Annotated in this window: 46 protein-coding genes and 2 pseudogenes (2 of these 48 only partly in view); 16 read left to right on the top strand and 32 right to left on the bottom strand. The window is 44.8% G+C overall.

The window, feature by feature from the left end; translation table 11 throughout:
- Window positions 1–1,410: the 3' portion of a serine hydrolase gene (locus tag ACFSVM_RS09350; protein ID WP_379261661.1), read on the top strand. It extends 714 nt beyond the left edge of the window; the window shows 1,410 of its 2,124 coding nt (coding positions 715–2,124); its start codon lies beyond the left edge, outside the window; it ends in the stop codon at window positions 1,408–1,410.
- An 83-nt stretch (window positions 1,411–1,493) separates the two neighbouring features.
- Here the strand turns inward: ACFSVM_RS09350 and ACFSVM_RS09345 are convergent, their stop codons facing one another.
- Window positions 1,494–2,375: an NAD-dependent epimerase/dehydratase family protein gene (locus tag ACFSVM_RS09345; RefSeq protein WP_379261659.1), complete on the bottom strand. Its 882-nt coding sequence runs from the start codon at window positions 2,373–2,375 to the stop codon at window positions 1,494–1,496.
- 139 nt (window positions 2,376–2,514) lie between these two features.
- On the opposite strand from ACFSVM_RS09345, the gene ACFSVM_RS09340 reads away from it, so the two are divergent.
- Entirely contained in the window at window positions 2,515–3,684 is a 1,170-nt protein-coding gene (locus ACFSVM_RS09340; protein ID WP_083656188.1) for a S8 family peptidase, read from the top strand.
- A 26-nt stretch (window positions 3,685–3,710) separates the two neighbouring features.
- On the opposite strand, the gene ACFSVM_RS09335 is transcribed toward ACFSVM_RS09340, so the two are convergent.
- Complete coding sequence (locus tag ACFSVM_RS09335) at window positions 3,711–4,685, bottom strand: aldo/keto reductase family protein (RefSeq protein WP_090727045.1); 975 nt, start codon at window positions 4,683–4,685, stop codon at window positions 3,711–3,713.
- A gap of 201 nt (window positions 4,686–4,886) precedes the next feature.
- Window positions 4,887–6,077, bottom strand: a complete 1,191-nt coding sequence (locus ACFSVM_RS09330; protein ID WP_090727047.1) for an MFS transporter — start codon at window positions 6,075–6,077, stop codon at window positions 4,887–4,889.
- Between the two features lie 292 nt (window positions 6,078–6,369).
- On the opposite strand from ACFSVM_RS09330, the gene ACFSVM_RS09325 reads away from it, so the two are divergent.
- On the top strand, window positions 6,370–7,593 hold the full coding sequence (locus tag ACFSVM_RS09325) for a multidrug effflux MFS transporter (RefSeq protein WP_379261656.1): 1,224 nt from the start codon (window positions 6,370–6,372) through the stop codon (window positions 7,591–7,593).
- A 67-nt stretch (window positions 7,594–7,660) separates the two neighbouring features.
- Here the strand turns inward: ACFSVM_RS09325 and ACFSVM_RS09320 are convergent, their stop codons facing one another.
- Window positions 7,661–7,966 carry a Dabb family protein gene (locus ACFSVM_RS09320; RefSeq protein WP_076315202.1) on the bottom strand — a complete coding sequence of 102 codons (306 nt, stop codon included), beginning with the start codon at window positions 7,964–7,966 and terminating at the stop codon, window positions 7,661–7,663.
- Between the two features lie 151 nt (window positions 7,967–8,117).
- On the opposite strand from ACFSVM_RS09320, the gene ACFSVM_RS09315 reads away from it, so the two are divergent.
- A complete protein-coding gene (locus tag ACFSVM_RS09315) occupies window positions 8,118–9,596 on the top strand; it encodes a stalk domain-containing protein (RefSeq protein ID WP_379261653.1) in 1,479 nt (492 codons plus the stop codon).
- A gap of 62 nt (window positions 9,597–9,658) precedes the next feature.
- Here ACFSVM_RS09315 and ACFSVM_RS09310 read toward each other — a convergent pair whose 3' ends face one another.
- The 3 genes and pseudogenes from ACFSVM_RS09310 to ACFSVM_RS09300 form a co-directional block, all read right to left on the bottom strand.
- Window positions 9,659–10,639 (bottom strand): Gfo/Idh/MocA family protein, encoded by a 981-nt coding sequence (locus ACFSVM_RS09310; RefSeq protein ID WP_379261651.1) that lies wholly within the window; start codon window positions 10,637–10,639, stop codon window positions 9,659–9,661.
- A gap of 170 nt (window positions 10,640–10,809) precedes the next feature.
- A pseudogene (locus ACFSVM_RS09305) lies at window positions 10,810–12,505 on the bottom strand (ribonuclease J).
- A 16-nt stretch (window positions 12,506–12,521) separates the two neighbouring features.
- A complete protein-coding gene (locus ACFSVM_RS09300; protein ID WP_076315199.1) occupies window positions 12,522–12,950 on the bottom strand; it encodes a DUF2512 family protein in 429 nt (142 codons plus the stop codon).
- A 284-nt stretch (window positions 12,951–13,234) separates the two neighbouring features.
- On the opposite strand from ACFSVM_RS09300, the gene ACFSVM_RS09295 reads away from it, so the two are divergent.
- The gene (locus tag ACFSVM_RS09295) at window positions 13,235–14,482 is read left to right on the top strand and encodes an MFS transporter (protein WP_379261649.1); all 1,248 of its coding nucleotides are present in this window, start codon (window positions 13,235–13,237) and stop codon (window positions 14,480–14,482) included.
- Between the two features lie 50 nt (window positions 14,483–14,532).
- Here ACFSVM_RS09295 and ACFSVM_RS09290 read toward each other — a convergent pair whose 3' ends face one another.
- The 3 genes from ACFSVM_RS09290 to ACFSVM_RS09280 all read right to left on the bottom strand — a co-directional run bounded on the left by ACFSVM_RS09290 (window position 14,533) and on the right by ACFSVM_RS09280 (window position 17,690).
- Entirely contained in the window at window positions 14,533–16,362 is a 1,830-nt protein-coding gene (locus ACFSVM_RS09290) for an ABC transporter ATP-binding protein (protein WP_379261647.1), read from the bottom strand.
- A 182-nt stretch (window positions 16,363–16,544) separates the two neighbouring features.
- Window positions 16,545–17,081 carry a GNAT family N-acetyltransferase gene (locus tag ACFSVM_RS09285; RefSeq protein ID WP_379261645.1) on the bottom strand — a complete coding sequence of 179 codons (537 nt, stop codon included), beginning with the start codon at window positions 17,079–17,081 and terminating at the stop codon, window positions 16,545–16,547.
- Window positions 17,082–17,087: 6 nt separating this feature from the next.
- Entirely contained in the window at window positions 17,088–17,690 is a 603-nt protein-coding gene (locus tag ACFSVM_RS09280; protein WP_379261643.1) for a restriction endonuclease, read from the bottom strand.
- Between the two features lie 270 nt (window positions 17,691–17,960).
- Between ACFSVM_RS09280 and ACFSVM_RS09275 the strand changes: the two genes are divergently transcribed.
- A complete protein-coding gene (locus ACFSVM_RS09275) occupies window positions 17,961–18,959 on the top strand; it encodes an aldo/keto reductase (protein ID WP_379261641.1) in 999 nt (332 codons plus the stop codon).
- A gap of 39 nt (window positions 18,960–18,998) precedes the next feature.
- On the opposite strand, the gene ACFSVM_RS09270 is transcribed toward ACFSVM_RS09275, so the two are convergent.
- From ACFSVM_RS09270 to psiE, 3 genes are all read right to left on the bottom strand, one after another.
- A complete protein-coding gene (locus ACFSVM_RS09270) occupies window positions 18,999–19,682 on the bottom strand; it encodes a DUF554 domain-containing protein (protein WP_379261639.1) in 684 nt (227 codons plus the stop codon).
- A gap of 69 nt (window positions 19,683–19,751) precedes the next feature.
- Window positions 19,752–20,570, bottom strand: coding sequence for a MerR family transcriptional regulator (locus ACFSVM_RS09265; protein ID WP_076315193.1), 819 nt, complete (start codon window positions 20,568–20,570; stop codon window positions 19,752–19,754).
- 121 nt (window positions 20,571–20,691) lie between these two features.
- A complete protein-coding gene (psiE, locus tag ACFSVM_RS09260) occupies window positions 20,692–21,096 on the bottom strand; it encodes a phosphate-starvation-inducible protein PsiE (RefSeq protein ID WP_379261636.1) in 405 nt (134 codons plus the stop codon).
- Between the two features lie 127 nt (window positions 21,097–21,223).
- Between psiE and ACFSVM_RS09255 the strand changes: the two genes are divergently transcribed.
- Together ACFSVM_RS09255 and ACFSVM_RS09250 are read left to right on the top strand one after the other, a co-directional pair.
- Window positions 21,224–21,415, top strand: a complete 192-nt coding sequence (locus ACFSVM_RS09255; RefSeq protein WP_379261634.1) for a winged helix-turn-helix transcriptional regulator — start codon at window positions 21,224–21,226, stop codon at window positions 21,413–21,415.
- A gap of 18 nt (window positions 21,416–21,433) precedes the next feature.
- Window positions 21,434–22,006: an RBBP9/YdeN family alpha/beta hydrolase gene (locus tag ACFSVM_RS09250; protein ID WP_379261632.1), complete on the top strand. Its 573-nt coding sequence runs from the start codon at window positions 21,434–21,436 to the stop codon at window positions 22,004–22,006.
- A 46-nt stretch (window positions 22,007–22,052) separates the two neighbouring features.
- On the opposite strand, the pseudogene ACFSVM_RS09245 reads toward ACFSVM_RS09250, so the two are convergent.
- Window positions 22,053–22,655 (bottom strand): annotated as a pseudogene (locus tag ACFSVM_RS09245) (BCCT family transporter); the annotation flags it as partial.
- Window positions 22,656–22,821: 166 nt separating this feature from the next.
- Between ACFSVM_RS09245 and ACFSVM_RS09240 the strand changes: the two are divergent.
- Both ACFSVM_RS09240 and ACFSVM_RS09235 read left to right on the top strand, forming a co-directional pair.
- Complete coding sequence (locus tag ACFSVM_RS09240) at window positions 22,822–23,673, top strand: AraC family ligand binding domain-containing protein (RefSeq protein ID WP_076315191.1); 852 nt, start codon at window positions 22,822–22,824, stop codon at window positions 23,671–23,673.
- Between the two features lie 2 nt (window positions 23,674–23,675).
- Window positions 23,676–24,578 (top strand): DMT family transporter, encoded by a 903-nt coding sequence (locus tag ACFSVM_RS09235; protein WP_379262956.1) that lies wholly within the window; start codon window positions 23,676–23,678, stop codon window positions 24,576–24,578.
- Between the two features lie 59 nt (window positions 24,579–24,637).
- On the opposite strand, the gene ACFSVM_RS09230 is transcribed toward ACFSVM_RS09235, so the two are convergent.
- Together ACFSVM_RS09230 and ACFSVM_RS09225 are read right to left on the bottom strand one after the other, a co-directional pair.
- Window positions 24,638–27,040, bottom strand: a complete 2,403-nt coding sequence (locus ACFSVM_RS09230) for a family 43 glycosylhydrolase (RefSeq protein WP_379261629.1) — start codon at window positions 27,038–27,040, stop codon at window positions 24,638–24,640.
- A 192-nt stretch (window positions 27,041–27,232) separates the two neighbouring features.
- Entirely contained in the window at window positions 27,233–28,129 is an 897-nt protein-coding gene (locus tag ACFSVM_RS09225) for a helix-turn-helix transcriptional regulator (RefSeq protein ID WP_076315188.1), read from the bottom strand.
- Window positions 28,130–28,272: 143 nt separating this feature from the next.
- Between ACFSVM_RS09225 and ACFSVM_RS09220 the strand changes: the two genes are divergently transcribed.
- Window positions 28,273–30,519: a beta-L-arabinofuranosidase domain-containing protein gene (locus ACFSVM_RS09220; protein WP_379261627.1), complete on the top strand. Its 2,247-nt coding sequence runs from the start codon at window positions 28,273–28,275 to the stop codon at window positions 30,517–30,519.
- Between the two features lie 142 nt (window positions 30,520–30,661).
- On the opposite strand, the gene ACFSVM_RS09215 is transcribed toward ACFSVM_RS09220, so the two are convergent.
- Together ACFSVM_RS09215 and ACFSVM_RS09210 are read right to left on the bottom strand one after the other, a co-directional pair.
- The gene (locus ACFSVM_RS09215; RefSeq protein WP_379261625.1) at window positions 30,662–31,891 is read right to left on the bottom strand and encodes a metallophosphoesterase; all 1,230 of its coding nucleotides are present in this window, start codon (window positions 31,889–31,891) and stop codon (window positions 30,662–30,664) included.
- A gap of 130 nt (window positions 31,892–32,021) precedes the next feature.
- A complete protein-coding gene (locus ACFSVM_RS09210) occupies window positions 32,022–32,705 on the bottom strand; it encodes a DNA alkylation repair protein (RefSeq protein ID WP_379261624.1) in 684 nt (227 codons plus the stop codon).
- A gap of 228 nt (window positions 32,706–32,933) precedes the next feature.
- On the opposite strand from ACFSVM_RS09210, the gene ACFSVM_RS09205 reads away from it, so the two are divergent.
- Window positions 32,934–35,156 (top strand): methyl-accepting chemotaxis protein, encoded by a 2,223-nt coding sequence (locus ACFSVM_RS09205; RefSeq protein ID WP_379261622.1) that lies wholly within the window; start codon window positions 32,934–32,936, stop codon window positions 35,154–35,156.
- A gap of 69 nt (window positions 35,157–35,225) precedes the next feature.
- Here the strand turns inward: ACFSVM_RS09205 and ACFSVM_RS09200 are convergent, their stop codons facing one another.
- Entirely contained in the window at window positions 35,226–35,759 is a 534-nt protein-coding gene (locus ACFSVM_RS09200; protein WP_379262954.1) for a hypothetical protein, read from the bottom strand.
- A gap of 94 nt (window positions 35,760–35,853) precedes the next feature.
- Between ACFSVM_RS09200 and ACFSVM_RS09195 the strand changes: the two genes are divergently transcribed.
- Together ACFSVM_RS09195 and ACFSVM_RS09190 are read left to right on the top strand one after the other, a co-directional pair.
- Window positions 35,854–36,447 (top strand): TetR/AcrR family transcriptional regulator, encoded by a 594-nt coding sequence (locus ACFSVM_RS09195; protein WP_379261620.1) that lies wholly within the window; start codon window positions 35,854–35,856, stop codon window positions 36,445–36,447.
- Between the two features lie 69 nt (window positions 36,448–36,516).
- Complete coding sequence (locus tag ACFSVM_RS09190; RefSeq protein WP_076315181.1) at window positions 36,517–37,260, top strand: YqcI/YcgG family protein; 744 nt, start codon at window positions 36,517–36,519, stop codon at window positions 37,258–37,260.
- A gap of 93 nt (window positions 37,261–37,353) precedes the next feature.
- Here the strand turns inward: ACFSVM_RS09190 and ACFSVM_RS09185 are convergent, their stop codons facing one another.
- From ACFSVM_RS09185 to ACFSVM_RS09145, 9 genes are all read right to left on the bottom strand, one after another.
- Complete coding sequence (locus ACFSVM_RS09185) at window positions 37,354–37,836, bottom strand: GyrI-like domain-containing protein (protein WP_379261617.1); 483 nt, start codon at window positions 37,834–37,836, stop codon at window positions 37,354–37,356.
- A gap of 107 nt (window positions 37,837–37,943) precedes the next feature.
- Window positions 37,944–38,354 carry a VOC family protein gene (locus tag ACFSVM_RS09180; RefSeq protein WP_076315179.1) on the bottom strand — a complete coding sequence of 137 codons (411 nt, stop codon included), beginning with the start codon at window positions 38,352–38,354 and terminating at the stop codon, window positions 37,944–37,946.
- A gap of 262 nt (window positions 38,355–38,616) precedes the next feature.
- Window positions 38,617–39,450: a carbohydrate ABC transporter permease gene (locus ACFSVM_RS09175; RefSeq protein WP_090727073.1), complete on the bottom strand. Its 834-nt coding sequence runs from the start codon at window positions 39,448–39,450 to the stop codon at window positions 38,617–38,619.
- A gap of 31 nt (window positions 39,451–39,481) precedes the next feature.
- Window positions 39,482–40,378, bottom strand: coding sequence for a carbohydrate ABC transporter permease (locus ACFSVM_RS09170; protein ID WP_047911968.1), 897 nt, complete (start codon window positions 40,376–40,378; stop codon window positions 39,482–39,484).
- Between the two features lie 90 nt (window positions 40,379–40,468).
- Entirely contained in the window at window positions 40,469–41,782 is a 1,314-nt protein-coding gene (locus ACFSVM_RS09165; protein ID WP_076315177.1) for an ABC transporter substrate-binding protein, read from the bottom strand.
- A gap of 144 nt (window positions 41,783–41,926) precedes the next feature.
- Complete coding sequence (locus ACFSVM_RS09160) at window positions 41,927–43,453, bottom strand: response regulator (RefSeq protein WP_379261614.1); 1,527 nt, start codon at window positions 43,451–43,453, stop codon at window positions 41,927–41,929.
- Window positions 43,431–45,221 carry a cache domain-containing sensor histidine kinase gene (locus ACFSVM_RS09155; RefSeq protein WP_379261612.1) on the bottom strand — a complete coding sequence of 597 codons (1,791 nt, stop codon included), beginning with the start codon at window positions 45,219–45,221 and terminating at the stop codon, window positions 43,431–43,433. Before ACFSVM_RS09155 ends, ACFSVM_RS09160 begins: the two co-directional genes overlap by 23 nt.
- A gap of 165 nt (window positions 45,222–45,386) precedes the next feature.
- Window positions 45,387–46,508 (bottom strand): DNA alkylation repair protein, encoded by a 1,122-nt coding sequence (locus tag ACFSVM_RS09150; RefSeq protein WP_379261610.1) that lies wholly within the window; start codon window positions 46,506–46,508, stop codon window positions 45,387–45,389.
- Window positions 46,509–46,527: 19 nt separating this feature from the next.
- A complete protein-coding gene (locus ACFSVM_RS09145; RefSeq protein ID WP_090727083.1) occupies window positions 46,528–47,226 on the bottom strand; it encodes a MerR family transcriptional regulator in 699 nt (232 codons plus the stop codon).
- 171 nt (window positions 47,227–47,397) lie between these two features.
- Here ACFSVM_RS09145 and ACFSVM_RS09140 point away from each other — a divergent pair, with 171 nt between their 5' ends.
- Entirely contained in the window at window positions 47,398–47,799 is a 402-nt protein-coding gene (locus ACFSVM_RS09140) for a VOC family protein (protein WP_090727084.1), read from the top strand.
- An 81-nt stretch (window positions 47,800–47,880) separates the two neighbouring features.
- Here ACFSVM_RS09140 and cysI read toward each other — a convergent pair whose 3' ends face one another.
- From cysI to ACFSVM_RS09125, 3 genes are all read right to left on the bottom strand, one after another.
- Window positions 47,881–49,605, bottom strand: a complete 1,725-nt coding sequence (gene cysI, locus ACFSVM_RS09135) for an assimilatory sulfite reductase (NADPH) hemoprotein subunit (RefSeq protein WP_090727085.1) — start codon at window positions 49,603–49,605, stop codon at window positions 47,881–47,883.
- A gap of 33 nt (window positions 49,606–49,638) precedes the next feature.
- The gene (locus tag ACFSVM_RS09130; RefSeq protein ID WP_090727086.1) at window positions 49,639–51,474 is read right to left on the bottom strand and encodes an assimilatory sulfite reductase (NADPH) flavoprotein subunit; all 1,836 of its coding nucleotides are present in this window, start codon (window positions 51,472–51,474) and stop codon (window positions 49,639–49,641) included.
- A gap of 232 nt (window positions 51,475–51,706) precedes the next feature.
- Complete coding sequence (locus ACFSVM_RS09125) at window positions 51,707–54,820, bottom strand: pullulanase (protein WP_379261606.1); 3,114 nt, start codon at window positions 54,818–54,820, stop codon at window positions 51,707–51,709.
- A gap of 370 nt (window positions 54,821–55,190) precedes the next feature.
- On the opposite strand from ACFSVM_RS09125, the gene ACFSVM_RS09120 reads away from it, so the two are divergent.
- Window positions 55,191–55,490: an MGMT family protein gene (locus ACFSVM_RS09120; RefSeq protein WP_090727089.1), complete on the top strand. Its 300-nt coding sequence runs from the start codon at window positions 55,191–55,193 to the stop codon at window positions 55,488–55,490.
- 77 nt (window positions 55,491–55,567) lie between these two features.
- Here the strand turns inward: ACFSVM_RS09120 and ACFSVM_RS09115 are convergent, their stop codons facing one another.
- Window positions 55,568–57,671, bottom strand: the 3' end of a protein-coding gene (locus ACFSVM_RS09115) for a S8 family serine peptidase (RefSeq protein ID WP_379261603.1). Its footprint extends 3,308 nt past the window's final position; the window shows 2,104 of its 5,412 coding nt (coding positions 3,309–5,412); the start codon falls outside the window, past its right edge; it ends in the stop codon at window positions 55,568–55,570.

Genomic DNA, 57,671 nt, shown 5'->3' with positions numbered 1-57,671 from the left:
CCGCTGGGAATGAAGAACAGCAGCTTCCTGCTGACGGACAAGTTCAAGGAACAGCTCGCAACGGGTTACGATGCAGCGAAGAATCCCATTGATCTATACGCGATATCTCCGAATCCCATGCCTCATGGTGGAATGCTGACGACCGCTGAAGATATCAGCCAATTTATGATCGCCTTCCTAAACGGTGGAACGAACGGTGAGAACCGAATACTGACCGAGTCTACCGTAAATAGTATGGAAATTTATCGTTCGGCAATTCATCCTCTTCTGCCGGACACAACCTATGGGTTTGAAGCCGCTTTTCAGCTCCCTGGAGCCGGAAGCAGCTCTAAGATTATTACGAAGGCAGGAGATCTAACGGGATTCAGTTCTTATCTCTTCCTTATTCCGGAGCAAAATACAGGTGTCTTCCTTACTTATAATCAGACGGGTGCTCTACGAAATTTGTTCTATCCTGCTTTTATTAATGAATTTTTCCCTCAGTATGCAGAGGCAGTCGAATTTGACGACTATGAGCCCCAATCCGCAGATGAGCTTCAGCGTTATGCCGGATTGTACGCAGACCTGCGTTTAAGCACCATCGTCAGCTCTGTTTCAGGAGCAGAGGAGCAGGCAGGCAAGTTGGCCATTCAGGATGCATTCCTTGGGCCTCGTGTCCTTACACAGGTAGAGGAGAATCTGTTTGTCGATGAGATCAGCGGCCAGTTTACCGCATTTAAAGAACACGAAGACGGCAGCGTATATTTGAAAGAGCCCTATCTGAATCCAATGGGTTACGAACGCAAAGGTGTAGCACCAGCAGGGTTTAGGGATGTAAGTCCAAGCAGTCCCTATGCTGAAGCATTATACGCTCTTCAGTCTTTGGGCTATTATCCAAATGACGCAAGTACGTCGGTCAACCCGAAGCATATCGTCACACGAGCTGAATTTGTCAAGGAGATCCTGAAGGTCAGCAACATTCCTGCCAGTAAGACAGCACCTGCAGAAGGAACCGATTGGGCTCAGCATCCTTCCGCTGGCTATATCCAATCCGCTCTGGAAATAGGGATGCTGAGTGAAGCAGAGCAATTTAAACCGAATCAAGCCATCACACGTCAGGAAGCAGCTGTCATGCTGTGGAGAATCTATAAACTACAGTATCCTGATGAACTTTTTACTGGAGTTAAGCTATCAGGCAACACGAGCGATTGGGCTGTTCCTGCGGTCAAAATGATGATCGGGCTTGGTATTTATGGACCCGAAGTAGACATTCATTCGGATGGTTCTGCCGACTTTCAGTCCAAAAAACCGCTGAATGTACAAGAAAATGCAGCTATTATTTATAAACTATTAACACAACCAACAGATCAAATTGCAGCAGCCCTGGCTTCGGAACAAGCTCAAGCAGCAACGTCCTCCGGGGACGAATAAGTCGAGAAATTTAAGAAAGAACACTTCGGTTGCAAAAAATGCAGCCTGAAGTGTTCTTTTTGTTAGCATCCTAACTCTAGGAATTAATCAAGGGCAAGCTGATCTATCAGCTTAGGAAGCCACTCATTCAGATTATCAAATTCAAAGCCGGCTTCGGCCGCTTTATTCGTGTTCATAAACCAGGAGTCTTCCACTCCAAAAGGTGAAGCTGAATCCTCCCCCACTTCCTTCGTCAGCTGCGCCTTCTTACCTGTCTTCGATTCGATAAGGTCCATCAACTCCCCGAGAGAAATGGTATGCTGTGATGCCGCGTTTACAGGGCCGGTAATGTTGGAGGCTCCTGCCCATGCCAGAAAGCGTGCGGCTTCCTCTGAATGAATAAATCCCATTCGGGCGTTCAAATTAGGCATTCCAATCGGTCTGCCTTCTCTAACACGTTCCACATGAAAATGTAGACGTTTCGTATAATCATCGGTTCCGAGTACGATTGGAAATCGTACGCATACGACCGGAAAAGAGGCTTGCTGCATAAATACAGCTTCAGCCTGACGTTTACCCTCCTGATATGTAAAACGGTCGTGTCTGCCATGCTGAATCCCATACGTCGAAGGATCAAAATCCTCTTCCTCCAAAGCATCCTTAACCCCTGCATCGTAAACGGACAAACTGGATGTAAAAACGTACTTCTTCGTCCTGCCATCAAAGAGCTTCACCGCATCCATGGCTGCATCTGGAGAGTAACAAATATTATCATACACGATATCCCACTCTTCTTTTTCAGCGGCTGCTCGCAGCTGCTCCTCAACCTCGCGATCGAGGATGAGATGTCTTACTTCTTCTTGAAAAGGAATAGGTGTGTTTCCGCGCGTGGCTACCGTAATTTCAGATTTACCTTCTTGCAGCAGGTACTCCACCAGTCTTTTTCCAAAAAAACGCGTTCCGCCAAGGATCAGAACCTTCTTCATTCGTTCTTCCCTCCATTTCCTCTCATTTAACAGTAAGGTATACAAGACAACAATTAACTACCGCGAAGTCCAAGCCTTCAATCTCGTCCCACATATGATATTCCAAGTCTATCACTGATTTCATAGAGGAGGAATGGTTATGTGGCTGGCTTTAGGATTATCAGTGGCCGCAGTGATTGTGCTCTCGATCATCACATTACGATATTGGGACAAACGGGCAGACAGTAAATTCCACCCTCATGCGCCAAACGAGCTGATTATCAAGTTTGTTGAGGGCACATCACAGGATGACATGAAGGCTCTGCACCAAAAAGCAAAATGTACCGTTATCGATTCATATGAGGATCTAGGATTCTATCGAATTACTTCTAAACGAAAAATGCGTAAAATGCTTAACATATATCGTAAGCACGAGCTGATTGAATCAGCCGAACCCAATCATGTGTACAAGGCCGTATACACTCCGAATGACCCCTTCTATCCTGGCTATCAATATGCTCCACAAAAAGTGCTGGCTCCTGCTGCATGGGACCTCACCCAGAGCTCTGCTGCCATAAGAATAGCGGTGGTAGATACCGGTGTACAGCCGGACCATCCTGAGCTGGCTGGAAAATTACTTCCGGGTTATGACTACGTGGATTGGGATCCTAACACCAGCGATGGGAATGGACACGGCACGCATGTCGCCGGCATAGCTGCCGCTGCAACCAACAATGGAGTCGGCATTGCCGGCATGGCTCCCTTCGCCTCCATCATCCCCATTCGCTCTTTGGATAACAGCGGGAATGGCTTATTGTCCAGTGTCGCTAATGGCATTGTCTATGCCGCGAACAACGGAGCACATGTCGTGAACTTAAGCCTTGGATCACCAGCTAACGATTCGTTTCTTCAAGCGGCTGTGCAGTATGCCTGGGATCGTGGCGCTGTTGTTATTGCAGCAGCAGGTAACGATAATACAACAACACCAATGTATCCGGCCTATCTCCCCGGTGTCGTCGCAGTGGCATCAACGAATGCATCGGATGTGAAGTCGGCCTTTTCCAATTACGGTGCATGGGTCGATGTTGCAGCACCAGGTGACCAAATCTTGTCCACGTATCTTGGCAGCAGCTACGCTTATTTAAGCGGTACTTCAATGGCTGCGCCTCTCGTATCAGGTCTTGCAGCTTTGCTTGCAGCTCAGGGCAGATCGAACGTCAATGTAAGAGACTGTATTGTATTTACTTGCGACCCGATCGCAGGTACAGGCACTTACTGGGCGCATGGCCGCATAAATGCATTACGTGCAGTACAGCAGCCTGTCTCTTAAATCAAATGGACCGATCCCAGTAGAGTCTATCTCATCGGTGCAAAATCTTTGACTTGAGCTAATATTTGATCAATTCTCGCCAGCGTTGTAGAATCCAGCTCAATATCTACGGATTTCGCATTCTCCACAATTTGTTCAGGTCTGCTGGCACCTATCAATGCAGAGCTGATTCCCGGCAGGCGAAGTGTCCATGCAAGTGCGAGCTGAGACAGCTTCACTCCAAGTTCATTCGCTAGTCCATCGAGCTGGTACACCACCTCAAGCACGTCGTCACGCAGGTAACTGCGGATCACTCCATTCACGGCTTCATTAGCTGCTCGTGTACCTGCCGGCGGTTTCGCTCCTGGCTTGTATTTACCTGTGAGGATACCCTGGGCAAGCGGTGAGAATACGATCTGACCCATTCCTGCTTGCTCGGACACACTCAGCACCTCTTCTTCTATGTAACGTTCGAACATATTATATATCGGTTGATTCGCAATGAGGGGACGGAGATTCAGTTGTTTCGAGATGACTGCAGCCTCTGTAATCTGAGCAGGACTCCACTCGCTAATTGCAGCGTATAGGATTTTGCCTTGTGCAGTTAGATCATCCAGTGCACGCAGAGTCTCTTCCGTAGGTGTTTCATCATCATACCGATGGCAAAAATAGATGTCGATATAGTCTGTTCCCAGACGCGTAAGACTCGCCTCACATTGCTCCATGATTGCTTTTCTGGACAAGCCTCTATCATTAGGTCCCTCTCCCATCGGGAAGAATACCTTCGTGCTCAGCACATAGTCCGAGCGTTTATACGATCTTAGAGCTGTCCCTAACGCCTTTTCTCCCTCACCCCGATTGTATGCATTAGCTGTATCAAAGAAATTAATCCCGCATTCAAAGGCCTTATCAATACAAGCATCTGCTGCCTGCTGTTCTGCCGCTGTACCATAGGTTAACCAGCTGCCCAGACCAATCTCACTAACCTTGATTCCGCTTGATCCTACTCTCCTGTATTTCATGGACTCTCGCTTCCTCTCTGCATATGATTTTATTTTCTAATAGAGTGAAACCAATGACCCCTTCAATATATAGGAAATTCGGAATAAAGGGCAATGGGGAAATTTGATGTTGACCATTTTATTTACACAGCATGGAATAACAAAACCGCGCAAGCCACCTGGATTCGTGACAATGCGCGGTTTATTATTAATCTAGCTATTTTACTTCAGACGCCACGTAATTAGTGCATTCACTACGATTAGAACACCAGCAGCCATGAATAGCATCGCAACATTCGTGAATTCAATAAATACACCAGCGATGCCGAGTCCAATGGGAGCCGCCAGCAAAGACATGCTGCCTATAAAGCTAAACACTCTGCCGAGCAGGTGCGGTTCAATCTCGCTTTGAATTAATGCAGAGAACGGAGCGGAAAAGATCGGACCAGAGAGCCCGATTAACAGACTCATGACGACAAATACATAGAATGCGGATGCCGGCAGAATACCTGATATAAATAAAGCAACGCCCATAATGAGCATGCCTCCTGCCATAAGCCGAACCTTGCTGAATCTGTCACCGAATATCCCTATCACGGATGCACCCACGATCAATCCGATGGCAAAGACGATTTCAACCATCCCTGCCTGAAGTACACCCTGATCAAAATGGTTTCTTACCATCAGTGGAAAGTACGTACCAACGGGAATATATAGAATGCTGACGACCATGATCAGGATCGCCAATCTCCATACCTTGAGATGGCTAACGATCGCATGGTAGCCTTCTTTCATCTCAGCTAACAGGCTTGTTCCACCTTGATCCACTTGTTTAGACAGCTTGGGTATTTTGATGAACAATACCATCGTTGAAGCAATCAAGGCTCCAAAGACGTCAATGAGCAGAACCCATTCCAGGGAGCTGGCAGCAAGAATGCTCATCCCCAGCGCGGGTCCAGCAATATTCGTAATGGATCCTACCATTTGACCCCAGCCGGAAGCCTTGGTCAGATGCTCTTCAGGAACAAGCAGCGGAATCGTAGCCTGCATGGCAGGCATATGAAAGGCCGTGGCTAAGGACCGAATGACCAATACTACAATAATAAGTCCAATACCAGGCTCTTGATACAGCATGGTGATAAATAGCAAGAGACTCCCTAAAGCGACGGTCAGATCAGCTGCAATCATCATAAGTTTGCGTGAATAACGGTCAATAAGGGTTCCTGCAAGCGGACCAATCAATGCCTGGGGAAGAAAACCCGCAATTCCAGCCATGGCTAATATGAGCGGAGAACCCGTCGTGTCGGTCAGCCACCAGATCATACTAAACTGCACCGCAGCACTGCTCAGTAATGAGAAGAACTGTCCTGTGTATAAAGCAATAAATATAGATTTCCATTTGTTACTTGTCATATGAATCGATACCTCCAAAATTAGCGTATCGATTACTCATCGATACGAGCTATAAGTTATGTTTGAACTAACTCAAGCTCGAATCAAAAGAACAACAGCATCATCATTTTTATCCCTCCAAATTACAGTTACACAGAATTCATATTAACAGAGTTAATTAACAGATCATAAGTATCCGTTCATTATTCAACAATTTAGACGAATTAGACAATTGAAGATTTTATATTACCTATTATAATTGAACAGTGATTAACGACAAGTAACTAATTTTCATGAAATTGGGGGTAACTATATGAATACAAAATATAATAACAATCCGGTACTATTCGCTTTGCTATTATCTGCATTTTCAGCGTTAGGGCCATTTACGGTGGATATGTATCTCTCATCGCTCCCCCAAATGACAGATTATTATGGCACGAGCGCATCTATGATTCAAGCAAGTCTAACTGCCAGCTTATTAGGTTTAGGTATAGGACAGCTTGTTACAGGCCCTTTAAGTGATGTTCATGGAAGACGTAATCCTTTGCTGATCTCTATGATTCTCTATTCGATAGCCTCAATCGCTTGTGCTTTTTCACCAAACATTGGCATATTCATAGTCCTGCGCTTCATCCAGGGATTTGTCGCCTCCGCTGGGCTCGTCATTTCACGTGCAATTGTTCGTGACCGGTATCGTGGCGTAGAAATGGTACAATTTATGTCTGTTTTAACGATGATCAGTAATATTGCACCTTTGATCTCCCCAACAGCAGGGAGCGCAGTAACTACCTTCACTTCTTGGATAGGTGTGTTTATCTTTTTAGGGATACTGGGGCTTCTGCTAACAGGTTTGACGGCTTGGAAAATAAACGAAAGTTTGCCTGTCGAAAGACGTGTGCCAAGCAGCTTTAGCGAAGTGTTAAACAATTATAGTTCTTTACTTCGAAATAGAAGCTTTATGGGATATGCTCTGGTTAATGGGATCTTATTCTCTGGAGTATTTGCTTATGTTGCGGGTACACCATTTATTTATCAAAATATATACGGTATTTCGCCTCAGCTATTTTCGATTCTTTTTGCGTTGAATGGTCTCGGTATCATTATAGGATCGCAGTTCGTCAAACGCCTCGCTGGACGATGGGAAGAAGATCGAATTATTCAATCCGGATTGCTGCTTGCGTGCATTGCTGCTACTGTCGCTTTAATCTTTGTTTTGTCTCATGGACCTTTCATTGCTTTGTTTAGTTCGATCTTTTTATTTGCAGTATCGATCGGCATTATAGGTCCCGTCTCATTTACACTCGCTATGGAGTCACAAGGTCATATTGCGGGAAGTGCGGCCGCTATTTTGGGTTCACTCCAATTTGCACTAGGTGCACTCTCATCTCCAATCGTGGGGGTTGCAGGAGAAACATCTGCTGTTCCTTTCGGTATTACCATTTTTATGACCAGTATATTGGCTGTAATCTTCTACAGAAATTTAGTGAGTAGACCGGACTCTGCCAAAAAATCTAATTCGGAAACATTCCGATAACCCATAATAAAGGAGCAGATGTCTCAGACATCTGCTCCTTCTTTTCTAACTGACGTGCAGCTTTCCATTAAATTTCACTGTAGTCAATCTCCATGAACTGAACGACTTCCTTCTCCCAGCGCTCAGTTACAAACTCCACATGCTTCGGATGTACATTGTATGCCTCATAATCTTCCCGACTGTTGAACACCATCGAAAATCCATAATCATATGTATTTTTCGGGCTGATCTCGCGAAACACTTGAAAATGGTTAACGGTAGGAATACTGCTCAGTGCAGACTTTCCGTCCTGAAGAAATGCGGATTCTTCCGCAGAGCCATGAGGGTGTTTCAATGAAAATACTACAGAATGTATAATTTGCTGTTGTTCCATCCTATTCACTCCTTGAATTTGTAATTGTATACTTCTAATATTATACGGAAATTATAACCGCTTCCTATGAATATTTGATATGTTCTGAAACTTATTTGATCCTCGTAACGTCTTTTTGTTGTGAATTATTTACAGTTAGGAGGACAAATTCATGAATACGCGCCTTGGAACACGTTGTGTTACATCTATACTTACGGTGATCATGCTTCTTACTAATGCAGGAGGGTCTACTCTATGGGCTTCCGATTCTTTAACTAAATCACCATCCTCTAGCTCATCGAATTCATTACTGCATGCTAGCAGCACCGCCTTTACACAAGTTGAAGCAGAACAATGGAATTCGATTGGACTTCGAGCTGATGGTACCGTATGGACTTGGGGAAGAAATTACGGGCTGATGGAATCACCCTCATTATTTAGAATCTTGAGCCCTGCGAGACTGGATATTCCTGCTGAATTTGTCATGATCAAAGAGATGGGACAGAAGCTGCTCGGTCTCAAAAAGGATGGCACGGTATGGTTATGGGAGTCAGTGTCACAGACTTCTAACTCTTCTACAGCACTTCATCAAGTACCATCTCTTACAGATGTAGAGTCTATATCTACACTTGGCAATATCGTGCTCGCTTTGAAACAAGATGGAACCGTATGGGGATGGCAATATGACATCCATTCCGGCCATTCAAGTATACCTCTGCAAATAAAAGGATTAGTCCATATCAACAGCATCGGCACAAGCTCAAATCAGATGGCACACGCTCTCGATTCAGCTGGAACCGTATGGGTATTCACAATGACGATAGATAACAAGGAACAGGTGGTATTTTCTAAACCGAAAAAACTTGAGAATCTACCTGAACTTCACACGGTCAGCGCCTATTCTCCAGATCAAATGTATGGTATCACTTCCTCAGGAACTACACTCAAATGGGGAATTGATATGTCCACTTCAAAAATTCGGTTATCGATGAAGCCGCGGAAAATATACCCGGCGTTGAAAATGCAGAGTGTAGATGTTCATCGTGATTATGCGGCTCTATTAACTACCGATGGCGAGCTCTGGATCGACGGGAAACGACCGACCGGTAAAGGCGGCCATATCGTTTCTCTTAAACGCTTCAAGCAGGTGTCCGCAGGAGAATATCATGTGCTGGCTATTGATACGCAAGGAAAGGTATGGGGATTTGGAGCAAACAAATGGAACGAAATCGGAATTCCTAGTACAAGAGACAGCATGGTATATACTCCGCAGCTCGTACGTGATGGCATAACGATCAAGGTGAATGGAGAGGTGCTCTATTCTCCGTATACCGCTGTTATGAATAATCAATTGATCAGCGTTCCGCTAAGGCAAGTGGTTGAGGCATTAGACGCGAAGCTGGTTGTAACTTCATCATCCCATGTCGGTCCAGAGTCACGTCTCTATACAATCACAAATGGTCTAACCTCTGCGTCTTTTGAGATGAACCAACCTGAAGTGAGCATCAATGGGAGAGTAATAACACTGAGCAGTACGCCATACTTAGAAACGAATGCAGTGATGATTCCGGCAGCTTTACTTAAGAAAATGGGTTATCAAGTGAACTGGAATGCTCAGTTGGCTGAGCTCCAAATTAACAGTAACGAATAGCAAGAATGAAGAAAGACCTGTCCCATACAATATAGGAGCAGGTCTTCTTATGTTACTGAATATTATTCAAAAGGATATCGTAGTCCCCACTGGCCACGAATTTGATCAAGCAGCTTCATAATGGATACAGACTCGTCCAGCGGAATCACAGAGCTCTCTGTGCGTCCTTCAATCAAGCATCTGCCAAGCTCTTCGGCTTCAAATGCGTAACCAATGCTTTTGCGATCATCCTCAAACGTTGTTACATTGCCGTTAACATGGAGTTCTGCTGTATATGCATTGAGGAAAGACGGAATTCGGATATATCCATCAGTCCCATAAATGAAAGCTTCATTAGTCAGACCGAGACGCACGGCCCCGTTCAGCTGAGCAGTTTTACCGCTGCCGTAGGAGAATAGTAGTGAGAACTCTTCATCTACACCGGTATCCCCAATATGTGCTGTACTCCACACCTGCTCGGGTTCAGCACCGAAGATCATGGATGCAAAGGATACCGGGTAGATCCCCGCATCTAATAATGCGCCGCCTCCAAGCTTAGGATTTAAGAGCCTGCCCTCTGGATCGTAATCTGCACGGAAGCCAAAATCAGCCTTAACCAGCTTGATTTGTCCAATCTTTCCTTCATTCAGCCACTCTCTTACCTTACATATAGCCGGGAGAAATCTCGTCCACATTCCTTCCATAAGGAAGAGTTTATTCTCTCTTGCGAAGGATACCAGCTCTTCTACTTCACCGGCATTCACTGTAAAAGGCTTTTCGCATAATACCGCTTTTCCTGCTCTTAGACACAGGAGCACATTTTCCTTATGAAAAGGATGCGGCGTAGCTACATAGATCGCATCCACCTCAGGATCATTCACCAAGTCTTCGTAACTGGCATGTGCTATCTTAATTCCATACTCGGCGGCAAATTTCTCCGCACTCTCCGCAGTTCTGGAACCGACCGCATAGGCCTCTCCATTGCTTGCATAGGTAAGGTCCTTCGTGAACTGAGATGCAATCCATCCCGTTCCTAATATTCCCCACTTAATCGTTTTCGACATGTTATGTACCCCTCTCCTCAAATCACAGATTGTCACCGTTTTCAAATTACTGAATACGTTTACTGTGGCATCACTTCTGTGAACCATTATAAAGGACTTCCCTGAAGAATGCGATAATGGATGACAAAAAAAGGAACACATCAGCGATGTGTTCCTCTCTTCCGTATGAACTACACTTCGATAATGATGGGTAGTATCATCGGTCTTCTTTTGGTTTGGCTATATATAAATCGCCCTACGTCATCCTTCAAAATTTGCTTGATCAGGTTCCATTGACTCGCTTCTGATTCGGACAGACTGTCCATCGAGTCCAAGATCACTTGATGAATTTGCTCCATCAGCGCTTCGTTCTCTTTGACGAATACGAATCCGCGTGAAATAACTTCAGGAGAAGCCATCATTTTTCGCTCTGTTTTGCTTAAAGTGGTGACAATGATCAGCATACCATCAGAGGCCAGATGTCTCCGATCCCTAAGTACAATGTTCCCGACATCACCAACGCCTAAACCATCGACGAGATTGTTTCCTGCGTGAACCTTGGGCCCCATTGAAGCTGCCCCATTTTTGATTTGGATGGTTTCGCCGTTCCTGACGATAAACACATTCTCGCTTGGTACACCTACCGATTCAGCAAGCAGGCGATGCTTGTACAGCATCCGAAATTCACCGTGTACGGGAAACAAATATTCCGGCTTCATCAGCGTCAGCATCAGCTTCAACTCCTCCTGGCTGCCATGACCAGAGACGTGCATACCCGAAGCACTGCCTGAACCGTATATAACTTTAGCGCCGATGCCATACAGATTGTCAACGACATTGGATAGATTACGTTCATTGCCAGGTATTGCGCCTGCAGCGATAATTACCGTATCTCCGGGCAATATTTCAATATGCGGATGCTGTGAGCTTGCGAGCCGGGATAATGCTGCCATAGGCTCTCCTTGACTCCCTGTACATAGAACGGCGATCTGCTCTGGAGGATATTTCTCAGAATCTCTTGCATCAATCAGCAGACCTTCAGGAATTCGCAGATAACCTAGATCATTGGCTACTTCAACGACATTTACCATGCTGCGTCCAAGCAGAGCCAGCTTACGATTCGTTTCAATGGCCGCATCAATAATCTGCTGGACTCGATTCACATTCGAAGCGAAGGTGGAGATGAACACCTGCTGTTTGGCACTGGAGAAGGCATCAAGGATATGGCTGCCGACAATTCGTTCAGAGGGAGTAAAGCCGGCACGCTCAGCATTGGTACTCTCTGATATCAATACCTTAACGCCCTTCTTCCCGATCTCAGCCATCCGATGAAGGTCCGGATACGGTCCATTTACAGGCGACATGTCAAATTTAAAATCACCTGTATGGACAACTGTGCCCTCAGGCGTGTCGAATACAATGCCGAGACAATCCGGAATACTGTGGATCGTCGGAAAAAAGGAAGCTCGAATGGAGCCTGCGTCCACGACCGAATTCTCATCAATGACATGCAGCTTGGATTCGTCTAACAATCCGTGTTCCTTCAGCTTTATTTTGATCAAACCAATGGTTAATGCGGTTCCGTACACCGGTATATTGAGCTGCTTGAGCAAATAGGGGATGCCGCCAATGTGATCCTCATGCCCGTGGGTGACCACGAGTGCCTTGATATCCTCTTGATGATCTAACAGGTAGGAGAAGTCAGGCACAATCAGATCAATTCCGGGCAGGCTTTCGTCCGGGAATTTCGATCCGCAATCAATAAGTACAAGAGTCACGGTCATATTGAATAAAGTACATATTTTTACCGATTTCGTTGACACCGCCTAGAGCTGCGATTAACAACCGACTAGCTTCCGTCCTCAATACGAAGTACCTCCCTTTCATGTTCGAGAAAAGATGATTAGGACTCTTTGGTTCCGTAAGTCTGCTTCTTCCTCAGCTCACGATTATCATGATCTACCCATATGTGGAAGACATATTCGAACGCAGCCATTACCAGAGAGATAATCAGAATGTCTGTGAGTGTGGTGTTCCAGAACATAAGCTCCTTAAATATCCATAGAACGGCAAATACAAAAACAAAATCTGCTACCGTTGCTATGATGTTGTTCGTTTTTCGAAATACTACAATATCTCCGAATAAAAAACCGATAGAAGCAATCAGCAGAGCAGCAAACCATGAAGTGATGAAGGAAGCATCGGAGAGCCACATCAGCAGTCCTGTCACCAGCACACTGTATGCTAGAAATTTTGTCATTTCTTTTTTGATATGAATCGCTCCTTCTGAAATGAAATGGATTCTAGATGTTATATTATCCGCAAATTGCAATTTACATCCAAAATGATTCAGAAGTTTAACAGCGTACTATTCGACTCTAATTGTAAACACATAGCTGGCACTTCCCTTGTCCCAGGAAGCATAAACACTATAAATGTAAATACCTGCTATTCCTGGTGCAGTCATCGTGTTATAATCCAATGGGACATTTCGGATTGCAGATCATCCGTCCAATTCACTACTCCTATTGAGCCCTCTGAAGGTACTTGCGTAAACTCGCTTCGTGTTATACAATCGCAGACTCATCCCATACCAATGAAAAGGATGTTGCACACATGTTAAGTAATAATGGAGCTGCTAACGCCTGGAAAAAGAACACCGCCCTATTCTTAACCAGCCAGACCATTTCGCTATTTGGTTCCTCGCTGGTCCAGTATGCTATCATGTGGTATATCACTTTAGAGACCCAATCCGGCATCATGATGACCATATCCATCATTTGCGGATTTGTTCCTGCCTTCTTCCTATCCCCCTTTGCAGGAGTATGGGCAGACCGGTATAACAGGAAGCTCTTGATTATGCTCGCAGACTCCATGATTGCCCTATCGACACTGGTGCTTGCTGTGTTGTTCCTGCTAGGTTACGAGGCCATCTGGCTGCTCTTTGTGATGTCTGCAATTCGGGCAATCGGCACAGGAATTCAGACCCCGGCTGTAGGGGCCATTCTTCCGCAGTTTGTACCAGAGGATCAATTAACCAGAGTTAACGGAATTAATGGAAGTATCCAAGCCTTCATCATGATCATATCTCCTATGGCAAGCGCAGCATTGCTTACGAAGGCAAGTATTGAAGTCATTTTCTTTGTTGATGTCATTACCGCTCTAATTGCGATTCTCACTCTCCTGTTCTTCCTTCGTGTTCCGGCGCATTCCAAGGCGATGCAGGATCAAACTACCAGCTATTTGGAAGATTTGAAAAAAGGCATTAAATATATTAGCGCTCACACCTTCCTGAAGAAATTCTTCGTTTATGTCGCATTATTTAACGTTCTTGCTGCACCTGCTGCTTTTCTCACACCTTTGCAGGTTACAAGAACCTTTGGCAGTGATGTTTGGAGATTAACCGCCATTGAAATTACATTTGCGATTGGCATGATGATCGGAGGAATATTGCTCGCAACCTGGGGAGGGTTCAAAAACAAAATCCACACCATGGCGATGGCAGGCTTGTTGATGGGAGCATGTACGATCGCACTTGGCGTAGTCCCGATCTTCGCCATTTACTTAACCTTTATGAGCTTATTTGGTCTCGCAATGCCTTTCTTCAATACGCCATTCACTGTCCTGCTGCAAGAAAAAGTAGAGCCTGACTATCTGGGCAGAGTATTTGGTGTCCTCACAATGATATCCACTTCGATGATGCCGCTTGGCATGCTTGTATTTGGCCCCGTTGCGGATGTCGTCGCTATAGAATGGCTGCTGATGGGAACCGGCGTATTGCTGCTGGTATTGGTATTCACCCTTATTGGAAACAAAGTGCTGGTTGAAGCCGGTAAACCGGCTGTGAATGAAGATATACATTAAAAATACAAGAAGGCTGCCCCTGAAGGCAGCCTCTTTGCTGTTTCTATCCCTTATTGAACTTTTTGAAAGGTGTTTTGATGCTCCTTGTTCCATAATTCCTGAAAATAATTGCTGCGACACATGAGCTCCTCGAAACTCTTCACTAACAGTATTTTATCAACATCCTTGATGAAGCTAAGCCGATGTGCAACTACAAGCATCGTCTTCTCCTTGAACATATGCAGCATCTCACGCATAATCTGCTTCTCTAGAATATTGTCCAGCGCAGACACTGGTTCGTCCAGAATTACAAGCGGGCGCTGCTGACCCATAATCCGGGCAAAAGCAAGCCGCTGCTTCTCCCCGCCAGACAATTTGGTGCCTCTTTCCCCCACCCAAGTATCCAGCTGCTTAGGAAGTCCTCTTACTTTATTTTGCAAGCCAACCTTATCCAGCAATTCATATAAGTCTTCATCTGAGTGATTCGGCAGCAGCAGATTATTACGAATCGTTGTATCAAATATCGGCGGTTCCTGCGAAATGTAGGACAGTTGCTCGTACAAATGATGAAGATGAAGCTCGTCAATATCAATCCCATCGATTAATATTCTGCCGGATTTTTTCTTGAGCAGGCCGGTCATCAGCTTGACGATGGTTGATTTACCACTCCCGCTCATGCCGGCAATGGCAACCGAGCTGCCCTGCTCAATTGTAAAGCTAACCTCGTTTAAGATTCGATGATTCTCATCATCGTAAGTGACCTTATCAAACTCGATTTTTCCTCTCAGGGCACTAATTGAAATGCCGGTATCTAGATTCTGATCCTCTGGTTGGTTAAGGAAAGCTTCAAACCGCGAATAAGTAACTCGGTCCAGCTTGTAATCCGCATACAGCACATTGAAGATTGCAATCGGCATATACACCTGATCAATGAACATGATCATCGCAACAATGATACCAATAGACAAGTCACCTGCAATGATCTGGTTCGCACCGTAGAAGATAACTCCGATTTTGATCACATTAACAAACAGAGCAAAAATCGCAAAAAATGCTTCATGCACAAGTCTAATCTGAGTACTTCTCTTTATGATTTGACCCGATGTACGAGTCATTCGATCGATTTCTCTCTGATACCGCCTATTCAAGCGAAACACAACCAGCTCCATAAATCCGCGAATGGTGTATCTCGACATTTGCTCCTGATCTGCGATCAGCGATGCTTTCACACGATAGAGCGTCCCCAGCAGCAAATGTGTCATCATGAATACAAGCACGTAGCCGGCTAAAATAATGAACAGAATATGGATATTATATAATCCGATAAATAACAGGCTGAACGCAATCTTTGGAAGCAGCTCATGAAATATGGTGAGGTAGAACGAATGCAGCATTTTGCCTCCTGCCTGAGCTCCGTTCTCAATCACCTGGATCATCTCGCCGGTTCCAATACTTTGATACGATGCATAATCAATTTTAGACACTTTGGTTAATGCGAAGATCTTTAGCTTCTCAACAATACTGTTTGATAAATAGGAATTTGGATATTCATCGACATAATTCAGAATAGTCAATCCGATGAGCACTGCACCATAGAGGATGATGAACCATATCATTTCTTCGATATGCTCCACAGTAATAATGGTATCCAGTAATTGCTGAAACATTTTGATCCCCAGTGCTTCTAAGTATTGAATGGCAAATCCAATCAAAATATATATGACAATCATCCATTTAAAATGCTTTATACAGCTCTTCAACAAGGCTCGTCTAACCTCCATCAGTGAAATGTAAAAAAAGCCAAGGAAGCACCATAGCAGTGACAAATGAACCCTGGCTCTCTTGCCATAGGCGTATTTGTCCTCTTGCAGTGTCCCTTGACTCTTTTTAAAAATGGTCAATTCCGGGCACCGTTCTAGTCATTAATCAACACTCGGCCAAAGGGCAGACTGCCCCCTTGGCGGCTGGTACGCGTTTTACCCAGCCCGATGATTAATTACTTCGAACAATACGGAATGCCATCCTCTTCACCTCGTATGTATAGACTGTTCTTATTGTAAATGATGGGAAAATGGTTGTACAGTCATGCTCTGTACTCAGCAGCCAATATGCCGTAATACTCCAAGTCCTCATATTGTCCCCACTTCAATACATGCTGGTGGAAGGTTCCTTCATGCCTCATCCCAATCTTTCTCATGACTGTGGAAGAAGCAGGATTACGAACTAACGCTGCTGCCCAAACTCGATTTAATTGCAGATCGTGAAAAGCAAACTGGAGTACACATTGGGCCGCTTCCGTACAATATCCCTGTCCCCAAAACGGTTTGCCAATCCAGTAAGCAAGCTCAGCATGATTGTGACTACGGTTAACCTGCAACCCCACGACGCCCATAAACTCGGTTGTCAGTGCATTAAGAACGGCAAAGGAGTACCCATCTCCCTTAGATTGAATGGCTTGCCTCCGTTCGATAAAAGCTTCGGCTGCACCTGCAGGATAGGGATAAGGAATGGTTAATGTCGTACTTGCAATATCCTTTTCAGTCAGCAAGGCTTCCATTGCAGCAGCGTCGTGTCGGTCCAAGGACCGTAATACCAGCCTTTCCGTCGTTCTTTGTTCCATCTAGCTTCACCCTCTCAGCAAACGCTCTTTTTTATATTGCTTGTCTCTCAAGTAATCATCCCATGAATCCAGGAGCAATTCAGGCTCTGCTTCTATTAAGTCCATTGCAGCATCCTCATGCCGGCTGCGAAGATCATTCATGATGTCAATTAAATCCTCGCGGTCCAGCAGCCTTACACCATTATATCCTGCCAGCTTCAAGCAAGCATCCGTATAAATGCCAGATGTAATAACGATAGACTTCTGGGCCCTGTAAAATGGCATCGCACTATAGATCTCCTGTACAGCAGACAGCCCTACCGGATTACTGACTGCATATCGCTTGGCCTGAATAATTGCTCGATTCCCATTCCGATCGGTAAACACCAGATCCGCTCCAAAATCCCGGCTGCTCACCGTCTTGTAAGCATCTTCGTATCCCAAGGCGAGAAATAACCGATATAAATATTCTTCGAAATCCTTCCCATCTTCCATACGATCGATGTCTTTAATGGTGATCTTGTAAGGATTAAGTTCTCTTCGCCTGCGCCGTCTCGATATAAGGATAATAATTCTAGCGGCGATGACAATCATGATGGCTGCCACTATGGCATAAATTACGGCCAACATTTAATTCCTCCCTATTCTTTGAGTCCCGATATGTATGCTTGCTTGCGTATGAAGGAATCCTGTGTTCCGAAATCAAGAAAACAATAAGAACATGCATTCTCCTGCTAAACAAATTATAAATGGACTGCTTCGAAAGGTAAAGTATAACAACTACAGAGGCATCAACGCTTCACGTTATGTTGGAAACTGGCCGATTTTGACAAAATCGCATGTTAACGGATATCGTATAAGTTGAAATAGCTAAATCCAGGAATACAGGAGGCATGCAAAATGGAGTACACTTATCTCGGAAGAAGTGGTTTACAAGTATCCAGACTCTGTCTTGGTACAATGACATATGGTGCCTGGGATATGGATGAGAGCAGCTCTCTGTCTATCATTGACAAGGTGCTGGGTTCGGGGATTAATTTCATTGATACGGCAGATACATATGGTAAAGGAACGACAGAGGAGATTATTGGCAAGGCGCTTCATGGAAGACGGGATCAATTCATCGTTGCGACCAAGTTTAAAGTACGGACCGCTGAAGGCGTCAATGGTGAAGGAGCCAGTCGATATCGCATTATGCGGCAGGTAGAGGCAAGCTTGAAGCGACTGAATACGGATTACATCGATTTGTATCAGATCCACCGCCCGGATCCATACACTCCGCTTGACGAAACTCTTCGTGCGATGGATGATCTCGTTACTCAAGGCAAAGTACGTTACATTGGATGCTCTAATTTTGAAGCTTGGCGTATTGTCGAATCCCTGTGGGTTAGTGAGAAGATGAATTTGGAGCGCTTTGTCACCAACCAGCCATCCTACAACATTTTCAATCGTTATATTGAACAGGAGATCTTACCTGCCTCCGAGCGTCATGGATTATCAACATTAGCCTACTCCCCATTAGATGGGGGCTGGTTATCCGGTAAATATCGCAGCGGACAACCCCTTCCATCAAATTCTCGCGGTGAACGGATGGATACAGAAGCTCCAGTGAATCGTGATAAGCTGGCTAAAGTGGACAAACTCGCTGAAATTGCTGAGGCCAAAGGAATTACACTCGGTCAATTTGCTCTTGCCTGGCTGCTTCATCGGTCAAGTGTCATCCCCGTTATTGGAGTGAGAAATGAACAACAGCTACATAGCAATCTTAAGGCACTCGATGTCAAACTTACAGAAGAAGAAATAAGACGAGTTGATGAGATATCCCCTAGTCCATATGTCGACTTTTCCAAGGACGGGAGCTTCTGGTTTGACGAGCCCAGGGCTTATCGCTTCAAATAAGTTCGAGAAGCAGTCAGCCTGATCTATAATACAATTATATTACAGCCCGAGCATATTCTTAATGACGATAAAAATGACGGGGATGAACAACGCTGGGATCATATTCATCGTTTTGAAATGCTTGATACCCAGAATGCTGAGCCCGGAACTAAGAATAAGCACACCGCCTACGATCGAAATTTCGGTGAGCAGCTCGGGCGTAATATAACCAGCTACCGTTCCTGCGAGAACATAAATTAATCCTTGCCAGCAGAGCAGCACAACAGCTGACCAGGCAATTCCAAATCCAAAGGTGGATGCCAGCACCATGGACGTGATCCCATCCAGCATTGCATTGGACAGCAGGTAAGTATGATTACCGTTCAGTGCACTTTCAATAGGTCCCACAATGGATAATGTACCGATACAGAACAGCATGATCGCTGTCGTTAAACCTTCTGCCAGATTCCCTTTCGAGATGCGGGATACTGCGCTTTTGAAGCTGCTCTCAAGATTCAGCCTCTCTCCAATCAGACCACCTACCGCTAGACTGACGATGAACAGTACAGGATAATGACTGTCAGGCAAATATTTAACGATGGAGCTAATGCCAAGTGCGGTAACAGCCAGCCCCATCGCCTGCATCAAAATATCTTGGTAGCGCTCCCCGACTCCCTTCTTAAATATACTTCCCAGTGCACTTCCCACCAGGATCGTTGCTACATTTACAATCGTTCCTATCACTTGATTTCCTCTCCTATTTGGGTTTTTGTTAAACACAGAATAAACCCTCCAGTTACTGGAGGGTCAATGTTATTTTACAGGGATCTGTATTTCGGTTACAAACTTGGACGTATCCTGCGTAAGACCATAATCGATATACGTAATCTCCAATCCATCATCCATCATTTGATAGCCATTGTCTGCAATGTAATCCATTAGCTGTTCATAGTATGGGGCCGCATCCTCATGTGTACCCGCAAAACGAATCGTAATATTCATACTTTGTGGAAGAAGCTTCTGCTCATAATGATGTGACTTGATCTCTTCCTCAACAACGACAAAGATCGAGTCATACTCCTCAAAGCGTCTTGCAATTAGGCTCTCCAATGCAATGGATAGTCCTACTTTTCCCAGAAAAATCGTTGATTTCATCTTGGTCTGATTCTCCAGCATACGAATCGGCAATTCTAAATTATCACTCTTATGTATCTTATGCTTCAGGACTACAATCGCTCTTTCGGGCAGCTCAATCTCACGAATCTTATACAGTTCATTTACATTTGCTGCATCCTGTATTTGATGAATTCGACTTTCTATCTTTTGCTTAATTTGTGTGAACTCATTGATTTTATCTACCGTTCTTTGATGCTGTTCCTGGAGGAGCTGCAGGATGTGATCAATATCGCGATGGTCCAGAAACTGCTTGATTTGTTTGAGCGGAACGCCGAGTGCCTTCAGATAGAGGATGGTATTCAGCTGTTCAAATTGATCTATTGAGTAATAGCGGTATCCCGTAGAGGTGTCCACGGACGCCGGTCTAAATAAATCTATTTCGTCATAGTACCGAAGTGTACGAATATCGATCTGAAAGAGCTTTGAAATCTCCCCGATCAGGAACAGGTTGTCCATTTCTGACTCGATCCTCCTATTTTCTCTGTAAATGAATATATCATAGTTTGAAAATCGAGGGAAAACAATAGAACATGAACTTCAGATGTGAAAGGAACTAACTTATCCAGTGACTCACTGCTCAACTTTCTCTCTTTAGGAGCCTATGGTTAACAATTAACAATGCGCCTACCATGACCAAGATCGCGGCAGCCCACCAGAACGTATCTATTGCGCGATCATGCTCAATCAGAATTAATCGAATGACAGCGGTAATTCCAATGTAGATAAAGTATCTTAACGGAAAATGGAAGCCTGTGCTGAAATACTTGATAATTAACGCAATAAATTCGAAATAGAGAAAAAATACGAGCAAATCATCCGTGAATTCATAATAGGATTTGTCATTATCTGTGGGGAGAACAACATATGCAAATATATCCCAAGTTGCCTTGAACAGTGATATGCACAAGAGCAACCCTACCAGCAGCAGGCAAACATTTAGGATGTGCTGCAGCACCTGAGGAAATTTTTCGTTGTAATTCACGGACACCTCTCCCTTATCATAATTTAGTGGACAGATTCGGGAGATAGGTTATCCATTAAAAGATGGTTTAATTCAATTGGTACTCCTCTCTTTACTATTATTTTCGAGATGAGAATCCAACAAAATATTGCTATGGATACATTATGCAGTCCGTAGATATGGTGAGCTTAAACGAAACATTTCATATATCACACATAAGATATTAAGCACCCAACTGAAAGAGCTGGAAGATGATGTTACTAGACACTATCTGAAAAGTGCTTACTTGTCTGAAAGCATAATTTTTTTTACAATGTTACATGCAACCCAATGGAGTTGACAAAACAAGGAGGAAGCTATGATGAATAGAAAAAAAGTATATATTATACACGGATATGGTGCGTCACCAACAAATCATTGGTTTCCATGGTTGAGTGAAACACTGTCTGAAAAAGAAATTTCAGCCGACATTTTAAAAATGCCTACGCCACTTGCACCAAAAGTTAATGAATGGTTAGACTATCTATCTGAAAATGCAGTTATAAATAGTAATACATTTTTTGTAGCTCATAGCCTGGGCTGTATATCTCTGCTAAAATATTTACATCAGTCGGGTCTTAAAACACAAATCGGCGGGATTGTTTTGGTTTCTGGGTTTTTAAAATCGTTGCCAATTTTACCGGAGATTGATGAGTTTGTGCAAGAACAGCCAGATTATAACCAAATCATTCAAATTGCTAAAAAACGGGCAGTTATTGCTGCTAAAGACGATAATATAGTTCCATTTTCTTACAGCAAGGAATTGTCAGATAAGATACAGGCTGATTTTTATGCGGTTGAAAAAGGTGGGCATTTTTTAGACACGGAGGGTTTTATTACTTTACCAATTGTGCATGATATTTTATCTCGCATGATTGAAGATACAATTTAGAATAAGGTCTTCTATACAAGGCATTGCTCCTTGTATGAACAGCGGGGTATATTGCCTCTCCACTAACGTAGTCACCCAGTGCCAGCGTAAACGTCTCCAGAATAAATACCGTCGGACCAAGCGTAAATACAAATAGAAGGGGCTCCAGCGCTGTAGATACAAGTCCATCCTTCTCCTTACGAAATTGAAGGAATGCAATGACGAGACCAACGAGCGCAAATACAGACCATTGACTGATTCCCCAGTGAAAGAAGGAATAGCCCATGGCAACGCGTGCAGCTTCTTCCGACTGTGATGCCACGCCTCCGAATGGCGTATCAAAGAAATGGCTCATAGGTTCAGCTACGCCCCAGAATACGAGACCCACACCGAAACCGGCTGAGAACAGCATTCCGATCCATGTAAAAAAGGGATATTGCGGCTTTTCTTTCTCCCCGCCTAACCGTATAGCTCCATATTTACTAGCAGCCACCCAAATGAGGAAAACAATAATCACAAAGATGGACAGTAGATAGAACCAAGCAAAATTATAGGTTGTTAAATTGTACAGCATATTTGCTGTGTTACCGAATACGACGGGCATTAAGGCACCCAGAACAGCAAGAAGAGTAATAATGATAGCTGAAATGCTAAATACCTTGTCTCTCATTAATTTACGAATCAAAATCCCACCTCATACCTATTTAGTTATCAATACCTCTACAGTATTTCTGTTATTATCTTCAACTACAATGAGCAACATCTTACAAGAATCACAAGCTTGGTTATAATATAATGACATCAGCGAGACAGATTATAGAGAGTTGGTGCAGCGAGTGGCTCAAGAAAATAGGACGGTTTGTTATGATACAGATTTGGAAGTGGAAGCTTATCGATTTGAAGGAATTATGCAAAAATTCCCTAACCATTTTCATGATTATTATGTATTGGGGTTTATTGAACAGGGAAAGCGTTACTTGGCTTGTAAGAATGAAGAGTACATCATTAACACGGGTGATGTTATTATTTTCAACCCTTATGATCCCCATGCATGTGAACAAGTTGATGGCAGGACGCTTGATTACCGCTGTATAAATATACAGCCTAGCATCATGCAAAAATATGTATTTGACATTACGGGGAAGCAGGAAACACCCTATTTTAAGCAACCTGTTCTGAGAAATAGTGAAATCGCGGATACCTTACGCGATCTGCACACAATGATTTCCGAGGACCAATCTGATTTTAAAAAAGAGGAATTACTCTTATTACTTATAGAAAATCTCTTAAGAGATCATACCGAGGAGTTCATCCCTTCATATGAATCCTGTCTTCGCACAGAAATCAAAACGGTATGCAAATACATCGATCAAAATTTCGATCAAACGATTACCCTTCAAGATTTATGTAAGCTCACAGGTCTGAGTAAATATTATTTACTCCGTTCGTTTACCAAACAAAAAGGAATTTCTCCTTACAGCTATCTAGAGACACAACGCATCATTCATGCCAAAAAGCTTCTAGAGCAAGGAGTTCGTCCTATTGAGGTGGCTATTCGTACCGGCTTCAGTGACCAGAGCCACTTCACTAATCATTTTAAAAAGCTCATTGGACTTACGCCAAAACAATATATGAGGATCTTTACCGATCAAACATCACAAACCGTATATACGGAGGCTAAGGCATAATGATACAGCAGCAAGCCAGATCAACAGGACATATACTCGCCATGTTTACGATCTTTATATGGGGCACTACTTTTGTTTCTACCAAGCTTCTGCTGTCTGACTTCAATCCGATTGAGGTGTTATTTTTACGGTTCCTTATTGGTTATTTTATTTTGTTGCTGCTCTACCCTCGATCGGTTAAAACGAGCTCAATAAAGGAAGAACTATTGTTTGCAGGTGCTGGATTAAGTGGAGTAACCCTTTATTTTCTCTTGGAAAATATCGCTTTGACCCTAACTCTTGCAGCAAGTGTAGGCATCATCGTTTCCATTGCCCCCTTTTTCACAGCTTTATTTGCACATTTTTTTCTGGAAGGCGAAAAACTTAGCGTATCATTTATAGTAGGATTTATCATTGCTCTTATCGGTATCCTATTGATAGGATTCAATGGCAGTTTTGTGCTCAAACTAAATCCTCTCGGTGATTTCCTAGCCATCCTCGCGCCTATTTTTTGGGCAATCTATTCCGTGCTTATGAAAAAAATCAGCGAAAGAAACTATCATACTATCGGGTCTACACGAAAAGTGTTCTTCTATGGTTTAATCTTTATGCTGCCGACACTGCTTCTATTTGATATAGACCTAAGCTTTTCAAAGTTAACCGAACCAATGAGCCTGCTGCATTTACTTTATCTTGGTATTGGCGCATCCGCACTGTGCTTCGTGACTTGGAATCGCGCAGTGGGCATTCTAGGCGCAGTCAAGACAAGTATCTATATTTATTTCGTCCCCGTCATTACGGTCATTGCTTCGCATTTGGTATTGAGTGAGCCCCTTTCCTGGGCCATAGTGATTGGAGCAGTCCTCACTTTGGTCGGTTCATTTATTTCTGAACGCAGAACAAAGCCTCAATACAGTAATCATTAAAAAAGGATGGATCGCTTGAGGCCAGTGGGCTTCGAAAGATCCATCCTCTTCTATATAGTTCAAATAATTAGTTTGTATTTCTCAGCCAGTTCTTTAATTTCTTCATCTGTAAGTGCCTTATTGTATACGTTCACTTCATCGAGGCTGCCGTTTAAATACGGATCTGCTGCATAGCGGCTCTTGCCAAGATATGCATCGGTCGTGGCGAGCTCTTTCGGATTAAAAGTCATCTGATCGCTCTTCGTTACGACCTCGCCGTTCACATACAGCTTACCTGTGTTTCCTTCAAGAGTAACTGCTACGTGCGTCCATTCATTCACCGGAAGCTTCGCAGGTGCGAGAAGACTTTGATCCACTCCATTATGGATGGTAAACTGCATCACTCCCAGATGCTGAGAAGGTGTCAGGAACATATGCTTGCCGAGCCCATTGCCAAAATCAAAGACTCGCTGCCAATCTCCCCCGCCATTCCAGTATACCCACGCTGCGAAGGTAAAGTCTTCTGCATCTGTGACTAACTCAGGCACTTCCACATAACCGTCGGTACCATTAAATTTGATGGCTTGACCTATTTTGCCAGATCCTTGTGGTTCAGCTCCACCGATTAGTGTACCATTAAATCCGTTGCTGCTAAGGTCAGGCACAGATTGTCCCGATATTCCTTCAAAATCATATTCGACCAGCTTCGGGCCTTCGATTTCTGCAAGTACAGTGACGTTAAACGTTTTGGTGTCCCGCACTTTACCTTTTTGAATCGTTGCTGTAAGCTTCACTACTGCATTATCCTCGCCAGCGGCGGGTCTTGTGACGATTCCAGCCTTGGAGAGGACATCTTCATTCGAAGAAGTCCATGAAATCACACTGTCTCTGGTTCCAGTCACAGGCAAATTGATATTCTGATATACTGCCGCAGTATTGCCTAGATCGAGATCTTTTTTCACCGCGGCAACCACTTCCTTATCCTTCATTTCCTCCATTTGGCTGCCCCATATGGCGACTCCGGAATCAGATAATACGCTGAAGGTTACTACATTTTTCTGGGCCAATTCGTCCCATTCATTCGTGAATACCCCTGTATAGGTAACTCCATCTGCCTTAAGTGTTGCAGTCCCGTCTTTATCCAGGCTCCAAGACCCCTTCACATCGCCGCTGATCTTGCCGTTCTTCTCCAGCGTTACAATGACGGATGTTTTGAGCTCTGCTGAAATGTCTTTGCCGTGATTCACAATTTTATAGCTGCCTGCTACTTCGTTCTTCTTCACTTCCTCCTGCTGGATATCCGTATAGCGGTATGGCGCTACGACTGGCCATCCTTTGTCATTCATATACATTTCATGGACGCGAATCTCGTGCTCTTCCCCACGACCTGGAAAACGGGTATGGAAGAATAGCAGATGCTTGCCTGTCTCTTCATCATAGTATGCTGAATTGTGACCTGGAGAAATATAGCCAAGGCCTGTGCCTGCTCCCGGATCTCCAAGCGCTCTCGTGAATTGATAGTTCCCCATCAGCTTCACACCAAACGGTTCAATTGTCCGATCATCAAACAGAGGCAGCTCTGGATTTGCTTTGACCTGAATCATATCATTTCCTTCTGCATCCACATACGGACCGTCCGGATTCTTGGATCTCGCAACCCTGATGTTATATCCTCCTATCGCATCCAGCCCGCCAAAGGATACAAACATATAGTAGTAATCGCTTTCAGGACTGTACAAGATATACGGGCCTTCAATCCGGCTGTGGTTACCGCCCATCAGCTTCTTGCCGTAGCCTTGTCCTGGCAGCTGTTTACCGGTTTCGGGGTCCAATTCCATGATGAAAATACCACCTGAATAAGATCCGTATACCATCCATAGCTTCCCGTTCTCATCAAAAAACACATCCGGGTCTACGGCATTCGGATGAATGGATGCGTCGTAAATGGTTCCATCTTCGCTCGGTTCGCCCCACATGCCGGATTTCAGCAGGATCCCTTGATCAACATAAGGTCCTTCAATATGATCCGAAACCGCTACACCAAGTGCAGATCTTGGAGAATCCCCTTTACAAGCATTGTAGTACATATAATAACGTCCATCTTCGAGCTGAATAACATCGGCTGCCCACAGAGTATTGGTCTGTGCCCATTCAAGTGTTTCCTTAAGTTCTTCTGTCACATTCGGAATCAGTTTGTTGCCATCGGCAACACCCGCTGCGACCATATCCCAGTTCATCAGATCATCTGTCTTCGCAGCAGCAAGATGAGAACCGAACACATAATAGGTATCGTCCACTTTGATAACAGAAGGGTCATGCACCGAGCCCTCCTGAAACACGGGAACTTTATTGGCAGGCTTCCCCTTCTTTGCCGTATCCACTTCTGGACTCGCATACCCCGAAGTTCCAATAACGCTGCATAATACCGTGAGCGTAGTCGTTAACACGGCGGCTTTTTTGCTAGCTTTGAGTAAATTACGCAAAACATCCCTCTCCTTTGCCTCAAAAAAAGTAAGAAACTAGAGTCATTGTAAAACGCTTACACAAAGAACCGATCGACGTAGGATAAGACTGAATATGAGGTATGTACATCGGCAAATAGTTTACATATATATAAATATATTTAACTATTTGTTAAATAATAGCACCATTTGTATGCGTATTCAATGGCTAAATTACACATTGTTCATAAAAGTCTGGTGGTACGCATTTCTGAATTGGGTCGGTGTCATATTTACAGTTCGCTTAAACAATCTCATAAAATACTTCTCATCTGGATAGCCCGATTCCTCGGCTACTTCCTTTATGGACAGGCTTGTCCGAGTCAGCAGCCCCTTCGCCTTCTCCATCCGTATTTGATGAATATAGGCGAGCGGACCCATTCCGGTATATTGCTTAAACATTCGAGACACCGAATCCTGATGATAATTGAATTTAAGAGCAATCGCATTTACAGTCAGCGGCTCGGCCGCGTGCAGCTTCGTCCACTCCATCATTTTGACAAAATGTGATTTGCCTTCGGTCACCCGCGAGGTCTGCACTGCAAGCCGCTGCAGGGTAAGCTCGGATATTTCGATGAGGAGCGAGGTCATCAAGTAATGTACACTTTGCTTCGTATAGTAGCTTGAATTGGCTACATGAAGGATTTGGTTGACAATAATATGGATCCGGTCACCGTAAGGAGCTGAAGCATACTGCGGAAGATATAAATCAGACACGGTCCAAGCCAGCACGGGCTCTGAATGGATCGACAGGCTCTCTTCTTCCATTTCAGATAAACTTAGAATCTGTGGCGGCTTCGGACAATCAAAATGGAACCAATAGAACTTCACACCAGGTTTAGATACTCGGTATCCCCGGTGCCGATGTCCGGGATGCAGCAGTAAGATGTCTCCCCGGCTGATCTCGTACTGTGTATCGTCTTCCTCAATATATACCGTCTCCTCCACCCCGATAATGAGCTCGTAAACACCCATAATCCGGTCCAAATGAATCCACTCCGTTTCAGAAATAAATTCCCCAGCCGCCAAGAAATGCACAGGCTGATCCCCATTGATCTTCAAATAATTCATAAGTGTCCCCCCATGTAGGTCTGTCGGAAATGTCCACCTTATGTAACCTTAATCTACCGACAAATCAAGAGATGAATGGTAATTTAATGATAAAAATATACACTTGCTTCTCATTGCTGGCAAGACATAAGGAGAGAATGACATTGAAAGCTGCTGGATTTGACTTGCACCACGTCAGAGTGGATGCGGGTCCTCTTAAACATGCGATGGAACTAAATACAGCCTACCTGCTGAAGCTGGATGCCGATCGTTTACTATCTCGTTTTCGTGAGTACGCAGGACTAACACCAAAGGCTGCTCACTATGAAGGATGGGAATCCCGGGGCATCAGCGGTCATACCTTGGGACATTATTTGTCCGGATGTGCGCTGATGTATGCCGCAACGGGAAATGAAGAGCTTAAACAGCGTGCTGATTACGTCACTCAGGAGCTAAAAGTATGCCAGGATAGTCACGGCAACGGCTATGTATCCGGTATCCCGCGAGGGAGAGAGTTGTTCGAGGAAATTAAAGCCGGGGATATCCGATCCCAAGGGTTTGATCTGAACGGCGGCTGGGTTCCGCTCTATACGATGCATAAGCTATTTGCCGGACTGCGTGATGCTTATACCCTTACGGGTAATCGGCTGGCACTGGAAGTCGAGATTCGGCTTGGGGAATGGCTTGATGATGTCTGTGCCGGACTTACCGAAGAGCAGATGCAGCAAGTGCTGCACTGTGAATTTGGCGGAATGAACGAAGTGCTTACCGATCTCGCTGAACATTCCGGTGATAACAAGTTCTTTAAGCTGGCTGAACGCTTTTATCATGGAGAAGTACTGAACGATATTTCTGAGGAAAAAGACACGCTCGCCGGGCGTCATGCCAACACTCAGATACCAAAAATTATCGGGGCAGCGAGACAGTTCGAGGCTTCAGGAGAACCGAAGTATGCGGATATTACCCGCTTTTTCTGGGATCGCGTTGTTCATCACCATTCCTATGTTATCGGGGGGAACAGCTACAATGAACACTTTGGCGAACCGGATCAGCTGAATGACCGGCTTGGGGAAGGCACATGTGAAACCTGCAACACTTACAACATGCTGAAATTGACCAGACATATGTTCAAGTGGGATGCCCTTGCGCATTATGCAGATTATTACGAGCGAGCCATGTTTAATCATATTCTTGCTTCTCAGAACCCGACGGATGGCAGCGTCTGCTATTTTGTATCCCTGGAAATGGGTGGACAAAAATCGTTCAACTCTCAATTCGAGGATTTTACCTGCTGTGTAGGATCAAGTATGGAGAGCCACTCTTTATACGGGAGCGCCATTTATTTTCATCAAGATCGAAATTTGTTCGTGAATCAATATGTCCCGTCTACGGTTCAATGGAAAGAGCTAGGCGTCACCCTACAGCAGGAGACCCGCTTCCCTCAAGAAGCGACAGGCCGCTTAACGGTCCATACGGATAACGAGGTTCAGTTTACACTCCAAATCCGCTGTCCTTACTGGGCTGAGAAAGGCATGAGCATCAAAGTTAATGGTGAAGCCTTACCAGTTAACACTCCCCCTTCTACTTACATTTCGCTCACTAGGGAATGGCAGGATGGGGATGTTGTAGAATATGACATTCCAATGACTGTCAGAGTGGAAGCCATGCCGGACAATCCTAAACGTGTTGCCTTCATGTACGGTCCGCAAGTGCTGGCTGCAGATTATGAATATGCAATGAGTGTCAAGGAACGTGAGCTGCCAGCGGTACTGATCGGTACGCCTGAAGATATCGCAGCCCGCATCACGCCGGCCGGGGAACAACTCTATCATCTGACTGACCGTGGCTCTGATGTTTATTTCAGACCGTTCTACTCACTCTACGATCATCGTTATACCGTCTATTTTGACGTGTTCACACCGGAAGAATGGACGCAGACCGAGGCAGAATATCGGAAAAGCGCAGCCTATCAAGCGAGGCTGGAGGAGATCACGATCGACTTTATGCAGCCTGCTGAAATGCAGCCGGAACGGGATCATGAGTTTGAAGGCGAGCACGTAAATCTAGGCAGAATCTACAATCGAAAATACAGAGATACATGGCCGTCTGGCTGGTTCTCTTTTGAGATGAAGGTCCGTCCGGACGCTCCGGTTAGCCTTGCAGTCACCTATCTAAAAACATCTGATCCAAAGATTCGCTTCCACATGGAAGCGGACGGAATACGGCTTGGCCAGGGCTTGCTTGAATCTGAGGAGCTCAACCAGCTGGAAACGTTCATATATGATCTGCCTGAGACGATAACAGCGGGTAAGGATAAGATTCGCATCCGATTTGGGGCAGCTGGCGGATACAAGGTGGCACCGGTAGCCGGCGTCCGCACCGTGAAGAGAGAATCGCACTTACCATTATAGAATTGGTGAGCATAACCATTGGACACACAGCATAAGTGTCAATCAAAGATTTAGCATATTCCGGGAATTGATTAATTAAACACAAGTATAATTGGCTCGCCTCCTACTCCATGTTTGAGTAAGAGGCGAGCCTATATCTCTCTCAATGTAGAATTGTAAATTGATCCAGCAGTTGACCGTCCACGTCATAGGCTTGATACGTCAGCATTTTCCCCGAGATCGAAATCCCGGCATAGATTTGCTTATTATTCTGAAAATGCAGCTTATGATAGAACTGATCCTCTTTCAGCTTGTTGAATTTGGGTCCGCTGGCATTGACTACGACATAGATGGCACCTTCGTGATCTCGCACCGTATCGCTTCCATCCCCGGTGACCCTTCCATTCTTCACAGGATGTGAACGTGAGTACACATGATTGTGACCCTGGAGCACCAGATCCACCTTATATTTGTCGATAATGCGAGACCAATCCACCAGCTTTTTCGTAATCGTGCCGCCATAGATGGGTCGATGCATCACCACGATCTTCCATTCACAATGAGTTCCTGACAGATCGGCTTCGAGCCATTTCGTTTGCTGCTTAATACACATCTCCGTATTCAGTACTGCAATATGTAAGCAGCCGTAGTCAAAGGAATAATTCGTCTGTGTTCCCTTCAGCGCTTCAGCTCCATTCTCAGGAAGATGGAAATAGGAAGCATAACGGGCTGCTCCGATGTCTTTAATATCATTATTACCAACGACCGGAACAATGGGCGTCTTTCCAATCCAGAACATGCTGGCATTAAAAAAATGGCTCCATGCGCTCTTCTTCGCTGCTGTTTCAACCAAATCTCCGGCGTGCACAACGAAGTCAGGATTTGCAAATCGGGCAAATGCCTGCTTCATCGTATTCTCCCATAGACGAAATTCATTCACTTTATCCGCCTGGGAATCCGTCACATAAATGAATGATACCTCTGATATCTCTTCTGCTGCCGTCGTAAAAGTATGGGGTTCGCTCCAATCTTCCTCATTGCTGTCTCTTACCCGATAGCTATACATTGTGCTCGGCTTGAGACCTGCTGTCACCACTCGATGAACAGCAATCTCCTGACCCTCTAGTCTGATCACGGAATGGTCAGCTTCATATCCTGCAACAGAGCTGTGTTCAAAGTCTCTCTCACTCCCCTTTGTGATTTGCAGCTGAGCACGGCTATTCGGATTCCGACTGTGCCAGGTAAACGCCCTGCTTGTAGACGGATTATCATGAACTGTCGTTACAATCTGCACCGAAGTCTTACGCGCTCTCGATTGTAAAATCGACGAAAGGATGTTGTAACCACAGATTGCAGCCATAGCTATTAGAATGATCCACATTATCGTATTCATGCTAAGCACCTACTTTTCGGCATCCACCTGCTCCCTCCAAGGAGCAGACCACCACCAGTCTGTTAAACATTTACCCGGTTCGTCTTAGCTCTCAAACGCATTGAAAATATCATTAACAAGTCTTCTTCTATCATTTTCTTCTCATAGTGCGAATCAGCTCTTTCTGCTCCGCACTAACTTGATAAGATTCCGTTATTTTTTGCAGAGCCTTGTTATAAGTGAACTTATCTAGTGAGCTCTCTAACAGATATTTCGTGCTTTGCTCCGGCATTTTGATATAACAGATTGATATTGCCCAAGCAACAGCCATCTGAACATAATATTCCTCGCTGTGTATAGTGCCGAGCTTCTGCAGCACCTCCTCAATGTATTCTTCATCAACAAAGTAAGTGAGAAACATCACGACACCAAAACGCACATGATAGGTATCCTCAGATGACAAATAAGGGGTAACGAACTCCCATACACGCGCTTTGTTCTTCTTCGTTATCTTCAGACCGCTGCAAAAGCTGTCACAGATAGACCAATTCGTGATCTTGGGTATAAAAGCTGCTACATATTCCAGCAATTCGTCAATATCAGTCTTGACGTAGCCAAGGACCATCGCCTGAAGCATCACCTCTTCAAAATACTCGTCATCAGCCTGGTTCAGATATGTACGCCAATCCCCCTTGGCAATCGTCTTGGCCAGCTTATGCAGCTCAGGATGCCTGACCCCGAGCAGGTTCGTGATATTGGGTATAAGCCTTGCTGTAAACTGCTGATATTTCTGATCGGATAAGGCAAGCAGTTGTTCCTTTAATTGATTATTCATATATTCCTAAACTCCTCTTCATTTCACGTATTTCTGCTAAAGTCACTCACTCTATAATTATAGCACATACGTTCGTGTTTTACCGATTAAATATACTCGACTTAACATTTTATAGTTCATAAGAACCAGGTATAAAGTTTTAAAAATTTTGGAATTACCGCCTATTTATTATAGGTATATGGTATTATATTCATTAAAAATTCAAAGAGAAAAAGTGGAGGTGGATCTATGTTTGGTTGGATAGGATTCAAAAAAGGGTTGCCGTTATGGCGCTCATACCAATTAAACAAAAATCTTAAGAAAGATGTAGAGGAAATCTTTGAAGGAATCGCAGAGACAAGAATGAACATTCTGATATCTTGGACGGAGGATTATTGGCGCCATCTAGAGCAACTGCTCATGCAATTGAAATCTGTGGCAGGCGTGTCTTCTCTCTTCGACAACGATCAGATGAGCCATTGGAGCCAATTGTTTGCTCAGACCTGCAGCCGGGCAACGGATATAACTGAGCTTTTTCTGCTAGACAGCGATCATCAGGTGATTTACTCCACTTACGAACCGCATATTGCTGCGAAATATTCGGAAGCACATGTTTTATGGGGAGGAATCTCATACGTATCCTCTTCTGATCATCAAGGCAGAAAATGTCTATTCGGACCTTATCGAGATCCGCTTACTCTACGAATTGGACCTCGCTCTTCCTCTTTCCATGATCAAATGACTCTATTGTTCATTGAACCGATATGGCAGAATGATCATTACATGGGCGCTCTCTGCGCAAGAATCCCCAATGACGTGATTGGTGATTTGATTCAAAGAGAATCAGGACATATCTATCCGGATTCGGGTGATAATTATATTTTTATGGCGAGACCTGAGCTTAATACGCATATCCTACCTGGAACAGCTCTTTCTCGAAGCAGGTTTGAAGATCATACCTTTACCCATGGTGAAAATCTGAAAGAGGGCATAACCACCGAGTGGGGAACGGTTACCGTCAAGGAGCATACGGAACTTGAGTTAATGTTCACCGATCCGTCTACGAAGGAACTTCACCCCGGTGTCGCAAATACCATTCATCATGGCAGTAACTTATTTGTGGAATTTCCAGGCTACTCAGACTATCGCCATATCCCCGTCATAGGCAAAGGGGTTACCTTTCGACTCCCCCATTGCCCCGATACTTGGGGGATGATGTGCGAAGGCGATCTGGAGGAAGTCTATCGGATTCGGAGTATAGGATTCAATCAATTGAAGCAACAAGGATGGTTAGCAGTCATGGGCTCGATTATTACCGGCGCCATTACGTATTTTATAGCAACCTATTCTTCGATTTGGATGGGAGCTCTTCTTGCCGGAGTCATTCAGCTATTCTCCATCCTCACGATCTTCACAATCGTACATAAAAAAGAAACTACGAAAGTTGTCGCAAGACTAAGAGATATTACCCGATTCATACGAATAAATGCAGAAGGTAAAGGGGATTTAACTCAGCGTCTGAAACCAAATGAGTTTGGAAACGATGAAACCCGTGAACTAGCCAAATGGATAAACAATATGATTGATTCCCTTGAAAGCATCATGCTAAGAGTAAAAACAGCGGCGGCAGATGTATTATCCAGCCAGCATACGTTAAATGAATCAACAAGGATAACAGCAGGCTCCACCCAGCGAGTGAATCAAAATGTTCAAAACATGATTCAGCACACACTTGACCAGCTTCGCGACATTGATGTGGCTAAGGAAGTGACAGGTCAAATGCGCACTCAGCTTCAAAAGATTGAACTGGACGCATCCAAGGAAATCGCCATCGCGAAGTCTGAGGTCGAACGGATCGGGGATAAAATGCATCAAATTCACGATAAAGTGGAGGACACCCACCAATCAATCCGAACATTTATGCATACCACCGAGCAAATCCGAAGTGTAGTAAGAGCGATTGAGGAAATTTCGGAACAGACGCAGCTGCTTGCCTTAAATGCTTCCATTGAAGCAGCCAGAGTCGGAGAGCATGGTCGAGGCTTTGCCGTAGTGGCTTCTGAGATCCGTAAACTTTCCGAGATGACCAATGAGTCAACTGCAGAAGTGCATCAGATCATTAAAGACATACGTGATGATGCAGTACAAGCCTACAAATTCATGGATGAAGGAAGCCAAGTTGTTCATGAAGGGAATGAGCTAGTATCCGCCGCCATAGAGCTATTATCAGCAGCTTCTATTGAAAACGCCCGCAAGACTCAAGTGGTAGACGAAGTTGTGATGCTGATGGAGAAAATCGCTGGCACCAGTATTGAAAATCGAGCGATATCGTCAGAGGTTGAATCCAAAGTTATGGAATTAATTCACGAAATTAAAAATGTACGACACACCTCTCAAAGTGTAGAAAGCACCACCCTTCTGCTCGATCAAATGGTCAGCCAATTTAAACTATCTGAATCACGTGCCCGTTAAAATGGGGGCATCAAAAAGGAACCGACCGGACTTCGGTAACGGTTCCTTCTTTGAATGATTCTCCAAGACCTACACGCTTATTTTTTTCTCATGCCTTGGCCACAAGGTATAGCTGAAGCTAATAATAAAATCAATGACGAGTATGATCGACCAGATTCGTATTGTCTGGACAAGGGCTTCCGTCTGGCTTGCATCCCCTACTATCAGTACCATCCCGTATAATAATGCACATCCAATCGCCCACGAAAGCGCATGAAAAAGCCAACCGGATCTTTCGTGACGAGCATGTTCTTTTCCGAATTTTTTACGCGGCTTAGGTCCTCCCGCAAACCTGAAGGAAAACCAAGTGTCTGCTGTGGAGATCATTCGATGCCCATATCCAATGGATACACCGATATAGACAGCGGCCATTGCATGCGCCAAGGTTGCTTCAGCTCCTCCTCGAAGACTCACAATTGTGGCTGCAAGCAGCACAAGGTCTACAAGCGGTGTTAGTAGAAGCAGTAGATTGCTCAGCTTGGTTTGCTTCCACAGATAACGGCATGCCAATCCAGAAAACACCAGAACCCAGAATAAGATTTCACAAGCAATGATAAGACCCACCAGCAAGAAAAACCGCTCCTTTTTTAATACAATTGTATTTTTAAATCATTATAGCACAATTGTATTAAATAACGTGTTGGTTTATTATAAAAACATGCCAAAAATCGTAAATCACCAAAAACGAAAAGAAGAAATTGCAAAAGCGGCTTGGAAAGTTATCCGTCAAGATGGCATCAGAGGTGTATCGGTCCGCCGAATTGCGGATGAACTGGGTATTTCTCTTGGGTCCTTAAGACATTATTTTGATTCACAGGAGGAATTATTGTCCTTCGCTATGCAGCTCATATCTATAAGGGTTAATCAGCGCATCCAAAAAATCCAGTTTACTGGAAACCCACGGAAAGATGTTGAGCTCATTATCCGTGAAATTACACCAATGGATGAGGACCAGGTATTAGAGTCCGAGGTGTGGCTTGTTTTTGCCGGTGAAGCCGTGTCCAATGAAAGTATGCGAATGATATTAAGAAATGTTCATCAGGAATTGTATGTTGGTTTTCAACGAATGATTGAGCTGCTCGAAACTAACAACTTGACGAAAGAAGGGAAAATCGTAGAAGTTGAAGCCAAACGGCTTCACGCACTTGTGGACGGGCTTGTCGTGCACCACACGACATTTCCTGAATTGTTAACAAGAGATGAGATCACAGCCATCATTACAGCTCATCTCAGCAGCATACTAAGAGCGTAATGTATAGACAAATACACACATTAGGGCCTCCTTTAATACAGTAATAGCAACATAAGGAGGCCGAGATCAATGCTGATGTTTGATAAAGTAAATTTAGAGCATGCATCACCAGGTGGCTGGATGGAAGAAGCTTATCGTTTTTTCTCTGCGAAAATGTCGGATACCGACCACAAATTCCCCTGCATCCCTGCAACCATTGGATATAAATTGAATCATTTCCGCTATGTATTTCTTAGTGATCCCAGAACACCACAAGCTTCGGAGCAATTGGCAAAGAGCCTTGCTGCTTATGGAGAGCAGTCAAAAGAAATCGGCAGCTATACTTCTCTCATTGCTATTTTCGAAACCCCGGTGGACCTCGTTGAGCAATACCAGGTAGAAGATTATCAGCGTCTGTTCTGGGATGTGCTCAGTAAAACGAGCGCGCGGGATGAACAGCCTTGGCCGGAGCATATTCCGCAAGACCCGGATCATAACGTGTGGGAATATTGCTATGGTGATGAGCAATATTTTATGTATTGTGCAACTCCCGCTCATCAGCGAAGGCAAAGCCGGCACTTCCCTTACTTTATCTTCGCCATTACCCCTCGCTGGGTACTTACCGAATTTAACAAGAACATATCGGCCGCTGCTCAAATTAAGAAGAAGATCAGGGAAAGAATTACCGAATATGATGAAACCGGTGTTCACCCAGATTTGAACTTCTATGGCAGTGAGGACAATTTTGAATGGAAGCAATATTTTCTGAGCGACGATGAACAGCCAGCTACGGGTAAATGTCCGTTTGCCCATCTCCATATGAAGAAGATTTAAGTATAAAAAGGAGCAGCAGCGCTCCTAATTATAATGGTCAATCTAAATCGTACCTCCACTTAGTAGAGAGATTAATTACTAGCGCTGCTGCGATTACTCAACCGGAATCCAAATTTCTGAATAACAATCCAGGCTGTACGGATCTTGATCTGTATAATACTCGAACTGTATTGAGCCTGACTGTACATAACCGCTGGAAGGAAGCCATTCCCCATAAATCTGTGTCCAGACCTTTTGCATCGCATCTGGCATGGGACCACGCACCTCAAATACCGCCCATTTTGCAGCTGGAATGCTTAGTCTTGAGAATTGATCAGGTGCTTCCCCTACATAATCTACACCAATCCAGTAAGTCATGCTTTCTTCTCTCTGTTGTTCATCGTGTGCTACACAGACACCGAGTACTCCCTTGATTTTTCCGTTATTCAATTCGATTAGATGGTCGTTTACTCCGTTCTCATGCACTTCATCCCACAGCCTCGGAATCAACCTCATATTTTCTCCATTACATAATGAAAAATCCCGATGGACACCAACCACGTCAAATGTATCTTTGTCAACTATTCTGTAATTCATATATCGTCTCCTTTCTCGAACTTCCTCTAAAGATCATGAATAGTAAAATGCCCTCTCGAGTACAACGCTGAAAAGCGGTTCTGAGAGGGCAGTACAAGTTCAAATGATTATTCCACTGCAGCCGTATCCATCCACATGATTTCCCACAAATGTCCATCCAAGTCTTCAAAGCTTCTTCCATACATAAAGCCATGATCCTGAGGTTCACTATATGATCTTCCACCCGCAGCTAACGCTTTGTCAGCAATTTCGTCAACCTGCTCCCGGCTGTCTGCAGACAAGCATACAATCACTTGCGCTGCTGATTTAGCATCTGCTATCGGTTTATCAATAAAATCCTTAAAACGTGCCTCGGACAGCAGCATTGCATAGATGTTGTCACCAATAATCATGCTCGTTGCATTCTCGTCAGTAAACTGCTCGTTAAATGCAAAACCGATGGCCGAGAAAAAATCGATAGAAGCTTTGAGATTCTTGACAGGCAAATTTACATATATTTGTTTACTTTGAAGAGCCATAAGTCACCTCATCTATTAGGATGAACAGATTATACCAATATTTTACTATATTGGACATCCTTTTTTTGAGTAATACGGCTGCTCGATTCATCGATTTTTTTGATACAAACAGGACTTTCCCAATTACGACATCTTGGACTTTAATGAACAGATCTCGAAAATCTCTCAGCAAGAAGTTGAGCAATCGTTGATTTACCACTGCTAATTTTTATAAAGAGTGATGGGATCTTACCCAAGGGAGTAGAAGATTATAATAAATTTTCTATCCTTTGATTCCCGAAAGTGTTACTCCTTCAATGATGTATCTTTGCCCAATTACATAGACGATCAGAACCGGAATTAGGGCAATAGATGCACCTGCCATCATTAGCGTCCAGTCCGTTGAATACATTCCTCGATATAAATTCAACATCATCGGTACGGTAAACTTCTCTGGACTGTTTAGAAAGATAAGAGGATTAAAGAAGTTGTTCCACATGCCGAGAAAAGTAAAAATACCTAAGGCAGACAATGCCGGTTTAATCAGCGGCAGCATAATTTTAGCATAGATGGTCAGCCTCCCTGCGCCATCCACTATCGCTGCCTCCTCCATGTCCTTTGGTATTCCGCGAAAGAACTGTCTCAGTAGAAAAACGCCAAACGCATTCAACAGCGCAGATGGGATGATGATGGCGAGATGGGAATCCAGCCAGCCGATATTTTTAAACATCAAATACAGTGGAATAATGGTCACCTGTCCGGGAACCATCATCGTTGCGAGAAACATGACGAACAGAGGCTCCCGCAGCGGAAATTTGATTTTTGCAAAGGCATATGCTGCCATAGAACAAGTAATAAGCTGGCATAGGACAACAATGACGTTAATGTAAAGACTATTGAGATAAGCTCTGCCAAAGGGCAGCGCAGTGAGAGAATCCCTGAAGTTGGTCCATACAAACGGATCAGGAATCCATTTCGGCGGAACGACAAACACTTGGGACAAGTCCTTCAAGGAGCTGAGCAGCATCCAGACAAAAGGCAAAGCCATGATACATGCGCCGATGATTAACACAAAATGAAGCAGCAGCGTACTGATCCTGAAGCCTTTAAGCGGCATCCATGGTTCCTCCTCTCATAAGATGGGCCTTCTAATCCTCATAATGCACCCAACGCTTGGACATTTTCATTTGGAACAATGTAAGGGTAAGGATGACGATGAATAGAATGACGGCCGCTGCCGTGCTTTTTCCAAAAGTAAAATCAACAAATGCCATTTCATAAATATGATAAACCATCGTATAACTGGCTTTTGCTGGTCCGCCCGATGTCATGACAAAGGACTGGTCAAAGACCTGAAATGAGCCGATAACGGACATAATGGTTACGAAAAAGGTGGTTGGCGACAACAGTGGTATCGTAATGTACTTGAGCTGCTGCCATTTACTTGCTCCGTCGATCTGCGCGGCTTCATAGTATGTGGGCGAAATTCCTTGAAGACCCGCCAGAAAGAGGACCATATTTCCTCCAAGCCCCATCCAGATACTTAGCAAAGCGATAGAAGGCATAACAAATCTGCTATCAGTCAGCCACTGCGGTCCCTGTATGCCGAACCACTCCTGTAAGTACAGATTGATCAGGCCAAAATCCGCATTGAACAGCCACATAAAAACAACAGCAACCGCAACGGACATCGTAATATTAGGCATAAAGTAAATCAGTCTATAAAAGACCTTGCCCTTCACCTTGTTCAGTCCAACCGCAACAAGCATTGCGAGAACAATCCCTGTCGGTACTGATAGAATCGTATAGTAGATCGTGTTGACGACAGCGATCCGAAATTCTTCATCCTTCAGCTGGGAAGCAAAATTGGCAAATCCGACAAACTCTTTCGTTCCCATGCCGTCCCAGTTCATCATACTGATGGCAAAGGCAGAAACTAACGGAATCAGGGCAAAACAGATTAAACCCAATAATTGCGGGAAGATAAAGAAATATCCCCATAAGCCGTCTTTCCTTCTGTTGGTCCATGTTGTTCCCGAGGACATTTCACCCTTCGGAGATGAAGAGGGTAACGAAGGTCTCGGCAGCTGCATGTTCACTATACAGGCACCTCCTTAGCTGGGTCATGATCAAGATCACTTGCTCTTATATTCGTCGATCTTCTGGTTCGCCATCGTCTGAATATCCATGAGAGAAGATTCCAGCGGCTGATCTTTCAGCCATAGCGCCTCGAACTTGGAGGCGATGTCCTGAGTTAATCCTGGAATACCCGCTTCAGCAGGAGTAAGTGCATAACCCACCTCACGAGCATCTAAGAACAGCTGTGCATGCTCAGGAAGGTTACCCTCAAGTACAACTTCATCAACCCCTTCAACGGATGGAACGGCATTACCACCGCCTTGCAGGCGGAATTTTTGACCATCGCTGTTGAGATATTCGGAGAAGAACTGAAAGGCTGCCTCTTTGTTCTTCGAGGCTTTATTAAGCACGAGATAGGCAGTGGCTATCCCTGCCGGCTCGATTTTGTTGCCGGTGTTTGTCGGCCATGTCACGACATCATATTCAAGGCTGGCATTTTTCTTAAACAATGGCAGGTACCAGCGCCCAGCACCGACAAAGCCAACTTGGTTGGACATGAACATCGCATCTCCGCCTTGTCCTTTGGGAAGGGTGCCTGAGAAAGTAATATTCTTTACTCTTACGTTATCGTATAGAAACTGAAATGCTTCCTTGGAGCGCTCATCCGTTGCTCCGATAAATTGACCATTCCCATCATAAATCTGGCCTCCGTTCGAAGTAACCCAGCTATGATAAGTGTTCCAGCTGTTATCCAATACGTATCCGTATTTATTGCTCTCACGAATCTTGGTCGTCATCTCCTCAAATTTGTCCCATGTCCATTCTCCGCGCCCCTGCAAATCTGCAGGCAGTTCCGTTATTCCCGCCTCCTCAAGCACCTTTTTGTTATACCAGAGCACCATCGGATTGCAGTCTACGGGAACACCATAGGTTTGTCCGTCCCGCTGAGCTGCACCCCATAACCCTGGAAAGTAGTCCTCCTCTTTAATCAGGCTGCCTTCCGCCTCCATAAGCGGTGTAAGATTCTCAATACTGTTGTTCTCAATCAATTTAACGATAAGTCCATCTCCGGCATAAAAGATATCCGGGGCTGTTCCTCCTGTAAGCTGTGTCAGAATTTTTTGGTCGTACTCACCGGGGATCGGAATAAATTCCGCCTCAATGTCAGCATGCGTGCTGTTAAATTCTTTCGTCAGCTCCTGATACCGGCTGAGTTCTCCCGGGTTGCCCCAGCTTGCCCATTTGATCTTTACCTTTTCCCCCGACTCTCCGTCCGATCCTTCGCTTCCTGCTCCGCTGCATGCTTGAAGAATTGTGGAGAACAGCAGCGCGAGTACAATCATCGCCCCTCTAACCTGTTTTCTTGTCATCATTTTTCCCTCCCATAAATTTTAGGTGCTGAATGTAGATGACTTCACTACGAAGTATATTTTGTAAGCGCTTTTATTATAAATCGGGTTAAACTATCCATTGAACGGGATATGTTCCGAAAGAGTGTGTTGAATTCCGATGATTCATTTGCGATACAAACCTTGATATTCAGCAGGAGATATGCCGACCCATTTCTTAAATTGTTTACTGAAGTGCTTTACATCATTGAAACCGGACATTTCTGCTACCTCATACACTTTGAGCGAGGAGCTTCCCAGCAGGTGTTTAGCATGCCCAAGCCTTAAATGAATCAAATAATCTATGAAGGTATGCCCGGTTACGCGTTTAAACATCTCACTAAAGTAATTACGGCTTACGGATACGTGACTTGCTACTTCTTGAAGTGAAATACTTTTTCTGAAATGGGTCTCTATATAACTGACTGCTTGGGCCACAATTCGTTCATGGATGGATTCTTCCGGAGACAGAGCAGTAGATAACGCTTCGATAAGATCACGATAATCCTGTTTGACAATAGCGATCACTTCATGAACCTGCTTAAACCGATCAAGCTGCCTGATGTGAGCAGCAATTTCGTGCTTTGCTCCCTGCCGAACAAACAGGCTTAACACTCCTTCTGCCTCTGTGATCACCCGCTGCTTGCTGTTTGAGCTCATCCAGCACCTGCATATATTCTCGAGGATTTCCTCTCCTTTGCTATACAGGCCAGAGCGGATCATGTCGGCAAATTGCAATATCGATTCCTGGTTATTTGCTGAATCTGCAGGGTAATCCTTTTCCATTGTTTCAGCAGTCAGCACCTTTCCTGGTCCAGTGAAAAACATCGCAGAAAGCGCTGCTCTCGCCTCTTCCCATGCAGAACGAATCCGGTGTAAAGGTTGATGCTTCCTGCTTATTCCAATAGTCAAATTGAGTTCTGAGCTTGAGAAATCCCGGAGGCTGCGCTGCGTGTCTATCCACTCGGCCAGTAAAGGGAACTTCGCCGTATCCTCAGGCAAATAGATTACACATTGATGAGAATAAGCAGTACAGAAGATGCTATTCGGAAACACCTCATACCATCGCATCTTGAGCTGTTCTAACGAAATATTGGAGCCGTCAGTGTCTAATACAGCCATCCGAAATGCTCCTGCAGTCATCTCCGTATGAAAGGCTGTTGAGGCAACTATATCTTCTGAGAGTGCCTTGTACAGCAGATGCTCTTTCTTTTTATACGGCAGCAGGATGGCCTCCTTCCTATATTCGTTTAGTATCCGAAGGTTTTGTTTTTCCTGGTGCATTTTTTTTCGGAGCTGATCAAGGACAGGGACTAGCGTGCTTTCAGTTAATGTTGGTTTCAAGATATAATCCGAGGCACCTAGCCGGATTCCTTCCCTTACGTATATAAAGTCACTATGGCAGCTCAACAGCAGGACTTGAATCCAAGGACACAGCTCCCTGGCTGCACGGGTTAACTCAAGCCCATCCATAACCGGCATTGCAATGTCCGTAATGAGGATATCGATGTCTCTGCTCTCGACCCATTTCATCGCCTTAGCACCGTTAGCTGCTTCACCTACGACTTCATAGCCATGCCCTTTCCAATCAAAGACTGTCCTTAGTCCTGTTCTTGCTATTTTCTCGTCATCAACCAACAGCACCCTGCACATCCAAATCTCCCCCTTGGCTGGATAAAGTAATCTTCACTTCGGTTCCTGCCCCAATTCCGCTTCTCATTTGCACGCCATAGTTATCGCCGTAATACAATTGAATGGTTTGATGCACATGCCTGACCCCGATATTCATCATCCCTTGGTTAAATCGTTCTCTGTCCCGGTTCAACAGCTCCTCCAATCGATCACTGCTCATTCCAACACCGTCATCACGAATGAGAATTGTTAAATCCTCCTCGTTCAAAGCAACCTTAATCTCAATACGGCCTCCACTGTCCTTTGGAGCAATACCATGAAAAATAGCATTTTCTACAATAGGCTGAAGCAGCATACGCGGCAGCGGTATTTCCCTAAGTTCATCCGGACAGCTGATGTCCAGCTGAATCTCATAATCATATCGGTAACTTTGAATGATCATATATTTAGTAAGCAGATCCAGCTCCTCTCCCAGCCTTATAAAAACACCGTCGCGGGCTAAGCTCCCTTCGAGAAGCTGTACAAGTGTTGTTATCGTGTGATCGACCTCTGTCGTTCGGTTCAGCCTGGCCAGCCATCGGATGGAATTCAGTGTGTTATAGAGAAAGTGAGGGTTAATTTGGTAGCGGAGAGCCCTGATTTCCGCCAGTTTCTTCTCTCGCTCCTCTCTTGCGATTTGTTGAATGAGGATATCGATCTGTTCAATCATTTTGTTAAAGCTCTTGCCAAGCTGTCCAATTTCATTGCTTCCTACATCCGGACTTCGCACACTAAGATTGCCCTCTTCTCCTTTTCGCATCAAACGGCTCAGCTTCACCAGCGGATTTCCTATTTTTAAAGTGACAAAATAACCCATTCCTATTGCAAACAGCAGAGCACCGAGTATAATCCATACTGTAAATTTTCGAATGCTTGCGGAATCAGCTGTCAGTTCTTCCAGCGGTACAATGCCGTGAACATACCAGCCGTTGTTCATTTTTTCAGGAATCATGAGAGTGCTCTTATTTCCACTGTGAAACTGCCTCATTTGAGCGGGGAGCTCCAGATCACTGATTTGCCCGTAGAGCGTCTTGTCCGGATGATAAAAATACTGATGCTCATCATTCGTGATGACCACATAACCGCTGTCACCAAACTGGACCTTGTCGAGCTCCGAAATCAGCACATTGCCCATCATTTCAAAAAATAAAATTCCGGTTATTTCACCTGTTTCCCAGCTGCGAATAGCCCGGCCAAATCCGAATACAGGAAAGCCCATACCCGCCTGTTTGAGGTACGATTCCTCCGATAAACCAAACCAGACAGAGGCTCCATTAGCCTGAAAGATCTGCTTAAACCACTCGGATTGCTCATGGTTGGGAATCGACATAAAGGAGTCGGCGCTGAGCACAGAATTCCGCTTTTTGATATCAAAAATATAAATATCCAGAATCTCAGGCGAGTTGATCATAATGGAGGTCAGCAAATCTTTTCCCTCTTTCACCTTAGCGGTGCTCTCGTATAATCCGGATTCCTGATCCTCCAATATGCCGTGGATAATTTTGCTGTTGAGAAGCATCATGGAGGAATCGTCAATTTTCTTGAAGAACATATTCAATTTGTCACTCAGCTGCGTGATCGTAAGAGACGCTACCTTGCTGACCTGCTCCTCTACAATGGAGGCTGATTTCTCATATGACAGGTATCCCATGATGATTACCGGTATGGCCATACCGATAAAAAAGAGCAAAAACAATTGAACAACGATGGAATGCAGTGATTGAAGGACTCTCTCGGCAAGCTTCCTCATATAAATGCTCATCTCCTCTCTTCTTTTTGATAGCGCTTCCAAATGTAGTGAGTTAATATTACAGCTTTCTTGTTTAAAAGTCGTCACTTTCTTTGGGGGAAATACAAAACGCCCGAGGTCTCAAGTAATGGACCTCGGGCGCATCGATTATTTGTTATTAATTGCTTAAAGCTGGTCCTCTATGGCATTTTGGAGCTGTAATTCCGTATACGCCATTTCCTGACCGTTCAAGAGCAGTACAATACGGTGAAGGCCGGGGTAATGACGGCGTGTGGTCAAATCTGCCCAGCGATGGGTCCTTGAGCCGGTAAGCCGGGAACCTCCTTCTACTGTTTTGTCCGATAACAGAAATTTTTTGCGGGAAACCTTGCTCCCCGCCTTAACAAAATCAATACCGTATTCGATTCGAATACGAACAGGGGGACCTGTGCGAACAAGCAGCTCGTACCTGAGTGTTGTATTCTCTCCAATATTTATCGTGACAGGAACTACCGACACGGCTGCCTCCATAGCTAGCGGCATTGTCTCTGAGGCTGAAGTGTATCCGAACAGGGCCATCACTTCCGGTTCGGCTGAGCGAATTAAGCTTCTGCAGGCATGTCTGACAATCCAATCCGTATGCGGATTCTGTCCCATCCATTCCTTCGCGATCTGTAGAACCAGCTCTGGGTGATCCTTCGCAATATCATTCAGATTGTTGGCCACACTTTTACGAACATATAAGGAAGGATCCGCCTTCAATTGAGTCAGTAAAGGAAGGATTGGAGCGGGATCACGCTTAAATTCAGTCAATGCTTGTCCCCACGGCAGTCTTGGTCTGCAGCCTTCACTTGCGAGCCGCCGTACATGCTCATTCTCACTTGTAGACCAGGATAGCATTTGCTTCATCATCCGTTCAGGATGCTGAATAATAAACGGTCTTACCGCAAACTCAGCAGAAGAATGCTGCGTAAATGTCTCAAGTGCTCGCATGGACAGCTCAAAATGCTCATCGGCTTGACCGAATACCTCCACATAATCTGGTAGAATCAGATAAGGAAAACCAGAGCAATGCCGGTTCACTTCAAGTAAAATATCGATTGCATGCTCATATCGTTCAGGCAATAAAGCTCCGAGCACGTTAGTAATATGACGAATCCGAGCTTTCAGAGCAAGCTCCTCCCAATGCTCATTCATGACTTTATCTACGAAAGCTTCAGCCGGAAAGGAAGGATCAGCAGCTTGTATCGTTTGTCCGAATTCCATTAGAAAGGCAGGATTGTATATATTTTTCAACGGTTCTGCCATGTAATTATTCTCCTTGTCTTCAATGTAATTTAGACACCACATCGAGAAGATTCTGTAACGCTGCTATTCCACGTACTTGTTCTTCTAATGCGTAATCATTGTAGGCCAATGACTTTAGTGTTATTTCTTTCGCCTGGGCAATGTTATTCTTCTCAAGATCCGCTAATACCTCACGAACAATGTTCAATGAATAGGCGGCTTTTTGCACAGTTCGAATGATCAGTACTCTTCGGATATCAGACGCATTGTAAATACGAAATCCACTATCCTTGTGTCGATCTGGAGTGATCAACCCTTCCTTCTCCCAGTGTCGGATGGCAGACGTAGATACATTTGCTTCTCTTGCTACATCCCCAATTGTAAAATAATTTCGATCAGAGAAACGCGGAATTTCCATCAGCTCATTTAATTCAAGTACTTCTGCCGTTTTTTGTACAGTTTCCTTCTCTGTATGTAGTTTTACCTGTGCTTGATTAACCAGCCATAATGCCTCCGTCTTGTTCCCTCTTATGATAAGCGGCATAAGCTCTTTAATCAATTCCATACCAAATCCAGGCAAGAGCGCACGGATACATTGAAAATAAGCCTCATGCTCCACGGTATAAATTCGGTAGCCATTCTTCTCCCTTTCCACCTTAGGAACCAATCCCCAGGATTCATAATGTCTTAAGGCACTGGTGCTAATGTTCAATTTCTTGGCTATATCAATCCCTCTCATAAACAACTCCTATTCACAGCTTGTAATTTAGAATTAAACCTAATGACGGCTTTCAAGTATAGAATACCCTTACTTCAATAAAAAACATAACAAACCTTAGCATTTGCATCAATATTATATGATCTAAATGTAAGGTGAAATTCATCAAAATCCTAAGGAGTGAAGTTCAAAATGAAGCATACAATCGTACCCTATTTCATGGTGCTGAGTGCACCCCAATTTATTGATTTTACCAAGTCCGTCTTTCAGTCCGAGGTCGTGAAGGTTAACAAGCATGAAGAAACAGGAGGAGTAATTCATGCAGAAATGAAAATCGGTGAGAGCCTCATTTACTTTGCCGATACTTCACATGATGGCAGCTGTGGTCCAGGCGTTTGCGGTGAGTTAAAGAATGACGGATTAATACCAATTCAAATGTATATCTATGTGGATAACGTAGCAGATACATACGAGAAAGCAATTGCAGCGGGTGCAGCATCAGTCATGGAAGTGATGGAAGATGAAGATGGCGGCTGCATGGCAGGGTTTGTCGATCCATTTCAAAACTTATGGTGGCTTCAATCGAAAAAGTAAAGCAGTACAAGAGCCAAAACAAAAAGAGAAGTACCTGTCAAAGCAGGTACTTCTCTAGCCTTAATTCCCATGCAGCAAATATTATGCGTGAAATCTCATACCGTCATATACAGCTTCCACGTATCCGGCACGGATGACAAAATCACCAAAATGCTCTCCATCCTCACGCTCTTTAGCATATCTTGCGATGATCTCATCAAGCGACTCCAATATTTCTTTTTCCCCGATATTCTCTTTGTAGAGCTTATTGAGGCGTGAACCGTTAAATGCGCCGCCCAAATACATATTGTATTTACCAGGTGCTTTGCCGATGAAGGATAGCTCAGCCAGCATCGGGCGGGCACATCCGTTAGGGCAGCCTGTCATGCGGATTACAATCTCCTTCTCACGAAGTCCGTTACTTTCCAGAATATACTCGATTTTTTCCATAAGTGTAGGAAGGTAACGTTCGGATTCAGCCATCGCAAGTCCACATGTAGGAAGCGCAACACATGCCATGGAGTTTCTACGAAGCGCTGAATAATGAAGCCCATCCGTAAGGCCGTATTCAGCGATCAGCTTCTCAATCTTCTTCTTGCTCTTCGGTCCAACGTTCCCAATAATCAAGTTCTGATTCGCCGTGAGGCGGAAATCGCCCTTGTGAACCTTGGCAATTTCACGAAGACCTGTCATCAGCGGATAACCATCTAGATCGACAATTCGTCCGTTCTGGATAAACAGGGTGAAGTGCCATTTGCCATTGCTGCCTTCAACCCAGCCGTAACGGTCACCATTATGATCGAAATGAAAAGGACGCGCAGGCTCCAAAGCATAACCAAGACGAGTGGTCAATTCATTCTTCAGCCAATCCAGACCCCGATCATCTACCGTATATTTGAAGCGTGCGTGCTTACGCACGGCACGATCACCGTAATCACGCTGAATCGTCACAATCTTCTCAGCTACATCTACCATCTGCTCTGGAGTACAGAAGCCGATTAACTTACCCACCTGCGGATATGTTTTGGTATCGCCATGCGACATCCCCATACCGCCGCCTGCGGTCACATTGAACCCTTTCAGCTTGCCATCCTCCACGATCGCGATATATCCGAGATCCTGGGAGAATACATCAACATCATTCGATGGAGGTACTGCAATACCGATCTTGAACTTACGCGGCAGATATACCGCACCATAGATAGGCTCCTGCTCGGCATCATTATCACGGCTGTCAATGATCTTCTCTTCATCAAGCCAGATCTCATGATACGCTCTTGTGCGGGGATCGAGATGATCACTAACCTTACTCGCCCATGCATACACTTCTTCATGCACTTCGGATTGGTAAGGATTTGGGTTGCACATCACGTTCCGGTTAACATCTCCGCATGCAGCAAGTGTGCTTAGCAGTGCATCGTTTACTTCGCGGATCGTGCTCTTCAGATTCCATTTCAGTACACCGTGAAGCTGGAAGGACTGACGTGTCGTCAGCCGGATTGTACCGTTTCCGTATTTATGAGAGATCCGATCCATCATCAGCCATTGATCCGGTGTCACCACACCTCCAGCTGCGCGTACACGCAGCATGAACTGGTAGGCTGGCTCCAGCTTCTGCTTGGCACGCTCGTTGCGAAGATCACGATCATCCTGCATGTAGCTGCCGTGATGCTTCATCAGACGATTATCGTCCTCTGGAATAGAACCTGTAATTGGATCTTTTAATGTTTCAACAAGACTACCTCTTAAATAATTGCTTCGACGCTTTATATCCTCCACATCGCTGTGGGGTGCATTTTGTGGCGGGTACAATTCATTTAGTGCCATGCTAGTATCTCCTTCCGGTATGAAAAGACTTCCTTAGTAAACATCGCGTTGATATCGTTTGTCCTGCTGTAATTGAATCAGATAATCCGTTGCCGCCTCCATCGTCAAGCCGCCTTCTTGTACGAGAATGGCTGCAAGTGTGGAATGCACATCGTGCGCCATCTTCTTCTCATCTCCACAGACGTAGATGTAAGCACCCTCCTGAAGCCACTCGTACAGCTCGCGGCTTCTCTCTAGCATCCGGTGCTGAACATATACCTTCTCGTCTGTATCTCTGGAGAAAGCGACATCCATCCGGGTCAGCACACCATCTGCCAGCCAGCGCTGCCATTCCACCTGATATAAAAAGTCGGTTGCAAAATGCTGATCACCATAGAACAGCCAGCTCTTGCCCCCGGCTCCCTGCTCTTCTCTCTCTCCAATGAATGCACGGAAAGGAGCAACACCCGTACCTGGTCCAATCATAATAATTGGTGCATCAGGGTTCGCTGGAAGCTTGAAGTTATCGTTATTCTGTATAAATACAGGGAGTTGATCTCCTGGTTCGATTCGTTCTGCCAGCTGCACGGAGCAGACACCGTAGCGATCCCGTCCGTTCGCTTGGTAACGTACTGTACGCACAGTCAGATGCACTTCATCAGGATATGCACTTGGACTGCTGGCAATGGAATAGAGGCGTGCCGGAATTTTACGAAGCAGCGTAACGAATTCAGATGCGGTTACACCACGTAGATCAAAGTCCTGGATCAAATCGAGCAGATCATGGTCATTGATATAATTGCGAAGCTCTTGTTCATTACCTGGCTCAAGCAGCTTTCTAAGCTGAGCGTTCGAGGTCAGATTCACAATTTGCTCCAGCAGCGGCTTGGTCAGTACCGTAATTTCAAAATACTTCGTCAGTGCATCCTGTAAAGAGAGCGTGTCGCCTTTTTTGGATACCTGAATGATTTCTTCACCGTTCCACCCTGCTGCAGCAATGATCTCTTCTACGAGCAAAGGATGATTCTGAGGGATGATGCCGAGGCTGTCCCCAGGCTCATAACTTAGTCCAGATCCTTCTAAGGACAGCTCGATATGTCTGGTTTCACGATCGGACCCGCGTCCGTTCAAATTTAGATTCTCAAGCACCTCGGCTTGAAAAGGGTTCGATCTGGTGAACTCTGATTCTGTACTGGTAGAGGCTGCCGCACCTACACTACTGACACTTACCGGAGTTAATGTACTTGCCGCATTCAGCTCAGACAGGACATTATTCATCCATTCAGCTGCTGGCTCTTCAAAGTCAACATCGCAGTCAACTCTTGGCGTCAAACGAGTTCCGCCGAGCTCGGCCAGACGATTGTCAAAATCCTTGCCTGTTTGGCAGAAGAATTCGTAGGAAGTATCTCCAAGTGCCAGAACAGAGAATTTCAAGTCATCCAGCTTAGGTGCACGTTTACTGTGCAAAAATTCATGGAAAGCAATTGCACTGTCCGGCGGCTCTCCTTCTCCATGGGTGCTGACGACAATGAGCAGATTCTGAACCTTCTTCAGATTGTTTGGTTTGAAATCACTCATAGAGCTGGTTGTTACTTCAAACCCTTGCTCCTGAAGCTTCTTGCTGAATTTCTTTGCAATTCCGCTGCTGTTTCCCGTCTGAGAGCCGAACAGCACAGTTATCTCTTTGCTGATCGCAGGTGCAGGTACTGCAGGCTGACCGGCAGCGTTCACTGCCGGGGCTTCTAATGTCGCAGCCACACCGCTTGCTTGAATCGCCGTTAAATAGCCGCTAAGCCATATACGCTGTGTCTCGGATAATGTAGGTAATAATCGATTTAATAGTTCCGTCTGTTCCTGAGTAAATGGGCTGTTAATCACTTGGAGTTCCAATAATATCCACCTCGGATGCTTTGATAATAATTCTCAGTAAGTTTATCAGAATTAATTTGTCTCTACTGAAACTATCACAGGACCAGAGAGTGGTCAATTAGATTGATCTTATGACATCTATCAGGTTTGCTGATAAAGGGTGTTTTTTCGTGAATAAGAGAAAATTATCTAGTAATATTGTGATGAACAGAAAACTCTCCCTATCAAATAAGGAGAGTTTCTTAGGAATGCTTTACTTTTTCGATTTTTCTTTCATCTTAATTACAACTGCCGTCAGCGGCTCAAGTGTAATTGAAGTTTTACTAAGTTCAAACCCGGAATTGTCAGAAACCGCCTTAACTCCAGCTTCATCCTGATCCACGACAACAGTTCCTTTCGTAAGATCTGTATCGAGACTAAGCGTTCTTGGAGTCTGATCCGCATTAACAAAAACATAGTATGTCCCCGTGTTATCCGTTGACTTATTTTTGTAGGCGATGATCAGATCCTTGCTGTTCATCTCCGGTGCGTTGATTAGAGATACATTCTTATCTACGAGAGATGCATCCCCTAGACGGAAGGCGTTGGTTGATTTTCTCAGTTGAATAAGTCCCTCCGTATACTCCCTTGTAACACTGTTAACCGGATATTTCTTACTGTCCAGTGCCTTATCCCAATCGAATTTGTTAATCGCATCTGAAGAGTCATAGGAATCGTGAATGAAATAGCCAAATACTTTACCGGTTTCATCTGACAGAGCGTGATATTTCTGCTCAGGCAACCCTTCACCATGCCACTGCTTCGTACGTCCGTATTCCTGCCCCGCGTGCAGAAATGCCGTTCCCTGAGAAGTCAGCACCATCAGATTTCCAAGCCTGATCCGCTGATGAATTTCGAGATCATTTGCCGGTATGGACGGATCTTTCTTGATCGATTGTGCAATAACATCATACAGCGGGAGATTATCATGAGCTTCAATATATTGAACCATATCTCCAGGATCGTCCGCTGGCGTGTTAGTCGGCTGGCCTTTGATATTGCTTATGATCAGGTTGATATCTCTTGCACCGCCGGTAAGGAATCTAGGCTCTCCTTCAGAACCGAATCCGGATTTTAATTCATTACGGATTTCATCGGAGAATACACCTACATCATTTGTCTCGTCCATCCAATCCTGGTCAGCACCTTGTCCGGCAAGTTCAGGATCTGCATTAGCTCCGCTGAACGTTCTCCAGCCCTCACCAATGAAGAGAGCATTCGGATTCAGCTTGGCCGCTGCATCATAAGCTTTTTGAATAGAACCGGAAGTCGCATCCCCCATCATATCGAAACGCATGCCGTCAATTTTATATTCATCAAACCAGTATTTGACGGAATCAACCATCAATTTCTCGGCCATGACATGATTCGTAGCCAGATTATTGCCGAAGCCGCCGACGTATGCACCATTACTGTCCTTCCAAGCATAGTAATTCGGAACGATATCATTCAGAAGATCAGCTTTCGCCATGTGCGTATATACGACGTCGAGAATGACACCCATACCTGCATCATGAATAGCATCAATCATGTTCTTAAGCTCTTTGACTCGAAGCTCCGGATTTGTGGCATCTTCGGAATACGCCCCATCAGGAGAGAAGTAATTGTGAGGGTCATATCCCCAGTTATATTCGTTGCCTCCGGCAGAGTATTGCAGCTCCCTGTCGCCCATCTTCGTCTCATCCCCATAGTACCAGGCCATAACCGGGAGAAGCTGTACGTGAGTGACGCCTAGTGATTTCATATAATCCAATTTGTCTTCTAATGCACTATAGGTGCCCCATCTGGAGGTTAGGTCATCTTGAATAGAAGGATCGGAAGTATAATCCCGAACGTGCAGCTCCCATATAATCGCATCCTCTCTATTTTGATAACCGTCAATCTTGGCATAGTTATAACCCTTCGGATTTGTTTTACTGAGATCAATGATGGCTGCTTTGCCAACGACATCCCCGTCTTGACCCGCAGCGCCTGAAGTATCGACCTGGAAAGCTGCCATCGATTTCGCATAAGGATCCAGCACTTTTTGACTCTCGCCATTGTTTACAACCTCATATTGGTAAAAATAATTTTTAAGATCCTTCACGCCAAGCTCATCTGGTCGAACTACGGTCTTCCATACCCCTTGCTCTTGAAGGGTCAGCTCCTTGGATCCAATATGAACAGATGCATCCTTCTTATCGTAAACATTCAGTGTTACTGAGCTTGCAGTCGGCGCCCACAGCTTGAAGGTGACTTTTTTCTTACTGTATGTAGCACCGAGGTCGTTACCCTTATAAGCATACAATTCATCAATAACACGCCAATGAAGCTCTGCCTTAACCGTTATGCCTGCATACGTAATTGTAAGTGGAAGCTTGTTCAGATCAAAATCAGCTGTGATTACTACTGTATTTTTCTCGGTTACTTTGACTTCACTAGCTTCAACAACCGAGCCAGCCTGATCCTTAATGATCAATTCTTTGCTTACCGCATCCGGAGTAAGTCCTTCAGTTCGAGTAAATTTGAGCTCAATCTGGTCCTTGGATGTGACTGTAGCAGCTGTAACTCCTGTAGCCATCTCACCATAAGGTGAGACGTACACTTGATCATCACCTTCCCGGACCCATAATTGATCATAATGCTGAAGGAGGTTGAAGCTCTTATCTCCACCATCCTTTTCCTCACCATTATTACGATTCACAATAAGAAACCCGAGCTTCGTCGCATCCTCTTTTAGCTCAACATCAATATAAGCACCATATTTATCGGTCTGTTCGTTAGTAAATGGGAGCGCGCCCTGCGGCCAATCTGTTGAAGGCGCTTTCACATCTTCCCATAACCATAATCCATATCCATCATAGTCTTGATCTGCACGAGAATAATGGATCCGCACGACGTCATCAGCCAAGGGTACAGGTTCATACAGGAGAATCTCGTCTGATCCTTGTCCCAGCCACACCTCATTTATATTTGTTGAGCCCATCTCTAGTATCTTATCTCCACCGCGCTTCTCCCCGGTCGTCCGATCTACGAGGAGAAAGCCAACTTTTTTAGCATCTGCTCTGAGCGGAATATCTACATAGGCTCCATAAGCATCCTGCTGTGCTGCTGTAAACGGAATTGCACCGCTTGGCCATTCGGCTGACGGAAGCTCTACATCCTCCCATACCCAAACACCCAGATTCTCTCCAGTCCCGTCATAATGAATTCTTAAAGTCTGCTCAGGTATCGACTGAATTGAATGATTCTCCTGAGCATCAGCAGGCACGATCCATATGCTTGTCAAGACCATAACTGCAACGATGAACACTGTTACTGCTGTACGCAAAGAACGATAATTGCGCATGAACATTCCTCCGATTCATATTGAAATGGAATACACCCAATTTGGTACCGTTTGCATAGATTGTCGAACCATATGGATCGTTGTTATTCTATCTTCTTCCTGCTCAAGAATAGCGTAAACATGCACCTCCGTTCTAATTAACGCAAACATTTTTCTAAATGTCTGCTTGTGGTTTTGTCCAGAAAAGGAATTCCTTGCTTTAAATCTAGTGAAACCGTTTGCATGATTATATTACCTTTGAGTCTTGATCATCGTCAACCACTTGTTACCATTCTTCGCGATAAACAGTTCTTAAGAACGATATTTTTTTGATATAATCATCTGAAATGATTCTATCAACGAATGTAGAAACTTAAGGAGACAGGAAGCAATGCAGCCCTTTACCGCAGAAGTGATTCGAATCATTCAATCCATTCCAGAGGGAAAGGTAATGACCTACGGACAAGTTGCGGCTTTAGCCGGAAGTCCTCGTGCGGCAAGACAGGTTGTCCGGGTACTTCACACAATGAGTGAGAAGCATGCCCTCCCCTGGCACCGAGTCGTAAATAAGTTAGGAGAAATAAGCATGACTCAGGACGAGCAGCGATTGATCCAAGAGATGAAGCTCGAAGATGAAGGTGTAGAACTGGGACTTGACCGACGGATTGACCTATCCAAATATCAAGCCTAAAAAATCGAGAAAGAGGAGAATCCGGACCATTATCCGGAACTCCTCTTTTTCATTAGGACAAGTGTTCGTTCAAGAGCTTAGCGAATTCGAATGACAAATGTTTTCGTATTCACTGCACCTTGATCATCTGTGACGATGAGCTCCACCGTATAATTCCCGCCTTTGGTATAGGCATGTGTAGCGGTGACTCCACTACCCGTTGCTCCATCACCAAAATTCCATGTATAAGAAACAATGCTGCCATCCTCGTCGTATGAATTTGAAGCATCGAAAGTAACATCCCGGTTACGCTGCGCTGCGCTCGGAGATTGAATGATGGCGACAGGGGCTACATTCGGCGGAGCCGGCTCTTCCCCACTCTCTGTTACATATAATTTACCAAGTGCTGCAACTTCTGTTTCGTTTCCTGCTGTATCCCATACTCTTACTACGATAACTCCGCCTTCGAGCCTCAACGATTCTGAGGTTGTATAGGTTCCTTCATAGTGTCCAGGTGAAGTCTCTGTGAGCGGAGCTTCGTTGAAGCTCGATGGGGCATTGCCTGGCAGTTCGACACGGAAGGATGCCGACAGACCAGGGCTGCTATCAAAGGATACATACACTGCATCTCCTGCTGCAATATGCAGGTCAGAGCTTGGTGTGAGATTCGTTATGACAGGTGCCGCCCAGTTTACTACAACTGTACGTGTAATAGTTGTTTCATTTCCTGCCAAATCCGTTGCTGTAACGGTAATGAGATTATCACCTGAATTGATTAGAAGACGATGCTCGAAGCTTCCATCCTCCGTAACTTCAGCTGCTTCACCATTCACTGTAACCATATCAAGGTATTCATCATTCACTGTACCTCTCACGGTATAAGCTTCAGCGTTCGTCGTCTCTCCATCCTCTGGAGAGGTAACAACAAGCTCTGGTGCAGCTTGATCAAGAGTTACCGTAACTGGAGTAGAAGGGTCTGTTACTTCATCACCCACCAAGGCTTCAGCGACAAGAACGTTCTCGCCTGCATTCAGGTCGATCACTGCTTCAAATTGCCCCTCTTCCACCGTCGCAGTTGCTGCTTCTTCTTCCCCATTATAAATCGTCACCGTTGATCCGTTGGCATTGGAAGTACCTGTAATTGTAATGGACTCCTCATTCGTATACGTATCTTCAGCCGGAGAAGTGATGATTGGCGCGCCAATGGCATACTGTACATGCGCACGGATCATGTAATTTCCTTCCTCTAGAGGGGAGGCAGTCCATGCGCCACTGATCCGCTGCCATGCCCGTTCAGCGACTGTACTGCTCTCATCGGTTGCTAGTCCCGGTGAATAAGGATTCGCTTCGGTCTGCTCGTATACAATGTAAAAGTCTCCTGTAACCGAGACCGGTTCCGGGAACTCTACCGTTGTCCATTCGTCATTTCTTAGAGCAGTACCGTCAAATGGACCTGCAAGCTCACGTCCAGGTGCTCCATCTGGTCCAGATGTATCATATACAGAATAACTGAAGGCTGTACCGCCTGGGCTCGGCCACTCTGTATTCCAGAAGAGGAAGGATGCTCCGGTTACTTGTACCGCTTCTGATTCAGGACTCATTTTAACAGCCCACGCATTCCCTGCCGCATTCCATGCACGAGCATTCTCCGCTGTTCCGTCATCATATTTGATCTCACCTGCATAGCCGATGAAGGGCTTCAGATCAAAGTCATGCGTGACAGTATCGTTCGCAGGAACGGTTACTTCTGCTGTTTCACTATAGTAATCTAATGCGGAGATGGACAAAGTATAAGTTCCTTCATATACCTGCAGAGTAAAGGCACCCGCTTCGTCAGTCCGAACAGGGGATACCTGTGCGTCTTCCATGACCATAACTACTGCATCTGCAATCGGCTCTCCCGTACGTTCATTTGTAACGATGCCTGTAATCGTGCCTTGTGGAATTTCTTCGAGCTGGAAGTTAACGTTACGTGTCTTGCCATCTTCAATGCTTACAGGCACTGTCTGTGGGTAATAGCCGTAAGACTCGACCTTCAAATTATAGTCACCTGCTACATGATTAAAGCTGTAACGGCCTGTATATGCATCCGTACGAACCGATCTGCCGGTTTCGACAACCGTTACTGTAGCGGAGACGGGAAGACTAAGCAGTCCGACTTCTCCATCCTTCGATACGGAATCACCTTGAGTCGTAATCGGC

The sequence above is a fragment of the Paenibacillus shunpengii genome (genome assembly GCF_042684905.1).
Lineage (GTDB): Bacteria > Bacillota > Bacilli > Paenibacillales > Paenibacillaceae > Paenibacillus > Paenibacillus shunpengii.
Note: the sequence above shows the minus strand (reverse complement) of the source record. Positions and strands in the feature narration are given on the sequence as shown.

Excerpts from the sequence above, each read along its gene's own strand:
- ACFSVM_RS09335 (WP_090727045.1), bottom strand. The coding sequence starts at position 4,685 with ATGAAATACAGGAGAGTAGGATCAAGCGGAATCAAGGTTAGTGAGATT.
- ACFSVM_RS09280 (WP_379261643.1), bottom strand. The coding sequence starts at position 17,690 with ATGTTGGCCGTAATTTATGCCATAGTGGCAGCCATCATGATTGTCATC.
- ACFSVM_RS09120 (WP_090727089.1), top strand. The coding sequence starts at position 55,191 with ATGCAGCCCTTTACCGCAGAAGTGATTCGAATCATTCAATCCATTCCA.
- ACFSVM_RS09295 (WP_379261649.1), top strand. The coding sequence starts at position 13,235 with ATGTTAAGTAATAATGGAGCTGCTAACGCCTGGAAAAAGAACACCGCC.
- ACFSVM_RS09175 (WP_090727073.1), bottom strand. The coding sequence starts at position 39,450 with ATGCCGCTTAAAGGCTTCAGGATCAGTACGCTGCTGCTTCATTTTGTG.
- ACFSVM_RS09325 (WP_379261656.1), top strand. The coding sequence starts at position 6,370 with ATGAATACAAAATATAATAACAATCCGGTACTATTCGCTTTGCTATTA.
- ACFSVM_RS09140 (WP_090727084.1), top strand. The coding sequence starts at position 47,398 with ATGAAGCATACAATCGTACCCTATTTCATGGTGCTGAGTGCACCCCAA.
- ACFSVM_RS09315 (WP_379261653.1), top strand. The coding sequence starts at position 8,118 with ATGAATACGCGCCTTGGAACACGTTGTGTTACATCTATACTTACGGTG.
- ACFSVM_RS09345 (WP_379261659.1), bottom strand. The coding sequence starts at position 2,375 with ATGAAGAAGGTTCTGATCCTTGGCGGAACGCGTTTTTTTGGAAAAAGA.
- ACFSVM_RS09185 (WP_379261617.1), bottom strand. The coding sequence starts at position 37,836 with ATGAATTACAGAATAGTTGACAAAGATACATTTGACGTGGTTGGTGTC.
- ACFSVM_RS09225 (WP_076315188.1), bottom strand. The coding sequence starts at position 28,129 with ATGAATTATTTGAAGATCAATGGGGATCAGCCTGTGCATTTCTTGGCG.
- ACFSVM_RS09250 (WP_379261632.1), top strand. The coding sequence starts at position 21,434 with ATGATGAATAGAAAAAAAGTATATATTATACACGGATATGGTGCGTCA.
- ACFSVM_RS09215 (WP_379261625.1), bottom strand. The coding sequence starts at position 31,891 with ATGAATACGATAATGTGGATCATTCTAATAGCTATGGCTGCAATCTGT.
- ACFSVM_RS09310 (WP_379261651.1), bottom strand. The coding sequence starts at position 10,639 with ATGTCGAAAACGATTAAGTGGGGAATATTAGGAACGGGATGGATTGCA.
- ACFSVM_RS09330 (WP_090727047.1), bottom strand. The coding sequence starts at position 6,077 with ATGACAAGTAACAAATGGAAATCTATATTTATTGCTTTATACACAGGA.
- ACFSVM_RS09160 (WP_379261614.1), bottom strand. The coding sequence starts at position 43,453 with ATGTGCAGGGTGCTGTTGGTTGATGACGAGAAAATAGCAAGAACAGGA.
- cysI (WP_090727085.1), bottom strand. The coding sequence starts at position 49,605 with ATGGCACTAAATGAATTGTACCCGCCACAAAATGCACCCCACAGCGAT.
- ACFSVM_RS09165 (WP_076315177.1), bottom strand. The coding sequence starts at position 41,782 with ATGACAAGAAAACAGGTTAGAGGGGCGATGATTGTACTCGCGCTGCTG.
- ACFSVM_RS09195 (WP_379261620.1), top strand. The coding sequence starts at position 35,854 with ATGCCAAAAATCGTAAATCACCAAAAACGAAAAGAAGAAATTGCAAAA.
- ACFSVM_RS09150 (WP_379261610.1), bottom strand. The coding sequence starts at position 46,508 with ATGGCAGAACCGTTGAAAAATATATACAATCCTGCCTTTCTAATGGAA.
- ACFSVM_RS09190 (WP_076315181.1), top strand. The coding sequence starts at position 36,517 with ATGCTGATGTTTGATAAAGTAAATTTAGAGCATGCATCACCAGGTGGC.
- ACFSVM_RS09265 (WP_076315193.1), bottom strand. The coding sequence starts at position 20,570 with ATGGACAACCTGTTCCTGATCGGGGAGATTTCAAAGCTCTTTCAGATC.
- ACFSVM_RS09275 (WP_379261641.1), top strand. The coding sequence starts at position 17,961 with ATGGAGTACACTTATCTCGGAAGAAGTGGTTTACAAGTATCCAGACTC.
- ACFSVM_RS09285 (WP_379261645.1), bottom strand. The coding sequence starts at position 17,081 with ATGGAACAAAGAACGACGGAAAGGCTGGTATTACGGTCCTTGGACCGA.
- ACFSVM_RS09205 (WP_379261622.1), top strand. The coding sequence starts at position 32,934 with ATGTTTGGTTGGATAGGATTCAAAAAAGGGTTGCCGTTATGGCGCTCA.
- ACFSVM_RS09125 (WP_379261606.1), bottom strand. The coding sequence starts at position 54,820 with ATGCGCAATTATCGTTCTTTGCGTACAGCAGTAACAGTGTTCATCGTT.
- ACFSVM_RS09340 (WP_083656188.1), top strand. The coding sequence starts at position 2,515 with ATGTGGCTGGCTTTAGGATTATCAGTGGCCGCAGTGATTGTGCTCTCG.
- ACFSVM_RS09145 (WP_090727083.1), bottom strand. The coding sequence starts at position 47,226 with ATGAGAGGGATTGATATAGCCAAGAAATTGAACATTAGCACCAGTGCC.
- ACFSVM_RS09180 (WP_076315179.1), bottom strand. The coding sequence starts at position 38,354 with ATGGCTCTTCAAAGTAAACAAATATATGTAAATTTGCCTGTCAAGAAT.
- ACFSVM_RS09155 (WP_379261612.1), bottom strand. The coding sequence starts at position 45,221 with ATGAGGAAGCTTGCCGAGAGAGTCCTTCAATCACTGCATTCCATCGTT.
- ACFSVM_RS09170 (WP_047911968.1), bottom strand. The coding sequence starts at position 40,378 with ATGTCCTCGGGAACAACATGGACCAACAGAAGGAAAGACGGCTTATGG.
- ACFSVM_RS09210 (WP_379261624.1), bottom strand. The coding sequence starts at position 32,705 with ATGAATAATCAATTAAAGGAACAACTGCTTGCCTTATCCGATCAGAAA.
- ACFSVM_RS09320 (WP_076315202.1), bottom strand. The coding sequence starts at position 7,966 with ATGGAACAACAGCAAATTATACATTCTGTAGTATTTTCATTGAAACAC.